The following is a 43,170-nucleotide window of genomic DNA, read 5'->3' as shown; positions in this document are numbered from 1 at the left end:
CGTCCGACGTGAACGCCCGCAGCAGCCGGAACGCCCGGTCCAGGATCGGCTCCCCGACAGGCGGCCGGCCGGAGGGACGCCCGGAATATTGCGTGCCACTCATCGAAATGCCCCCTGCATGCCGGCCCAACCATGTCGAAGAGTCCTATATACGCATTTCAGTTCCAGAGAGATCGAGGTGGACCTCATGGGTCTCCACAAACGGCTTGGACCGTCCCCGTACCTGCCGAACCGCGGCGCCTGCTGCCACGGGCACTGCCGAGCCTTCTGCGTCACACCCCGACTGCTTCAGCAGTCCTCTTTCGCGGCATCCCACCGAATCCGCCCACACGGACCGGCCACACGGCCCACCCGTCTCCACGGCCCTGCCGTCACGGTGGCACCGCTAGCACGCCGGCTGCGACGGCGGAGGGCTGCCGTCGCCGTGCGGATCACAGGCCTGGCCGGTCACCTGCGCCGGGCACACGGGGACGACGTCTACTGGCCACTGGACCACAACCCGCGCGCCCCGTCTCAGGCGAGGCGGCTGATCCGTGACCAGCTGACCCGATGGGGACTGGACGAGCAGGCCGACATCGCCGAGCTCTTGGCCACCGAGTTGGTCACCAACGCCCTCATGCACGCGCGGGGTCCGATACGTCTGAGCCTGTCCCGGTCCCTCCTGAAAGGGGCACTGCGCTGCGGTATCAGCGACGCGAGCCCCCTCCCGCCCCGGCCGCGCCACACCCAGTACGACGAGGAACACGGGCGGGGACTGCACCTTGTTGACGAGCTCGCCACCCGGTGGGGCTCACGGCACCTCGCGGACGGCAAGACCGTCTGGTTTGAACTGCGCACGACCAGTGCCGTACCCCGCCTCCCCGGACTCAGCCTGTGGCCGTCCAAACGCCGCAGGATCCCATCACCCGATGTCCCGTCCCCCCGCACCACATCGCCCGGCGCTACAGCGGGCGGGTTTGGCGACACCGAAGACCGGATGGTCACCCGGGCAACGGGGGCGACCGGGGCAACGCATGTGCTGGCGGCGGGTTGAAGTGACCCGCTTCAGGCGGGTTGAAAGTGACTCAGATGTCCTTCTACTGCGTGTGTTCAGTCGTTGCCGGCGCGCACACCATGGGCGACGCCCGTGTGGCCGCGCGGGGCCTGCGCGGCCTTCGTGGAGCGGGAACGCTCGTCATCACGAGGTGAGCACGCGCGAGTCTCGCTTTGAAAATGACCTCCTGAACGTACCTCACGGTCAGTTGACATGTGATCACTGGATCCGTGATGCTCATGAGCGCACCATGACGCATGACGGCCATGGCGGATGGAGCCCACGATCTGGGGCTCCGCGGTCCGCGTTCGGCCTTCGCGTCTGTCTTGACTTCGCTGCAACCCCGACACAGCACACTGTGTACCGGCTGACGGCGATCAACTCATCCTTCGCTGCATCCCGCGCAGCTGCAACGCCGCGCACTGCGCCGCGTCCCGCCCTCACTGCCCGGAGGTTCCGTGCCCCCGCATGTCCCCCCGATTTCCCCGATTCCCCCTGGTCGCCCAGCAGCATCCGACCCTGCGCACGATGTCGTGCAGCTGCGACACATCGGCAGCTTGCGCGAGGCCACCCAGCGCGCCCAGCGTGCCTTCCTCGTCGTCAACGCGGTTCCCTTCGTCGGCGGCATCGCGCTGTCCTCCTTCACCGACGTCCCCGCACTGCGCGTGCGCGGGGAGCTCACTCTGGGCATGATCTGGGGCATCCTGCAATGCGGACTCTTCGTCGTCACGGCCTGGTTGTACGAGAATCGAAGTGCGCGGTCGTGTGATCCTCTCGAACGGTCCCTGACGTCCGGTGAGTTCCATGCCGAGACGCCGGGGGCTGCTCGCGCCACCGGTCCGGGGTGGTGAAGCCGTGACCCTGTACGTCCTGAGCGCGGGGGTGCTCGACCCGGTGGGCTCAGCCGCGAGGACCCCCGTCATCGTCGCCTTTCTGATCTTCATCGGAGTGTCACTCCTGTGGCTCTTCACGCTCGCCGCAGGAGAGGAGGAGAGCCCGGAAGGGCTCTACCTTGCCGACCGGTCCCTCTCCCCGACCTTCAACGGTGTCGCCATGGCGGGAGAGCAGATCTCGGTTCTCACCCTGCTGCAAACCGCCGGGGGCGTGGCTCTGATCGGCTACGACGGATTCACTTTCGCCCTCGACGTCCTGATCGCCCTCGGTGTACTGCTGCTCCTTGCGCAGAGGATACGCAACAGCGGTCGTTACACACTCGGTGATCTCTTCTCCTTGCGGGCGTCAGGTCGAGGGCCCCGAATCGCCGCCGCTGTCGTGACGTTGGCCATCACGATTCCCGTCCTCATGGTGCAACTGGTTGCCGCCGGCATCAGCGCGGCCCTCCTGATCGGCATGCCGACCGATGAGGCCGTGGTGGCGTGCACCCTGCTCATGGGCTGCCTGGTCGCTTGCTTCGCCGCGTTGGCGGGTCTGAGAGGTACGAGCTTCATCCATGTCGCCAAGGTGCCGATCACCTTGGCGACGCTGACGCTGGTCACACTGCTGGCCCTCAGGAAATTCGAGTGGGATCCCGGTTCTCTGCTCTCGGCCGCGGTGGACAGGAGCGTGGCACCGGACCGCTATCTGAAGCCGGGGCTCTGGCTGGACACAGCGGGGCTCGGTCCGCTCAACGCGTTCGGCAACCACATCGTCGCCATCCTCGGTTTGGCCATGATGCCGCACCTGATCCTGCGGATCGCCGGGTCCCGGAGCGGTCGTACCGCGCGGCGGTCCACGCGTACGGCCGTGTGGCTCTCCGGCATCTTCGTCCTGCTGCTGATCACGACGGGCTTCTCGGCGGCCGCTGTGGTCGGCGCCGCGGACCTCGGCGCGGTCGATGCCTCGGGGCAGTCCGCCCCGATCCAGCTGGCGTCGGAGGTACTCGGTCACGGCTCGACGGGGCGCGTCGTGCTCATCACCGTCATGGCGTGTGTCGTCTTCCTCGCGGTGCTCACGACCGTGACCAGTGTGACGTTCGCTGCCGCCGTCTCCCTCGCTCACGACGTGTTCGCGCGAGACGGGCGCAGCCGCTCCGACACCCAGGAGGTGCGGGCCCTGCGCCTGGCCGCCGTCGTCGTGTGCGGCGTCGCCGTTTCGCTGGCCGCCGCCCTCTACAACTACCAGGCCCAGTTCCTGATCGCCTTCTCGATGGCCGTCGCGGCGTCGTGCATCTTCCCCGCGTTGATCTACTCGTTCTTCTGGCGCGGATTCAATCGCCGAGGGCTGTTGTGGTCGGTCTCCGGGGGACTGCTGCTCTGTGCCGTCTTCACGGTTTTCTCCCCCACCGTGTCGGGATCCCCCATCGCTCTGTGGCCGGAAGCACGTTTCGACTGGTATCCGTTCCAGTCGCCCGGCCTGGGCGCCGTTCCCGCGGCGTTCTTCCTTGGGTGGCTCGGCAGCGTCACCTCGCCGGGAGATTCCGAGACCGCTTTCCGGCGCATCGAATACAGACTTCTGACCGGTACGGAAGTCCGACGGCAGGCCTCTGATGCGCGTCGGTAGGTGCCGCTCCGCAACGGCGGTGACGGTCGGCGGCGAGCACACAAGCGTGACGCCCACGGCTTCGGGAGGTCGATCGCTCGTGGAGCGGATTCCCGTACTGCTTGTCCGTCAGCAGGCCGAGCCACTGCTCGGCCTGGTTGGGCCACGAGCTGCTGGTGGGCGTGAAGAGCGTGTGTGGAAGCGTGGGTGCGCGGCCGGCCATCGCTGGATGGCCGGCGGCCAGGGCGTGCTTCATGGCGGGCCGGGTTTCGGGCGGCCTGGGAAATTCATCACCGCTGTCGCGGCGCGAGTCGCGGTGCAGGGCGTCGTGCTGGGATGTCCGGGTCGACTGCGGCAGGCGGACAGGCCATCCGGGGAGGGCCCGTCTCCCGCGTGTGCGAGCGCGGTCAGGACGGCGGCGCACCGCGCACACGCATCGTTGTGTGCGGGTACGGGCCCAGGTGCGCAGTACGCCGCCGGCTTCGGGAACGGCAGTGGCGGCGGCGCCCGCCAGACTGGTCAGTGGATCACCTTGCCCAGACTGACCTTGTTGCGGGCCACCGGCTCCATCAGCCCGTAGCCGCCGGTTGCAACGCCGGGCATCGCCGCCCGCCAGAACCGTCGGCCAGGTTCCTGGACCGGGGAGAGACGTGTAGCGAGCTGGAGAACAGGCCGGACACCAAGTCGGAGTACGAGGTGTTGTCGGTGCCGACTCTCCGCCTTCAGCGCGGAATATTTCGAAAATGTATTGACATCGCGAAAGTGTATTTGGTGTGATGACATTCATCACAGTGTGGACCGCGTCGGACGCGTACTGGCGTGCGACTTGCCAGGGAGGACGTCATGACCCGAGCCAGCCACCTGGTCGCCTCGGACGTGGACCTGTTCAGCCACGCCCTTCTTGAGGATCCCCACCCGGTCCTGCGGGAGCTTCGCGACCTCGGCGGCGCCGTGTACATGCGGCGGCACGACTTTTATGTCTTGACGCGCTATGAGGACGTGCGAGCAGCCGTTCGGGACTGGCGAACCTTTACCTCGGCGCGCGGCACCGGGTTGGTTCCCGAGCTCAACGCGGGTCAGATCGGCGGGGTTCTCGCCTCGGATCCACCCGAGCACGATTCGCTCCGTGCGGTGCTGTCGGAACAGGTCTCACCCCGAGCCATCCACAAGCTTCGCGGTGACATCGGCCGGCAGGCAGCCGAGCTCGTAGACGCCGTCGTTCCGCTCGGCACGTTCGATGCGATCACCCAGCTGGCCCAGCGGCTCCCGGTCCAGGTGGTCGCCGACCTGATCGGACTTCCTGAGGAGGGTCGAGAGAACCTGATTCCCGGAGCCGATGCAGCCTTCGCCGCTTTCGGCCCGCTCACCCCGGAACTCCAGGAACGCTTGCCGTACCTGGTCGCGTTCCTGGAATGGATCGAGCAGGTGGGGACTCGCGACCAGCTCGCTCCGGGCAGCTGGGGAGCCGCTGTGCTGGACGCGGTCGATGAGGGGCGACTTCCGGCAGACAAGGCGTTCCCGCTCATGCGCGCGTTCCTGGTCGCCGGAATGGACACCACGGTGAACGGCATCGGATCGATGCTGAGGATCTTCGCCGAGCGTCCGGACGTCTGGGAGGAGGTCCGGAGCAACCCGAAACTCGCTGGAGCGGCCTTCGAGGAGACTCTTCGTCTCGAGTCACCGGTCCAAGGATTCTTTCGTGAGACAACGCGTGACGTCGAGATCGACGGAACGACGGTGCCTGCTGGCAGCCGGGTGTGCCTCCACTTCGGATCCGCCAACCGTGACGAGCGTCATTTCGTTGATCCCAACCGGTTTGACCTGCACCGAGGCGCACTCGACCACCTGGCCTTCGGCAATGGAGTGCACGGGTGTGCTGGCCAAGGGCTCGCGCGGCTGGAGGCGCGGGCGATCGTTTCGGCGCTCGCAGAGCGCGTCACGACCTTCGAGCTCGCGGGGTCCCCAGTCCGCCACTACAACCCCGTGATCCGCGGCCTGCAGGAACTACCCATTGCGGTCACGACGCGTGCGAGGACGAAAGGTGTCCGTTCATGAGGGTCAGCGCAGACATGGCGAGGTGTGAAGGGCACGGTCTCTGCGAGGAGGTCGCGCCCAGTGTGTACGAACTCGATGACGACGCGGTCGTCACGGTCGCCCACGAGAAGGTGCCGCCGGAGCTCGAACGGCTCGCCGAAGCCGGGGCACAGGTGTGTCCCGTTGCGGCGCTGAAGGTGATCCGGTGAAGCTCAACCGCATCGTCGTCGTTGGCGGCTCGATCGCAGCACTGACTGCGGCCGAGACCTTGCGCATCGAGGGGTTCGACGGATCGATCACGGTTCTCAGCGACGAGAAGGTCCCGCCCTACACGCGCGTGCCGTTGTCGAAAAGCGCGCTCGCGGGGCGCGAGTTGGAGGACGACTTGACACTTCCCGCGATGTCGGACGACGTGGATCTGCGTCTTCACACGCGGGCCGAAGGGCTCGACGTGCACCGGCGACTCGTCCACACCAAGGAAGGCTCTGTCCCTTTCGACGGCCTCGTCATCGCCACGGGCGCCCGTGCCCGCACCGTGGGTCATCGGCGCGGAGGCGAGAGGGTTCTGCGGGACATCGAGCATTCCAGGTCCCTCCGCGCAGATCTCGCCACTGCGTCGTCGGTACTCGTCGTCGGAGGCGGATTCCTCGGGATGGAGATTGCGTCGACGTGCCGTGAGCTCGGTAAGGACGTGACTGTCGTCGATCGGGAACCACCACTCGAACGCTTGCTTGGACCACTCGTGGGCGCAAGGATTCGCGATGCCGCCCGCATGGCAGGAGTGCGGATTCGTGTCGCCGCGGGCGACGTCGAGCTCGTCGGCGGGAAGACGCCAAGCGGTGCGAGAATCGCGAACGACGAGGTCCTCGAAGCGGACATGGTCGTTTCGGCCGTGGGCGACCTTCCGAATATCGAGTGGCTGCTCGGCAGCGGACTCCGTCTCAACGGGGGAGTTCACGTCGACGCGTGGTGCCGCGCCCGCCCAAATATCGTCGCGGCAGGCGACGTAGCCGTCCAGGCCGGCCCAGACGGGTCGAGCAGACGAACACCTAGTTGGACCAACGCCATTGAACAGGCCCGCGCGGCGGCACAAGCGCTGCTTCGAGCTGAGAACGCAGCGCCGTACCGGCCGTCGCACTACTACTGGACCGAACAGTTCGGTCTCGATGTGAAGATGGTTGGGCCTCCCGGCTCCGACGGCACGCCGACGATCAGCGAGGGTTCGCTCGATTGCCCGCCGGCACTTCTCGAATGGCATACGTCAGGCACTGCCTATCGCGTGGTTGCCCTGAACCACGGGATTCGCCCGGCCAAACTGAAGCGCCTGGTCCCTGCACATCACTCTCGTTCCGTACTCCGATGAGGAGCTCGGAGTAGTCATGACGCGCGCATGCATCGCTGAAGTCCTGCGCACGCCCGTGGGTAAACGCGGCGACAGTCTCTCCCAGCGCCGCCCCAACGACCCGGGCCCGGACCAGCGGACAGCGACCGGAAAGGTGCTGCCGACGCCACGAGTGCCCTTCCCAGCAACAGTCCCCAGCCACGTGCCGGACTCCCCGCGCCCTCGACGAGCCCGTCAACGCGGCCGAGTGCGGACCGCCCGCGGCGACCATCAAATGCGAACCCAGGTTCGCTGGCGTCGCGCACCCGACCCAGGAGAACACGTCCATGACTGACCACGAAGTCCTTCGTCCCACCACCGTCGACGAGCTCGTCGCCCTCGTCGGCCGCGAGCTCGGTCCCACGGCCTGGCACCCGCTCACCCAGCAGCAGATCGACACCTTCGCCGACGTCACGGGCGACCACCAGTGGATCCACGTCGACCTCGAGCGCGCCGCCGCAGGCCCCTTCGGCACGACCATCGGCCACGGACTGTTCACGCTCGCGCTCGGTCCCGCTTTCATGGAGGAGCTGATGGCGTTCGACGGCTTCGCGCACAGCCTGAACTACGGCTACAACAAGGTGCGCTTCCCCCACCCTCGCCCGGTGGGCAGCAAGGTCCGGATGCGGGCGACCATCACGGACGTGACCCCCATCGGAGACGGCTCCGCGCAGATCACGGCCGCCCAGTACTTCGAGGTGGAAGGCATCGAAAAGCCGGTCTGCGTCGCCGAGTCGATCGGACGGTTCACTGAGCACGAGGAGGACGCGGCATGAGCGTACACACGACGCAGGTTCGCCTGGCCCGACGGCCGCAGGGACTCCCCGACGAGCACACCTGGGAGGTCACCGAGACCGTGCTCCCTTCGCCGAAGCAGGGTCAGTTCGTCGTCGCGGTAGACCACATCTCGCTGGACCCCGCTATGCGCAGATGGCTCAACGACGTCCGCTCCTACGTGCCGCCGGTGGGCATCGGCGAGGTGATGCGCGCCCCCGCCACCGGGACGGTGACGGAGTCACGACACCCTGACTACGCGGTCGGTGACGCCGTCAGCGGCTGGTTCGGCGTCACGGAGCACGCCCTGAGCGACGGCGAGGGCGTCACCCACATCGACACCGGGCTGGCCGGGCCGCCGACGTGGCTCGGCGCGCTGGGACTGCCCGGGATGACCGCGTGGTTCGGCCTGTTCGACGTCGGCCGACTCCAGGACGGCGAGACCGTGGTGGTCTCCGGAGCCGCGGGAGCGGTCGGCAGCGTGCTGGGTCAGCTGGCCAAGGCCCACGGCTGCCGGGTAGTCGGCATCGCCGGCGGCCCGGAGAAGTGCGCATGGCTCAGGAAGATCGGCTTCGACGAGGCGATCGACTACAAGGCCGACAACCCGCTCGAGCGGCTGCGGGAGACGGTGCCCGAGGGCATCGACGTCTTCTTCGACAACATCGGCGGGGACATTCTCGACGCCGGCCTGGCCAACCTACGACGCGGCGCACGCGTCGTGATCTGCGGGGCTATCTCCGCCTACAACGCCGAGAAGCTGCCCGAAGGCCCGCGGCGCTACATGTCTCTGGTGGTGTCCCGCGCCTCAATGACGGGCTTCCTGGTCCTCGACTACGAGGACCGCTATCCGGAGGCGATCGAAGGGATCAACGAGATGATCCGCACCGGCCGGCTGTTCGCGCGCGAGACCATTGTCTCCGGCGGCGTGCGCGCCTTCCCCGAGGCGCTGCTCGGCCTCTTCCACGGGATCAACACCGGCAAGCTCGTGCTCGAGGTCTGACCGCGCTGGCGCCTCAGAAGAAGGCCGGCGCCACCGGCTTCCTAGCGGTTCCACCACGGTCACCACCGCGCCGCGACCACGTCGTGCAGGACGGCGCCGAGTCCGGCGAAGGACTCTGACGCGCCGTGCCGTTCGAGGGGAACTCGTCGTCTACCCGTACAGAAAGCGAGAATCATGAACACCTCCACCCTCTTCTCCCTCGATGGCCGCACGGCGTTGATCACCGGCGGCTCCCGCGGCATCGGCCGGATGATCGCCGAGGGCTACGTCCGTAGCGGCGTGCGGGTCTACATCTCCGCTCGCAAGGCCGATGCGTGCGATGCCACAGCCAAGGAGCTCTCTGAACTCGGTCACTGCGTCTCGCTGCCGGCGGACGTCTCGACCACCCTCGGCATCCAGGAGCTGGTGACTGCCTACCGCGAGCACGAGCCTGCGCTGGACATCCTCGTCAACAACGCCGGTGCGGCCTGGGGCGCGCGTTTCGACGAGTTCCCCGAGTCCGGCTGGGACAAGGCGATGGACCTCAACGTCAAGACGCCGTTCTTCCTCACGCAGGCGCTCCAGCCGGAGCTGGTGGCCGCCACCGGTGATCATCTGGCCAAGGTCATCAACATCGCCTCGATCGACGGGATCTCGATCGGTCCGATGGAGACCTACAGCTACCACGCCAGCAAGGCCGGACTGATCCAGCTGACCCGCAGGATGGCGCTGCGGCTGATCGAGTACGGGATCGTTGTCTCCGCGATTGCTCCGGGCGCCTTCGCCTCGAACATGAACAGGGACGCGCGCGACCACCCGGACGAGATCATGGACCAGATCCCGGCGGGGCGCATCGGCGCCGACGAGGACATGGCCGCAGCCGCGATCTACCTGGCGTCCCACGCGGGCGACTACGTGGTGGGCTCCACGCTGGTCGTGGACGGTGGTGCGACGCACGCCCGATGACCCCCGCACCGGGTCAGGGGTGTGTCAAATTAACGGCCATAGGCAGAGGAGATCGAAAGAGATCCAGTGGGGACCGCTACTGAGCGTAGCTGTTGTCGACGGGACAGCGGATGTGCTGATCCGCTGTCATTGAGTAATCCGATCTCCGGACGGCGATACCCCAAAGATCCTGCTGGCCAAATGTCGTGTCCTGGGGGGTCCCACGAGCCCATGAGCGCGGACCGCGAGCGCACCTATCCTGCGTGGATGCTCGACGTCCACCGGCTGATCCTGCTGCGCGAGCAACAGGAGACTCGATTCTCCACATGCCTCACGAGGGTCTGACAAGGAGATCGCGGCTGAGGCGCCGCGCGAGTAATCTCTGGACATGGGCGTGCACGAGTCCGCGAACGAGCGGCTCGCCCTCCTGACGACCACCGTGCCTGGGATCGCCGAGAGCGAGATATTCCGTCTGGGCCTGTACCACGCGGCGGCTGAGCTACAGACGGTGGCAGCCGCTGTCCACATGCGCGGCCCGACCCCCGCGTTGCGCCTTGTGTCGTCGCTCGGCCTGCCGTCGGCCCTGGCCGCCTCCTGGGAAATCGTCATGGAGAACGGGCCGACCGCTCCGGCAGAGGCCGTGCGCGAAGGCCACTGCGCCTGGGTGCCGGTGAAATCCGGCGACGCCGGGCCCCCGACAAGGCCCTGGCCCGGTACCGGCCTCGCCTCCGTGCCGTTCTTCAGCGGTGATCGCGCCGTCGGCGCGATCACGCTGCTCCGGGCCGCGACGCGGGGGGAGCCGAGCACGCAAGAGTGGGATTTCCTGCGAGCCGTGGCTGCCTGGATCGAGCAGCGGCTGCGGCAGGCACCGCCGCGCGCTCAGCCGACCCAGGAGGACCTGGCCGGCGGCCGGCTCCGGCAGGCGCTGAAAGGCGTCCCGATCGGCACCTGGACCTGGGACCTGCGCACCGGCCATCTGGATTGGGCCGACGCCGCGGTCGCACTCTTCGGCGCACTCCCGGCCGACTACGAGCCCCGCATGGAGAACTGGGTGAGGCTCGCCCACCCCGACGACATACCGTCCACGATGGCGGCTGCCGAAAGAGCGATCCGCGAGCGCACCGTGTACGAGGCTGAGTACCGGGTCCGGCGGCCGGATGGAAGCTACGGCTGGAATCAGGCCCGCGGCTCCGTGGCGTGCGACGAGAACGGCCAGCCCATCCGCATGGCGGGCGTGGTCTGGGACAGCAGCGAGTCCCGCAGCGCCCGGGACGCGCTCGCCCGCGCACTTCGCATGATGAGCGACGGCTTCATTCTGCTGGATGACGAAGGGCAGATCCTCTTCGCCAACCTGGAGGCCGAGCGCACGCTCGGTGCCACCGAGCAGGAACTCTTCGAGCGCGTTCTGTGGGAGCTTCCTGCCCTGCGCGGGGTTCCCGACCTGGAGAGCCGGTGCCGGGAGGCCTCCGCCAGGGCGGCGGCCGTGGGCTTCGACGTGTGGATGACGCCCGACCGCTGCCACCACTTGCGGCTCATCCCGGGGCCCTCCGGACTCACCGTCTACCTCACGGACGTCACCGACAGTCGGCGGCGAGAGGCAGAGCGCGACGCCGCCCGGCGCGCCGCCGCGCACCGCTCGACCCGGATCGCCGAGTTGACTGCGGCACTCGCGAAAGCGAGGACGTCGGGTGACGTCGTGGACGCGGTTGCCCGGCGGGTACTCCCGGCGCTCGGCGCAAGTGGGCTGGCCGTGGTCGCGGTGGAGGGCGATCGGGCGCACGTCGTCGGAGCCGTGGGCTACAAAAAGGCACTCCTCGACGCACTCGATGGCGTCCCGATCGCTTCGGACGACCCGATCGGGGAAGCGGTCCTCACCGGCGCGCCCCTGTTCATACCGTCAGCTCAGGAGTACGTCACGCGCTACCCGCGCAACGCCGACCGTCCACGCCTGGCCGGCAAACAGGCGTGGGCGTTCCTGCCGCTGACCGTCTCCGGGCGTACGTTCGCCGTCTGCACCGTCTCTTTCGATCAGCCGCGCCACCTCGCCGACGACGAGCGGAGCCTACTGACCGCGATCAGCGCCCTGGTTGCGCACGCCTTGGAGCGTGCCCGGCTCTACGACGCCGAGCACACCCGCGCCCAGGAACTGCAACGAGGCCTGCTCCCCAAGCGCCTGCCCGAGCTGTCGGAGTGCACAGCGGCCGCGCGTTTCCTGCCCGCCACGCAGGGCATGGACGTGGGCGGCGACTGGTACGACGTGATCCCGCTGTCCGCGGGCCGCGTGGCACTCGTGGTCGGGGACGTGATGGGACACGGCCTGCCCCAAGCGGCCACCATGGGCCGACTGCGTACCGCCGTCGACACCCTGGCTCACCTGGAGCTTCCGCCCGACGAGATCATGAGCCACCTCAACCAGGTCGTCGGCAGCCTCGGCGAGGACTCGTTCGCCACCTGCCTCTACGCGCTCCACGACCCCACCACCGGCATCTGCACCTTCACGCTGGCCGGCCACCCGCCGCCGGCCGTGGTCGAGCCCGACGGTCACGTGTACTTCCCCGACCTGTCTCCCGACCCACCGCTCGGCGCGGGGGAGCCGCCGTTCCAGACCAGCGAGTTGCAACTGCCCGGCGGCAGCCTGCTTGTTCTGTACACCGACGGCCTGCTGGAGTCCCGGGGGAGCGAGATCGACCAGGGCATGGCCGATCTCGCGGGCTTGCTCGGGACAGCCGATCGCAAGGACCTGGAACGGCTCTGCGACCTCGTCACCAGTACGGCACTTGAGTGCGGGCCTTCCAGAGCCATCGACGACGCGGCCCTCCTCATCGCCCGTCTCGACACGATGCCCGCCGACCGGATGGCCACCTGGCAGCTCCCCGGCCAGCCGCAGGCGGCGGGGGAAGCCCGGCAGCACGTCCGGGAGCAGCTGTCCCTGTGGGAGCTGGACGACCTGGTGCTCGCGACTGAACTCATCGTGAGTGAACTCGTCGGGAACGTGATCCGGCACGCGAGGGGGCCGGCGCAGCTGCGGCTGCTGCGCAGCGCCGACCTGATCTGCGAGGTCTCCGACGGAAGCCTGACGACACCCCGCATCCGCCGTGCCGCCGAGACGGACGAGGGCGGACGCGGCCTGCAGTTGGTCGCCGCGCTCTCCCAGCGGTGGGGCACGCGTTACACGACGATGGGGAAATGCATCTGGGCCGAGCTGACCCCGTCGAAAGGCGGCAACGACCCGCCGCGGGATCTGCTGGCCGATGCCGAACTCTGAGCTCCCCGCCGCCGGGGTTTGTTGAGACGAAGGCTGTGGTGGTGCTGCTTCCGGCCCAGTGGAGCTGGAGGCTCCTGGTTCTGGCCGCACACGGTCGGTGATCCATCCGAGGACCGTGCGAACGACTTCCTTGCGACGCCGGCCCCGCATGGGGTGATCCCGGGAAAAGCACACCCACAACAATTGAACTTGAGCTCAACTAGAACTAGCGTGCTCCTGACCTGACCGAGCGCAACCCCGAACGCCGGGTATTGCGAGGATCATCGGGAGATTCCATGAAGAGGAAGAGATCCGCGCTGGCCTTGACCGCAGCGCTGATGACGACGCTGGTCACGGCCTGTGGCGGTGGAGCGGAGACGGGCGCGAAGGCGTCCGCGGGCGACAGCTACTCCATCGGAGTGGTCCGGTTCGCCTCGAGCGACCCGGGTAGCGAGGGGATCGTCCAGAGCTACCTGGCCGCCGCCAAGGAACGGGGGTGGGAGACGAGCAGCGTGGATCCGCAGGGAGCCGCGGGCCAGGCGGTGGGTGCCATCAGCAACTTCGTGCAGAAGCAAGTGGATCTCATCGTCGTCGCGGTCTTCCCCAGCGACGCCCTGGCGGCCGGGATCAAGGCGGCCAAGTCGGCCGGCATCCCCGTGGTCTCCATCGGCGGCGGGACCACCGACGGAGTGCCGGTCAGCCTCGATTTCGGGAGGAGTAACGCCAAGCCGCTCACCGAGCAGATGGTGAAGGACACGGGCGGCAAGGGCGACCTGCTCGTCCTCGGATTCACCCCGGGCCTTCCGTGCGTGGGACGGGAGGAGGAACTCAAGGCCCAACTGAAAGAGACGGACATCAAGGTCACGCGCAAGGAGGTTCCGATCCCCGGCCAGGTGGAGGCCGGCACTGAGTTCGCGCAGGCCTGGCTCGCGTCGCATCCGAAGGGAAGCAGACCGCTGGCCATCTGGGGCTGCTTCGACGATCCGGCGATCGGTGCGGTCTCGGCTCTGCGGCAGACGGGACGCGACGACGTCCTCGTCTACGGGATCAACGGCACCCCGGCGGCCGTCAAGGCCGTGAAGGGGGGCGACATGCGAGCGACGGCATACGTCGACCCCGCCACCGAGGGAAAGCGGCTGGCCGACGTGACACCTGATGTCATTGCCGCCGGGACCGATGCCAAGGAGCGGACGCTGCTGCCCGATGTACACGCCGTCACCCCGGCCAACGTCGACGACTTCCTCAAGAAGTTCCCCGGCGTCCTGCGTTGACATCGACGTATCCGAGAGGAGGGACACCTCACATGACTGTCATAGTCGAAGACTCGATCAAGGAAGCTTCGGCATCCTCCAGCAGCACGGCCCGCGTCGTGTGGCGGCTGATCGGGCAGTACGGGACGATCGCGATGCTGGGGCTGCTGATCGTTACCATGACGGCACTCGAGCCGTCGGTGTTCGCGACGTCGGACAACCTCGTCAACGTCCTGAACCAGAGCGCGATCCCCGCCATGATCGCTCTTGGCTTGACCTTCCCACTCGTGACCGGGGATTTCGATCTCAGTATTGGCAACACGGCGAGCCTGAGCGGTGTGGTTGCGTGCACGCTCATGCGGGACGTCGACATGTCCATCTGGATGGCGATCTCCGCAGCCATCATGGTCGGCCTCGTGATCGGACTGGTCAACGGCGTCGTCGTCACGGTCCTCAACGTCAACTCTCTCGTGGCGACGCTGGGCGTGGGAACCATGGCCATCGGGGTGAACTACAAGATCGCGGGTGGCCAGCCCGTCGGACTGAGTGACTCCGAGTCGTTCCTGGAGATCAGCCTCGGAACGCTGCTCGGCATCCCGTACCCGGTCTACATCATGATCGGGTTCACCGCGGTCCTCTGGCTTCTGCTCAACCGGACCGTGCTGGGGCAGTCGATGCAAGCGGTCGGCGGCAACCCCGTCGCGGCCCGCCTGTCCGGCGTCCGGGTGGAGCGGGTCCGGCTCGTCAGCTTCGTCATCTGCGGTGCCTTCGCGGCCCTGACCGGTGTCCTCCTGGCGAGCAGGACGGGGAGCGCGGCCGTGTCCGGCGGCGACGGTTACCTCCTCAGCGCCTTCGCGGCGGCGTTCTTCGGGTCCGCGGTCCTGCGTGACGGCCAGTTCCACATCATCGGCACCCTTGTCGGTGTCATCACCGTGGCTATCGGCTTCAACGCGATCGCGCTCACCGGCATGGCCACCTACTGGCAGTACCTGTTCCAGGGGCTGTTGCTGGTACTCGGTGTCGGCGTCGGCTCCCTGGCACGACGGCGTACGGCAGCAACATGACGCCCGCAAGAGAAGGAAGTCCCCTCATGAGCGGCACGTGTTCGAGTGAGGGCGCTGTCACGGCGTCCCGGCTGGAAATGACCGACATCTCGAAGCGGTTCGGGGGCTTGCGGGCCGTCGACCGCGTCACCATCTCGTTGCGAGGCGGCGAGGTACTGGCGCTGTGCGGAGCCAACGGCGCCGGCAAGTCGACATTGGTGCGCATCCTCGCCGGTGTGGAGCACGCGGACAGCGGTCAGATCGCCCTCGACGGGGTGCCGGTCGTCATCGACAGACCCGAGACCGCCGCACACCACGGGCTCTCCTTCGTCCATCAGGAACTGAACCTCGTCCCGAAGTTCACCGGCCTGCAGAACATGGCGATGGGCGCGGACCGGCAGTCGCGCCTGGGCCTCGTCGCCACCAAGCGCCTGCGCCGCCTCGCCAGCGAGGTACAGGAACGATTGGGCTACCGCATCCCCCTCGATGTGCCCGTCGACCGTCTGTCGGTCTCCGACCGCTGGATGGTCTCACTGGGGCGATGCCTGATGCGATCGGCGAAGTTCGTCGTGCTGGACGAGCCGACGGCGTCGTTCACGGACGACGAGGCCGAGAAGCTCTACAAGGTGATCAAGGAGCTCACCGACTCCGGCGTGGGGGTGCTCTACATCTCGCACAGACTGGAGGAGGTGCTGGAGATCTCCGACCGTGTGACGGTCCTGCGCAACGGCTCGGTCGCGGGCTCGTACGAAACGGCGGAACTCACGGTCTCATCACTGACGAAGGCGATCGTCGGCCACGAGGTCGAGGCTCTCGCACACCGCCGGGGCGATGCCTCGACCGGCGCGCCGATCCGTCTGTCCGTACGCGACCTGCGCCGCCCGCCGAACGTCGTAGGTGCATCCTTCGATCTGCGGCGGGGGGAGATCGTCGGGGTCGCCGGGCTCGTCGGCTCGGGGCGAACGGAACTGGCTCGCCTGCTCATCGGGGCAGACCAGGCAGCGGGCGGAGAGATCATCCTGGACGGCAAGCCATACGCGCCTCGCGGACCCCACGACGCGATCCGCGCGGGGGTGGTCCTCGTTCCCGAAGAACGCCGCAGCCAGGCCCTGCTGCTGAGCGAGTCCATCGAGCGGAACCTTGCCGTCGCCTCCCATGGATCGGCCCGTCACCTCATGTGCCGTTTCCGTCCACGGCGCTCCCACCGGGCGGCCGTCGACATCGTCGACGAGCTCGGCATCAAGACGGACGGCGTCACCCGACCCGTCCTCAGTCTCAGCGGCGGCAACCAGCAGAAGGTCGTGGTGGGCAACTACCTGCGGACACGACCGTCGGTCCTCGTTCTCGACGAACCGACGGTCGGTGTCGATGTCGGATCACGAGAGGAGATCTACGGCATCATCACCGGTCTCGCCGGTGCGGGGGCCTCCATCCTGGTCATTTCGAGTGACTTCGACGAGCTTGCGGTGTGTGATCGCGTGCTCGTCATGCGCCACGGGGCGATCGTGGCCGAGGTGCCGTCGCACCGCGCCACCAAGGGGCACCTGACCAGGCTGTGCTTCGAGGCAGAGCAGCCGGCGGCCTGACCTGGCTGGTCACCGCCGCCGGGCGGGGTACGGAAGGCGTCCGAACGGACACCCACAGCTCGTCATGCCACCCACAAGGCCGAAGTCACCGCCTGTCGCCGAGTTGGCCGGCCATCGCGACGAGTACAGGACCGTCGGGCGGGCGGCCGCCGGCCTCGCCATGGTCTTCAGGCTCGTCAGTCGGACTCGCCGGAGTTCATGAGGTCGCAGCCGCAGGAATGCCCAGCGCGTTGGCCCAGAGACGAGTGAGCGTGAAGACCAGGTTCTCGAAGTCGTAGTCCTCTCCGAGGACATAGGCGGCGTACGCGGTACGGGAGACCATGTGCGAGAGGGCGGCCGTGGCGAGAACGGGGTCGAGGTCGGCATCGACCAGGCCCCGTTCTTGCAGGTCCCGGACGCTCTGGAAATTGCGCCGAGCGAACGCCCGTGTGCGTTGCTGCCTCACTTCACGGAAGTTCTCGTCGATGGCCGCGACCTGCTCCAGCAGACCCATCAGAGCAGCGTTTTGCTGGTAGGCACGCAGATAGGCCCGATTGCTCGCCTCGATGACGGCGATCGGATCGTCCTCGTCGATCATCTCCCGCACGTGAGGGTGCAGCATTTCCTCCTGCACCTCTTCGAGTACCGCGGCGAAGATCTCCTCCTTGCTGGAGAAGTACGTGTAGAAGGAGCCCTCGGACATGCCCGCCTCCTCGGTGATGTCACGCAGGCGCGCATCGAGGTAGCCGTCGCGTTCGAACACCGTACGCGCCGCTTTGACGAGCAGTGCCCGACTCCGCGCGCCGCGCGCGGTACGCGGCGGCTCGCGGCCCTCCCTGTCGGCGGGTTGCGCAGGGGAGGGGGCGCTTCGCGCGGATGAACGGGAAGGTGTGCGAGCCATGACGCACAGTCTAACTTGAACTTGAGGCCATAGTTATCAATGTGGAATTCCGCGGGGTTGTGGCCCGACCCTGCCCTGCGGCGACAGGGCCTCCGGGTACACCTGCCGGAGCAGACCGACAGCCAGCGCTCGCCAGCATGTCGGCGGTCTCTGAACCACGGTTCACGGAACGGCGACACAGCACAAGGGCTCGCATGGCGGGCGGACGTTGCCCTCCGCGACCAGCGCACCAACGTCTCACGCTCGTCATCCGTCAGAACCACTTCGACCGTCGGCCGGCCCATGCGCGCCATGAGCCCAGCATCGGCTTTTCTAAGACTCAGGACACGGGCCATCCGATCTGCCGGACAGGGGTGGCTCAATGGGTTCGCAGAAGAAGAGGCCGGTGGTGTTGACCGCGGCTGATCGTGAAGAGTTGGTTCGGGTGACCACGACAGGGGTTCATCCAGCCTCGGTGATCAGGCGCGCCCGGGTGCTGCTGGCGCTGGATACCTCTGCGGTGAGATCGGCTCGCAGGACGTCGTCGCTGCCCGGCTCGGGGTCTCGGGTGAGACGTTGCGGCTGGTCGCCAAGCGTTTCGCCGAGACCGGTGGCGATGTGCAGGCAACGATTGCGCGCAAGAGGCGCGATCTGCCGCCGGTGCCCTCGCCGGTGACCGGTTGCGCACCGCTCTCACCGAGCACCGGATCCGGCTGTGGCAGGACGCCGCCCGTATCGAGGAGACGGACCCGCTGCGCGGCGCGGGCCCGGACCGCTTCGGCGAGCTGAGCCCCGCCGTGGCCCAGCGGCAGGGCCCCGAGGCCACGCCGCATTCGGCGCCGCTGCAGCAGGCGGCCGGTCAGGGGCTGCCGGGGGTGGCCCTGCTGGGCGCGGCCTTCTGCTGGATGCTCCACGCTCTGTGGCGCTCCCCGCGCCCGACTCCCGTGGTCCTTCACGGCGGCCGCGACCCTCACCGCCCTGGCCGTCAAGTCCTGTCTGGGCAACGCCCTCAGCTTCTCCCAGGTCACCGCGGGGGCGGGCCTCCTCGCCGGGTTGGCGACCGCCCGCCGCCTGGACGCCGGCCCGGGAGGGCCGCCATGAGATCCGGACCGGTCCGGCTTCAGGCGGCCGTACGCCATTTCCGATAGTCGCGTCGGCGCCGGGCGCGGACGAGCATTTCAACGAGTAGGGCGACAGCAGGAGAGTAGGGGGTCTTCGACGACTTGCCTGCGGCGAGGCGGGCAAGTCGCCGTGTCGTGACGGCTTGGACAGCTCCGGCTGCCAGCGTCTTGCTGCGCAGACGGCTGCGACCCGGGTGGGTCTGCGCATCACTCCCGGCAAGCCACTGCTCCGGCAGGGTGGGATCGATGGCCAGCGCAGTGGCTACACCGGCCATGGCGAATCCGGAGTCGATCACATGTTGGGCGACGGCACGTCGGCGGATTCCTCCGGTCAGCATCAGTGGCAGCGGCGAGGTGGCGACAAGCTCCTTGGCGAGTTCGAGGAAGTACGCCTCGCGTGCAAGGGTGCGACCGTCCGCCGTGAAGCCCGGGCCTGCGGTGGCCACGCTTTCGATACTGCCACCGGACAGCTCCACCAGGTCAGCTCCCTCGTCGGCGAGCATCTTGATCACATCTCGCGCGTCACCACTGTCGAATCCACCGCGCTGGAAGTCCGCCGAGTTCAGTTTCACGCCCACGGCGAAGTCCGTGCCGACCCGTTCCCGTACCGCCCTCACGACGTCGAGCAGCAGGCGGGCACGGTTGCGCAGGCTGCCGCCCCAGCGGTCATCGCGCTGGTTCACCAGGGGGGAGAGGAACTGGGAGAGAAGGTAGCCGTGAGCGGCGTGGATCTCGACTCCGTCGAAGCCGGCCTCCTGGGCTCGCCGCGCGGTCACGGCGAAGCGTTCCACCGTCTCGGCGATCTCCTGAGCGCTCATCGGCTGGGGCCTCGGATACAAGCTGGAGACGCGACCGACGTCGATGGACACCGCGGACGGAGCCCAGGTGGTGTCGGCCAAGTCTTTGGGGACGACGCGCCCGGGGTGGTTGATCTGCATCCAGATCCGTCCACCCGCCGACTTGCCGGCCGCCGCCCAGCGCTGGAAGGGCTCCAGTGGAGTGTCCTGTTCCAGGACTACGTCAGCGGGCTGGGCGACCGCTCTGCCGTCGATCATCACATGCCCGGTGATCAGGAGCCCCGCCCCTCCGGCGGCCCAACGCCGATAGAGTGTGTGGAGTTTGTCACCGGGCAGCTGCCCCGGCGCGGCGAGCAACTCTTCCATCGCGGCCTTCGTGATCCTGTTATGCAATGGAGCGCCATGGCTCAGGTGCAGCGGCTCATCCAGCGCGGTCATTCTTCTCCCTTTTCGTCGGCCTTGGCAGGTGCAGGCCACCTCGACCTCGCCGCGCTGTCGCATACCCCAGTGCATCGAGTCGATAGTTCGAGCCTCGAATGAAAGTAACAACTTCAAGTCTCGAAGTAAAAACGGTTAGGATGACGTCATGACGGAGAGCATCCTTGAGGCGGCAGTGGTGGCGAACCACGAGCTCTTCCTGCGGACGAACGACCGGCTCACAGCCACCCTGGCCGAACAGGGCCTGACGCAAGCCACCGCTCATGCACTCTGGGTGATCGATCCGGCCGAGGCGCCGCCCACCATGAAGGAGCTGGCCGACCGACTGCACTGCAACGCGCCCAACCTCAGCTTCGTCATGAACCAGCTCACCAGCCGCGGTCTCGTCGAACGCTCCGCCGACCCCGCCGACCGCCGTTCCCGCCTCGTGGCGCTTACGGATGACGGCCGACGAGTGCGGTCTGTGGTGATCGAGGCGGCCCTGGCCCTGAGCCCCTTCGCCCGACTGGATACGGACGACCTGCTTCACCTGGTGAGTCTTTTGGGGAAGGCCCTTGAACTGGCGGCTGCCCCAGCGTGAGTCAGGTGGCTCGAAGAACGCCGCGGCCCTCGTCGGCGACTTCGGCCGGCCCCCGTGGTGCGCCCCCGTCGGGGAAGTAGCCGAGCTCGGGTGACATGCGGGGGGTGGGAGTGAAGGCGCGGCCGGGAAGGACCCGGAGGACAATCCGGCCCGCTTACATCACGGCGGCCCGGTCGGCGATGCGTTCGGCCGCGGCGAGGTCGTGGGCGATCGTCAGCAGGCCCTGCCCGGTTCCGCCGTCGCGATCGCGGCTGTCGACGTGACGGCGCGGTTCGTCGGCCGTGCGGTCCGCGAGGCCGCGGTCGAGTCCGGTGGTCGGTTCGTCGGCGGGCCGACGGAGCCGGTCAGGTCCTGTCCGGCGGATCATGGCCGACGGACGCTGCAAGCGCGTCGTTTCAGGGGTGAGGGCGCCGTGAAGGGTGCAGGCCCGTTCTCGGTTCTGCCGGTTGTGTGCCTGGTTCAGCTCTGCGGACTCAGTCCCGCCACGGCCAGCCGGAACAGCCGGTCCGCCTGGGCGGCGGGGTCGGGGTAGTGCTCCGTGGCCAGGACGATGCCGACGATCAGCGTGATCAGGTCGGCGACAGTGACGCCTGTCGCCAGCGCGCCGTCCTGCACGGCGCGGCGCAGCAGAGGACCTGCCGCCTCTTCCAGTGCCGCCGAGCAGCCGTTCTCGTGCACCGGGCCGTCGTAGGCGAGTGCGGCCGCCAGTCCCCGGGCGGAGACGGAGTACGCGACGACGTCATCAAGCCACTCCAGGAGCGCGTTCCGGCTGTCGCCCTTGCCGGTCAGGCCATGGGCGCGGACACACAGGGCCTCGATCCGTTCCCGGGAGACTGCCTCCAACAGTGCACGGCGCGTGGGGAAGTGTCGGCGCACGGTTGCTGAGCCGACCCCCGCGGTGCGGGCGATCTGTTCCAGGGAGGCGTCGGCACCATGGGCAGCGACCTCCTTCTCGGCCACGGCGAGGATGCGCGTGTAGTTGCGTCGGGCGTCCGCACGCTGGCGCTCGGGCATGGCGTCACCTCCAGGATTGATAAGTGGCGGGCCCCGCCGTATCGTACCGGAGTATAAACGGCGGGCCTCGCCGTTTAATCGGCGAGTAACCCGAGGAAGCGTCATGTCCACGAATTCCGCACCCGCCTGGTCACCGGCGCGACCGGCAGGCAGGGTGGGGCCACCGCCCGCGCATTGCTTGCGGCGGGCGTTCCCGTCCGCACCCTGGTGCGCGATCCGGCCACCGACCGGGCCAAGGCCATCGAGGCATTCGGCGCCGAACTGGTCACCGGCGACCTACATGACCGCGAGTCCTTGATCCGGGCCGCCGAGGGCGCCCGTGCCGTCTTCTCCGTGCAGATGCCCGGCATCACTGCAGAAGGCTTCGATTTCGAAGGGGAGGTGGCCCAGGGCGTCAACCTCATCGAGGGCGCGAAAGCCGCCGGAGTGCCGCAGTTCGTGCACACATCCGTCACCGGCGCCGGCCAGCACACCGAAACTCCCGGCTGGGCCGAAGGCCGCTGGGCTTCGATGGAACCCACACTGGGCGCCAAGAGCGCGATCCAGGACCGGGTCCGCGCGGCCGGCTTCCCCCACTGGACGCTCCTCAAGCCGGGCTTCTTCATGGAGAACTTCCTCCCGTCCATGGCGTTCCTGTTCCCGCGCGGCATCGAGGGCGGCCTGGTGAGCGTTCTCAACCCCGAGACCCGGCTGTCCCTGGTCGCGGTGGACGACATCGGCAGGGCGGCCGCCGCAGCCATCACCGCACCGGAGCGATTCGACGGGGTCGAACTGGAGCTGGCGAGCGACTACCTGTCGATGACGGAGATCGCCGAGGTCCTTTCTCGTGCTCTGGGCACGCGACTGTCCGCGCCGGACATGACCGAGGAGGAGGCCCTCTCGGCCGGAATGCCGGCGATGGGCGCTGGCCAGGAGTGGCTGAACGTGGTTGGCCAGCCGGGCCGCCCGCAATACGCGAGGGACCTCGGCATCCCACTCACCAGCTTCGAGGAATGGACGCAGGAGCACATGCGACCCACCGCCTGACGCGGCCCCGGGGTCTCGCCAGGAGGGCCAGGTCCTCTCCGGCCACGACGCCACCCACTCACTACGAATACAGCCCTGATTCCCACGCAAGCCGTCCACAGAGGTGACAATTCCTCGGCGTCCCTCGCGTCCTGGGACCCGTCACCGCTGCTGAGCCTGATCGACACGACCGTACCGAGGCCGGCGGCCCTCATGGTCCGCGCCGGCTTGCTGGTCGGAGCCAGACTGCTGGATGCCGCGGATGCCCTCACCAAGGCGTGGGGCCTGGACGGCGCCGAGGTGTGGGGGATGAGCCCTTTCGGGGGCAGTACCAGCACTCCGGTGTGGGACAGGATCGACCCACGCGTCTTCCTCCGGGATGGCAGCCAACTCTCCCGCGTACAGGCAGCGTTCAGAGCCGTCTATCACCTCCCGCGGGTCAGCTCCGTCGCCGTGGGCACCGATGAGCCCGCCCATCTCGGCGAACTCGTCGGAGCCCTGGTCGGCAAAGTTGAAGAGCGGATCGTCCAGGAGTACCGGAGTCTCCTTCGAGACCGCTCGCGCGATCAGCCCGCCTGAAGCTCCTTGATGATCTGCTCGGCCATGCGCCGGGCGGGCTCCAGCCGAGGGTCCTCCGGGTGCGCGTACGGCCCGAGGATCTTTCGAGCAGGCGAACAACGTCATCAATTTGCCGTCCCGGCTCTCGAAGTCGGATTGGCGCTCGAGCCGTACGCGATCGGCCAGGGCCAGGACAGCAAGCGAACTTGCCCAAAGGGAGGACGAATTCCAGCCCCAGCGGTGCGCTACCCCAGTCCTCCCAGTCGAAAAGGCTGAATGTCGGCGCGGTCATGTTCGCCCAGTTCAGGTCCGCGTGGGCCGACACCCACCGCTCCACAGTCGTACCGAAGTCGCCGCTGAAGACAACGCGGATGGACTCGGTGACGAGGGTCAGGGTGACGGTGTCCGGTGTGGCGACCCGCCCAGTGTCCTGTGCCGCCAGACTGTCCAACGAGGCGTTCAACGCCTCCCACCAGTCATCCGGCAGCTCCGGGGACTCATTCAAGATGGCGCTTCCGACGGGAGCCCCCGGCAGGAGCTCGGTTTCGTCGGCCCGCCACATCGTCGGCTCGTAGGTATCCCGCCAGACCACACATCCGTGCCATTCGGGCTGGGCAATGCCTTCCAGACGCGCGGCACTTTCAGTGCCGTCCCATCCCTGATCGGGGATCTTGTCGAGCAGGCGCCGTTCGATCCGCACCCAGGTGTCGCGGACTGTTCTGGCCCCAACGGATCGGCGTTTGCGCATCACCGTGTCCGGGAGCAAGCGCACTTGCAGAGACCGTTCGACGCGATCCAGAACCTCGTCAACCGGCTGTACCCGTAGATCAACAGCCTGATCCGTGGAGACCGAGAGCGTCATGGACGCGACCGCAGCAGTGGCGCGGCGGGAGGTGCCCGTCGCCGAGGCACGGGTGGCAGCCGTAGTGGTGGAGACGGCCCGCGCCTACAGTCAGCAGGGCCGCCTCGCCGACGGCTGCAAGGCCCTCCATATCGCCGAGACCTGCGCCGCCCAGGATGTCCGCCGGCCTGCCCTCCGCGACCTGGTCGCCGACATGGCTGCCCGCGACCGCCGTCGTACGCTGCCGGAACTGCACCACTTCAGCCGCCAACTGGGAGTCCCTGCGTGACCGAGCCGAATGCCCTGGAGAAGAAGCCCTTCCTGTACGTCGTCGTCTGCGCGTGCGGCATCGCCGGTGACGTCGGCAAGTTGATCACCGCCGCGCAGGAACGGAACTGGGACGTTGGCGTGATCGCCACTCCGCAGGGCTTGGGCTTCCTCAACACCGAGGAGATCGAAGCGCAGACCGGCTATCCGATCCGCTCCGCCTGGCGCACGCCGGGGGAGGCCCGCCCGCTGCCACCCGCGGACGCCATCGCCGTCGCGCCGGCCACCTTCAGCACGGTCAACAGTGGGCCGCCGGTACCTCCGACACCCTCGCCCTCGGCATCCTCTGCGAGGCCTACGGGATGGGGATCCCTACCGCCGTCCTGCCGTACCGCAACGCTGCCCAGGCCGCTCACCCCGCTTACCGGCAAAGCCTCGAGCGGCTGCGGGAAGTGGATGTCCTGATCGGCTCGTATGAGCCCCACCGCCCGAAGGCTGGCGGTGGCGCGGACCGCTTCCTGTGGGACGGGGCGCTGGATCTGTTGGAGCCCAGCCTGAAGCACCGCCGACGTCCTAGACCCGCCGGTCACAACGTGCCTATGGAGAGTCCTCATCCGCCGCCTGCTGCAGGGCGCTGGTGGTGATCTCGTGGGTCGGACGCGCTGCGCCGGGTGCTCAGTTTCCACGTCGTCCACCATCGCGACGCCGGGGACCACCAGGCCCGTATGCAGATGGTGTTCCGCGTTCTGGACTACGACGGGACGCCCACGATCTGCGAACCCGACCGGTGCGCGGATTTGCGGTGGTGGCCCTACGGTGCGCTGCCTGCCGCTGGTGGACTAGACGGCCGTCGCGCTGACCGGGATCGCGGCCGGGCAAACCTACACGGAGATGGGGTGGCCGGCATGACGCGCAGCAAACCGCTGCCGGAGCCGCTCCGGTGCCTGAACCTGCCACGAGTCAGGGGGCCACAAGGTAGCAGGTGGAGCGTGTCCTGAGACTGCCACGCAAGAGCGGCCAGGGCGCGCTGCAGACTGGCTTCGCATACGGGAACAGGTGTGCCGTCGACCACGTCCGATCCGTGGACCTGGGCCGACGCGGATCGTCACGAATGAGGAGCTGACCGTTGTGCGTGCCGCGGTCGCGCCGGACTAGTCGCGGGGACATCGGCAGCCTTCGCCGCCTTCGCGATGAACTGCGGGTCGGTGGAGAGCTTGAAGGCGTCCTGCAGATGGGGCTTGATGCCGAACCTCTTCCAGATCCGCCCGATGGTGGATTTCGACAGCCCGGTGCGGTTCGCAAAGGGGCCGGTTGCCGTGCTTCGTGGTGATGCCGGGCACTCGCCCAGGTCGGCCCACCCGTCCTTCTGCTCGGCGAATGCCTGTCCCCATCGGTTCAACGGCTCGTCCGGCACCACCAGATCATGACCGAGCTTCTGTCCCTGGTATGTCTCGAATGCGCCGTCGCCGGTCGTCTGGTGAATCAGCAGCCGTGCGGGGGCTGGGTTGGCGCTGGCGCTGTGCTGGTTGCCCGCCACCGCGCGCAGACCGTCGATGTAGTAACCCTGGCTCATCCGGATCGAACCCCGGCTCTTGCCCTTGAGGTCACGGCCCAGCGGCCCCCAACGCACTTCGTGCTGGCTCATCGAGTCGACTGGGTCGTCGCCCTCGTCGCGTGCGGTATACGTGACGGCCATGTCCACGCGGCCGTCGTTGTCGAAATCTCCGAACGCCGCCCGGAATCCCTCCTCGGGGGACGCACGGGCCTTCGTGCGCCCTGCCGCCGTGGTGACGATCGACGACACCGAGTGCCGGACCTGCTTGTTGCCGGGTCCCTCGAACGTGACGACCGTGCGCCCGTCACGGTCCTTGCTGTCGTGCACCTCGTCCACCACGCCGTCGCCGTCCACGTCCGCATACAGCGTCCGCCCGTCCGACGAGGCACAGATCGGCTGCTTCTTGCCCGGGTTACGCACGTGGGAGTCGGCGCTCGACTCAGGGCCCGTCGGCCACGCGTACCAGCCCACCCCCACGGCCCCGATCACGGCGATTGAACAGCCCACCAGCCGTCTGCGACGCCGGGCTGCCTCGGCGCCGGGCGCGTCTGCGATGGCGCTCCTGCGCTCGGTTGTGTCGTCACCACGCATTCGAGAACCCCAGGTGTCAGCCGAGTGCTCGCAACGCCTTGGCGTCGCGGTAGTACCCGGGTACGTGTGGGACGGATGAAGTCCCCTGAGACTGCTACTCCGACAGGTGAAGCACCACGTGGCCGTGTCGGTATTCCACGGTCAGCCGGGCTCACCAGCACCCCGTCGGCGCCCGAGACGGAGGACGGTTGCAGGCCAGGCGCCCGGCCGGTCGCGCGGCGGGCTGACCGCCTCGGATGCCCTCGACGACCTTCACTCCCAGGACGGAGGGAGGCGAGGGCCGGCGTGCAGCGTAGGCCTGCACGAAGGTGTGTGCTCCGTCGATCATGATGTGACAGATCCGGCCTGGGTCAGCGTCGGCGCTGACCGGTTCTCGACGTACGCCCTGTCGTTCCTGCCTCCCGACCCGGACCCGGAACCGGACCCGCACGGAACCCGACTCGGAACCGGATTCGGACCTCGCCGTGGTGCGGGACCAGCCCCCGAGGCGACCACTGCGCGTCCGCCGCCGGTCCGGCAGGGCAAACGGCATCAGAAGTGCCCCGCGGCACCGTTGCCGGCAAGCCGCAACAGCAGCACTTCGAACTCCACGTTGTGCGTGAACTCCGGCTCCCCGCCGTCCTGCCGGACGAGCCGGGTGAGCGTACCCCCGTGCCACCAGTAGACGTCCGGGCTGACCTGGCCGACCGCGTCCTCGAAGTGGTCGGCGGTGAAGGCGGTCATGCAGCGGAGTGTCGGAAGCAGGTCGGTGCCGTGGACGGTGTCGACGGGACAGAGGGCCAGTTGGTGGCGGTTCGGCATAGCCACCAGGGCGCCGTCCGGACCGAGGCCCCGCCCGGTGAGGTCGTGGGCGAGTTCGTCCGCCGTCAGGACACGGCTGGAGGTGAAGAAGGAGTCGCCCGTCATCACGTGGAAGCGCAGGCCCTCCGGGCCGTGCAGGGCTGTGTGGCTGTCCACCGGAAGCGCGCGGAGGTTGTCCAGCGCATGCGTCCGAAGATCGACGACGCCGCCCAGGGGTGCCAGCGCGTCATCGGTCAGCGTCAGCACACTGTCGTCCAGATCCAGGGCGAGGACCTCGCACAGGCCGGGTGCGACGACACGGGCGTGGGTGTACCAGCGGGTGTCGGGCTCAATGCTGTCCCTTGTGACCACCCAGGGACGCAGCCGGGCGAGGAGCTGCTCGGCGGAGAGGAACTCCGCTGGGGGCGGTCCGTCCACCGCCTGCGGCACATTACCGACGTGGTCGTGGATCGCACGGGACCACGTTCTGCGTCCGCGCGCCTCGCTGTTGCGGATCCCCGCCGCACGGTCCAGGCCGGTGTGGTGTTCCGTGCGGACGCTCACCCCGCCCGCGTGGATCGTGCCGGTGTCGAGGGGGGTGTCGTGCCGGGCATGCCCCGGCGGACGGTGGAAGATCCACATACGGCAGCCTTTCCGGTCGGATCCGGTCGGATCGACGGTTGTGATCGGTCCCTGCTGCCAGGACGCAACGTGCGGAGCGGCGAGAGGGTTCAGTTTCCGTCACGCGGCACCAGGAGCCCCCGACGCCCCGCATACGACTGAACCGTCCCCGGGCGCGTGCCGTCGTGACCCCCTGAGCCGCAGTCGCCGGTCAGGGAGGCCCGAATTGCTCTTCTCGTCCCGCACACCCACCCGTTCCCCAGCCGCAGCGCCGCACCTGAGCCGTGTCCAGGAGATCGACGTCCTGCGAGGATTCGCGCTGCTGGGCATCCTGCTGGTCAATGTGCAGATGATGGCCGGGCCGCGGGTGGGGACGAGCGGAGAGCTGGTCGTGTCGCGGGTCGACCAGGTGGCCGCGTGGCTGGTCACGGCTCTGGTCTCGGCCAAGTTCTACATGCTGTTCTCGTTCGTGTTCGGATACAGCTTCACCCTGCAACGGGCCGCGGCCGAGCACGCCGGCGTCCCCTTCGCGCCCCGACATCTGCGTCGGCTGGGCTGCCTGTTCTTGTTGGGCCTCGCCCACGGCGTGCTGCTGTTCTCCGGCGACGTCCTGATGGTGTACGCGGTGCTGAGCCTCGTACTGTTCGCCGTCCGGGACGCCGCGTCGCCCACCCTGCTCCGGACCGCGGCCTGGCTCGTCGCCGGTACCGCGGCCTGCCTGCTGGCCTGGGGCTGGCTGACGGTCGCCTTCGCTCAGCCGCTGCGTCAGCAGGACGTCACGGCCGTGGTGCACGAGTGGGTGACGGCCTACCGGGGCGAGCCCGGTGCGGTCGTCGAGGCCCGTCTGCGGTCGCTGCGCGACTCGTTGGGCTGGAACATCCTCTACGGCGCCGACATGCTGGCCGCGTTCCTCGCCGGACTGGCCGCGGGCTGCCGCAGGGTGCTCGCCGAGACGGACCGGTACCGTGCGTGGATGACGCAGATCCTCGTCTGCGGCCTGCCGGTCGGGCTGGCCGGCAGCGTCTTCATGGCGGTGTGCCGTAACGGCCCGCTCGACGTGCTCTGGTACGACGTCGGATCGGCCGTCGGCGTCCTCACCGCCCCGGCCCTGACCGCCGCGTACGTCTGTGGCCTGCTGCTCCTGTTGCGCACCGGCCCCGGCCGGCGGCTGGGGCACGTCCTGGCTCCGGCCGGGCGGATGGCCCTGACCAACTACCTCACCCAGTCACTGGTGGCGGCGTTCGTCTTCACCGGCTACGGCCTGGCCTGGTACGGCCGCCACGGCACGGCGGCGGTCCTGACCGGGGCCGTCGTCCTGTACGCGGCGCAACTCATGGTCAGCAGCCGCCTGCTGCGCCGCGTACGATACGGCCCGGCCGAGTGGCTGCTGCGTACGGCGACGCTGGCGAGGCGGCCCTGAAGCCGCGCGGCGCCTCTACCCGCCGTACGGCTTCCGCAGGGTGACCGCTTCCCGCTGCCATCTGCTCGCCGAGCTCTCGGCCGCCTGGGGCGGGCCGCCGGACCAGGAGCGGGCGGCCCGTTCGGTGATGGCGGCCGTCTCCGCCTTGGCCGCCGCCGAGATCGTGCCGGCGTCCGGCTCCTTGTACCAGGGCCGCAGCCGTATCAGAGCGGGGCGCACACCGGTGGCCAGCAGCAGGGCCGTTCCCTTGGGCAGGGCGCGGATGCGGTCCGCGGGCAGGACCGGGTCCAGGCGGTAGGAGTACGACCGCGACGTCCCCTCCTTGCTCTTGGAGATCGACGGGGTGCGCACGTCGTGGTTGCCGACGAGCTTGGAGATCTTCTCCACGAAGTCGGCGTCGTCCAGGCCAGCGCCGAGCAGTTTGACCGTGGCCGCGCTCCACATCGCGTCCATGCCCGCCTCGCCCCACACGCGGCTGCCCTGGCGGTAACTCTGCAGCAGCGTGACGACGTTGATGCCGCGTGAGCCGAAGTGACTGTACAGATCGGGCAGGTCGGAGATGCGGCAGACGTTGGCTGCCTCGTCGAGGACGGCGGTCATCGGCGGGTCGAGCCGGCCGCCCATACGCTCGGCCGCGACCACCCCCGCGCGCATCGTCGCGTCCGCGAGGCCCGCGATCACGCCCGCCGCCGAACCGCCGCCGTCCTTGGACAGCAGGTAGAGGGTGTCCCGGCCGAGCACGTGATCGTGCGGCTTGAACTGCGCAAGATGCGGGTCGGGCGTCACCCAGGCCACGATCTCCGGGTCGAGCAGGCAGGCCACGCACTGCCGGGCGGTCTCGTAGATGCCGTCGCGGGTCTCCACCGCGCCGCGCACCGTGCCCTGCAACTGCTCAGCCATGGCGATCATGTTGACGTCCCGCAGCAGGTCGACCGGCGTGCGGTCGGCGGGGTCGGCGAGCCAGGCCAGCAGGTCGAGCACGGATGCCTTGCCCCGGGCGGCGGCGAGGAACAGCGCGGTGAGGGTGTTCTGGGCCGCGGAAATCCAGAAGTCCTTCTTCGACTGGTCGTCGTTGACGGAGGCCACGAAGTGCCCGGCCAGGCGGCGGGCGCCCTCGATGGTGTGGCAGTCGGCGAGGATGTCCCACCACATCTCACGCGGGGCGTGGGCGATACCCTGGGGGTCGAACGTCCACACCCGGCCGGCCTTCTCGCGTTCGGCGCGGGTCACGGCGTACACGTCGGACTTGTTGGAGGTCAGCAGCACCGCGCCCTGTGCGCGCAGCACGCGGGGGACGGCGATGCCGGTGGACTTGCCGGCCCGCGGGGCCATCAGGTCGAGCTCCACATCCTCGAAGGAGGAGCGCAGTTCGGGGCCGTTGGGTGAGAGGTCGCCGAGGAGGTTGCCCGTCTCGTCGGGGTGGAGCTCCTTCCGGCCCTTGAGCGAGGGGCGCAGGTCGCGGGCGCGGGCCGCGATGCCGGCCGGGGCGAGGGCGGCCAGCTCACGGAGTCCGGCCAGTCCCTTGGGCCGCGAGATGTAGCTCATCACCTTGCGCACGGCCACGACGCAGAGTGCGATGACGGCGCCGAAGAGCAGGACGATCCCGGCCACCACACCGACCGGTGACGCGCCCGGCCACAGCCTGCCCGGGCCCTCGGTCAGCAGGGTGCCGAACGACGCCAGGCTGAACTCCGGCGGGTGCCAGCCGGAGCCGGTCACCGCGGCGCCCAGTGTCCCGCCCAGCCATACGCCCCCGAAGAGCACGAGGAACCCGCCGAATACCAGCACGACGGCCCACGGCATGAGTTCGCTGCCGTACATGCGGCCCCTGGCCGCGTTGTCGCTCATGGGGTGCGCTTCCTGGCGTCGGCCGCGCTCGCGTTCATGTGGTTCACCTTCTGTCGTCCGCTACCGGTCACTTGGAGAAGCCGACTTGGCGGGAGCCTTCGGCGGGCTTGTTGGCCGCCCACCGCTTGTTCGTGTCGTGCAGATGCCGTTCGGTGTCGGTGATGGCGACCTGGATCGGGATGCCGGGCCGGCCACCGACCTTGATCAGGAAGCGGCCGCGGCCGGGCGGTTCCTCGCGGTCCCCCTGCGCGGCCCAGCCCGGCGGCGAGGACCAGGAGGAGACCAGTTCGATCTCCCGGCGGGACAGGCCCACGATGTGCCCCAGCTCCTCCATCTCCTGGCGGGGCAGCCCCGCGACCACCACCATGCCGGCGCGCTCGACGAAACCGCGCGCCTTGACCCGGTCGGCGTCGGTGCCCAGCGCCTCGGCGTCCTTCAAGGTGTGTGTGATCTTGGCGTCGCCGAGGCCGAGGGTGCGGTTGAGACGGGTCAGTGCGTCGATGCGGTCCACGATGCCGGAGGCCGCGCGCAGCGGCCGCCACAGCTCGTCGAGCACGGTGAAGAACCAGCGCCGGGGCGTGAGTCCGGCGTCCGCCAGCGCGTGCGAGGCGGCCACCGTGCCCAGGCCGTCGGACCAGGCCGCCAGCATTGCCGCCGCGGTCAGCTGGGTGTCCGCCTCCCCGATCCGGGAGATGTCCATGCACACTGCGGGCGAGCCGAGGTCGATGCGGGTGGAGGTCTCGGAGGCGAACGTGTCGCCCAACGGCCCGTCCAGGATGCCGAGCAGCGAGCGGTGCAGCGGATCCACCGCGTCGCGGTAGCGGGTCTCCTCCCCGCGGTCCAGGGTCACCGCCCGCACCCGGTCGGGTCCTTCGGCGATGACCCGCACCAGGTCGGGCAGCAGCGGCGCGCGGCCCGGCGGTGTGCGTTCGCGCAGATGGTGCAGGGCCGCGGACAGCACGGACTGCTCGTGGTCGTCCATGGCGCGGTCGCGCACGATGGTGACGAGTGCGGCGACCATGTTGAGGACGCGGCCGTGGGTCTCTGCGGACAGCACCCGTCCCGCCTCGCCGCCGATCTTCCGGGCGGCCGCTCCCATGGCGCCGGGATCCAGGACGTTGACACCGCCCACGCCGCGTCCGATGGAGATGACCTGGCCGCCCAGGGCGCGCACGGTGTCGGCGTAGTCGGGCTTCAGGTCGCCCAGCACCAGCGGCACCACGCCGGTGGCGGCCAGACCGATGAGCATGCGGTTGACCAGGGTGGACTTGCCCAGGCCCGGCATGCCGAGCATGAACAGCGACGGGTTGGAGATGTAGTGGGCGCGGGTGAACCACGACATCGGGTCGCCGCACACGGTGGCTCCGGTGTACAGGTGCTGTCCCAGCGGGACGCCGGTCATGGGCGCGCCGGAGCCCGCCGCGAACGGCCACAGCCCGCATGCCTGCACGGTGGTGGCCCGCCACATCGACGGCGGGTCCAGATTGGCGACCTGTCCGCCGCCGGGGCCGGACCAGCCGCGGGCGGGAGCGAGCGGCTCCCTGGACGGTCGGTCGGGACCGCTCTTGCTCTTCTTCTTGTCCTTCGGGGGCCTGTAGTCCGGGTCCTCGTCCTTGTACCTGATCGGGGCGAGGTCATCCCGGTACTCGCCCTGGCCCTTACCGCGTTTGCCCTTGGTCCTCACAGTGCTTCCTTCAACTCGCGCGGCATCAGCGTGTGCTCCCACGGCAGGATCCCGACCGGCAGCGTGCAGCTGAACGCCGCCGCCTGCATCCGGTCGGCCGGGCGCATCAACAGCCGTGCCCCGGCCAGCAGATTGCGCACCGTCACGTTCGCGTCCTCCAGTTCGGCGTCGGAGTCCACCGTCACCGTGACCATCAGCGAGAACTCCACGAGGCCGGCCCCGGTGGCCTCCTCCACCGCCGTCTGCTCGGCGGCGCGCACCTCGTTGGCGGCTCGCGCCTGCACCATGCCGCGCCTGGAGGTGGCCATGAACTGCGCCGCCCGCCGGTCGGCCTCGACGATGCGCGCCGAGGTCGCCGGGTCGATGGGCCGGTACAGCAGCGCCACCCGCTTGCGGCGGGTGCCGGGCGCGTCCTCCAGCAGGCCGCGCAGCACCTGGGCGCGCACCGTGCCGCGCGGTGCCAGGGTGAGCATCCAGGTCCGCGAAACCCCCGAGTCGTGCTGGTACGCGTTGACCTTCTCGACGGCCGCCGCGGGACCGGCGTCGTCCCAGTCCAGGCCGGTGCCGCCGTGGACGGCACGCGCTTCGAGGACATCCCCTGCCACGGCCGGGTCGTACGCCACCCGGACGACTTCGGCGATGTTCTCGGCCGACAAGGGGGCGGCCGGCCCGCCGCCCGCCCTCACCACTCCGTCCAGCAGGCCGGGAATGCGGATGGCCAGGTCGGCGATGATGTCCTCGCTCTTGCGCTTCTGCCCGGGCGGCATCCCGTAGGTCAGCGTGAGGTAGGTGTGCATCTCCGACGACGCGGTCGGGTACCGCTGCACCACCTCCTCCATCACGGCCCGTGCCGCCGCCGGAGCGCCCGGGTCGATGCGCGGCAGCACCTCGTTGGCAAGCCGGGTTCCGGTGTCCGGGGCGGTCTCCACGATCACGGAGGCCCCGCGCAGGTTCGGCTCGCTGGACAGCCGGGCCAGCCAATGGCCCCACGCCGCCACCCAGTTGTCTATCTGGTCGGGGTCCACCAGGGACCCGCCGTCGGGTTCGCAGCCGAGCACGATGGTGTACAGGTTCCGGCTGGGGTGGTGCAGCACGCCGAACGGCTGGTCGTAGGCGTCCCTGCCCTCCGTTACCTTGACCCGGCTGAGCAGTCCCGGCGGGCGGAACTTGCCGCCCGGCCGCTGCGACAGCGGGCCGGAGACATAGGTGGTCACCCCCTTGGCCTTGCGCCGGAACCAGCCGATGCGCAGGGCGGTGAGCTGGTAGACGTTGCGCCCGTCCTGTGTGCGCACGGCCAGCGGCAGCAGGAACACGCACTGGATGACGATCACGACCAGCGTGAACTGCAGTGAGATCAGCGACACCAACAGGTCGAGGACGAGCCCGCCGAACAGCCCGATGGTGCCGACGAGCCCGAACGGCCCGAGGCCAGGCCGCCTCGGCCTGCGCCAGTTCCCGTACGTCGGGTCTGCGGCGGCGGTTTCGGTGGACATGGCTGTACGTGTTTCCCTTCCGTTGGATGGAACGCGGGGACGGCCGGGGAGGGCCGGGCCGCGCCCCTCGATGAGTCCAGGGGTGCGGCCTCAGCCGCGGACCGGTGGCCGGGCCGGGAGCGGAGGGAAGGTCCGCCGTACCCGATCCGGTGACGGTCAGCGGCCGCCGCCGCCGCTGCCGCCGCTGCCCTGTTCCCCGTCGGCGCCCTCGACCCCGCTCTGGGCGACGTTCGCGGCACCCTTGGCGATCTTCCCCACCACGGCCATCGCGGCGAGGGCGGAGCCCGCTGCGGCGCCCGCCCCTCCGGCCTTGCCCGCCGGCCCGGCTCCGCCGCTTGCGCCCCGGCCGCCCGAGCCGCCGGCCGCGCCGCCACCGCCGCTCGCCCCCGAGGGGCCGCGGGATCCGGAGGCACCGTCGGCGCCAGCGCCGCCCTTGCGGCCGCCCGAGTCCGCCAGAGCCACCGCTCCGGAGGCGAGGGCGCCGGCGAGGCCCATGGTCGCGGACCCGACCGAGTCGCCGCCGAGAGCGGCCGTCGCCGGGACGACAAGTCGCATGAGCGCCGGCAGGGCGACGGCCGACAACAGCAGGGTGGCCATTCCCGCGAGCTGCGTGTCGGCGTTGCTGTAGCCCTCCGACTCGTCGACCATGACGGCCCCCGAGTACATGATGAGAGCGACCGTCGGCTTGTACAGCAGCCAGGCGATCATCCAGCCGATGTGCTTGCGCCACCACGTACCGCCCCAGTCCGTTATGGAGGCGGCGGCTGCCATGGGCAGCGTGCCCATCAGCATGATCATCACGCCGAGCCGGACCCACATCAGGATCGCGTGGACGATGCCGGCAAGGATCAGCAGGCACCCGATGACCAGCAGCAGCATGTCCGGAATGACTTCACCGCCGGGGCAATTGACCCCATCCATCAGGGCGGCGAGGGTGTTGTCGAACAGGTGGTCGTGGTACCTCTCCGTGAGGCCGACGAACGAGTCGATCAAAGCGGTCGCGGCCGCGGAGACCACGACGACGCGCAGGATGCCCTTCAGCGCGGTCGTACCCGCTTCGCCGCGCCGCTCCAGAGCCATCTTGACGGCGGCGACGAGGAGCGAGCCGCACGCGAGGTATACGACGATCCACTGTGTCTCGCCGCCGATCTTGTTTGATGCGCCCTTGTTGATGGAATCGATGTCTCCCACGGCCTTGAAGATCCCGATGGCGCCGTTGATTACGATCTTGGCGACCATTTCGATCATCTCGCCGATGGGATCGTCGAACATCCCGAGGAGATCGAGTCCGCCGTCGCACCCTTCGCCTTGTTCAGCCAAGAACATGTCACCCTCCCCACATGACGAAGCCGTCGGGATCCGCTGTCCGTTTCACGGACGAGTAGAGGGACCCGTCGTGCCGGAGCGCCACCTTCCAGTCGCCCTCCCGCCAGCGCACGGACACCGACGTCGACAGGTAGCCGCCCGTGGGATTGGTGACGAGCAGCCGTACGGTCGCGGAGTCGCCCGAGTACGACGCCAGGGAGAAGCCCACGAACCTCCCGATGGCGCTCTCCTCCGGGTTCGTCTCGTCGGCCCTGGCCTTGATGGTGACGAACGCGTCGCGCGGCTCGCCGGGCACGACCTGCTGCTCCGCGACCATGCGCCAGGCGGCGCCGCTCAACTCGACGGGAATGATGTGTGCCGCCAGCACCGCCCCCGTGGGCGTGTGGGCGAAGCACCACCACATCGTGGCCTCGGTGCGCAGCGGGCCGGCTGACGGCGAGGTGGGCACCATGATGGCGACGAGCTTCTGCCACCGCACTTCCGTCGGCGCGGCGGTGGGTCGCGCGGTGTCCCGGTCGTCGGTACGGCAGTTCTCCGGGCGGCCGCCCGGACCCTGCCGGACCTGCTGCGGGTCGCCGGGAGACAGCGGACCGCCGAGCCCGGCGAGCGTCTCCCGGCTGTCGGCCGCGCTGTCCGTACCCTTGGCGCTGTCGGAACCCATGGTGTCGTTCACGAAGGCCATCAGCGACATGACCACGATGAATCCCAGGAACAGGGCCGCATTGATCCAGCCTTGCTCTTTGTAGAAAGGCCCGTCCACCGGGTCCCTTTTTCGTTTTGTGCCGAACACGTCAATGGACCTCTCCTGCGGTCGGGTCCTAAGCGAAGAGGAATTGGACGGTGGGCCCCGCGGTGGCCACGAGAACGCAGCCGCCCGCCACCATGCCGAGGCGGCTGAGGTGCTCGGATCCCTCTCCGCGCTTCATGGACACGGCCATCATGATTCCCGTGATGAGGACGCCCGCCACACCTGCGGCGGTGCCGGCCCAGGCTGCAATACCCAGAACGAGGTTGACCTTGTCGGCGAGATCACCAGGGGCCTTCTTGGTCGGCTGGGGGACTTCACCGTTGGCCAGATAATTCCCGCCGGCCAGGTAGAGGGAGTGCAGGGTGTCCTTCATGAGATTCTCCAGGTGTTGCAACGAGTAAGGGTTTGTGCGGCTGGTCGAGAACCGGCTACAGCAGGAAATTGACGATCGGTGCGGCGGTGGTGCCGATGACGCAGGCGCCGATGACGAAGAAGCCGCCCCTGAAATAGGTCGACCCTTCGCCCATTTCGCCGCGGCGCAGCTGTAGGGCCATCTGGGTGCCCACGACGAGCAGGCCCCCCACGGAGGCGGCCGATACGATCCAGGAGAGGTAGCCGAGCAGTTCGCCGGCCTGGGGCTGCGGGTTGAAGTCTCCCTTGGGGCCGAAGTCGTCGGGGTTGATGCCCGCCTTGGTGATCCAGTCGGCGGACAGCTTCACCTCGGCCTCCCCGCGTGCCCGGCCGGGGCCGCGATGCTTCGGGCCAGCGCGCGCACCGCCCTTGGCAGTTGGTCGACCTCCTGGTCGAGGCGCCAGGCCGGGACCCACGGAATGCGGTGAACCTCGGCCGCCGAACGCAGCACGCGCACGCGTCGGCCCAGCGGGCGCGGCAGCCGTCCCGGCGCGTCGGCGACGAGCACGACGGCCAGGAGCTGCACTCCCGCGGGGTGCTCCCCCTTGCGCAGTGCGTTCAGTGCCTGGGACGCCGCTCTCATGCCCGCGTTGTGGGTGCGTGCCACCAGCAGCACCCGGCCGGGTTCACCCCTGGCCGGGTCGGGCCACCGACGGCCGATGTCCGCGCCGCCCAGGACCCGGGCGAGCGTGCTTGCCCCGGAGCCTCCGTGCGCGGTGACCCAGGCGACCTGGTGGCCCCGGGACGCCGACGGCGCTCGTCCGGCCGACGCGGGGGGCCTGGGCAGCGCAGTCCGGGCCGCGGGGCGCGATGGTCCGGTCGGTGCCGTACGCGCCGGCGCGGCCTGTGCCGGCGCGGCCTGTTGTGCGGTCGGTCCGCGGACCCACATCTGCGAGCCGGCGGACGTCGCCGAAGGGACGCTCATGCGCGTCCACCCCTTCCCTCGTTTCCCCTCGTTCGCGTAGTGCGACGGATCCCGGATTGAACTGATGGACCGCCGTGTCCGTTGCGGCATGCGGTGCTCGCGGGTGATCCGTCGGGCAGCCACTACGGGAAATCGGGTGACCTGGTTCAAGGCCGCCAGGGACCCAGGTCGTGCAGGCGAACGCAAGGGGTGTGACGGGTCGTGAGCGCAGCTGCCGGTGAGGATGAGCAGGCCCAGAAGGACAAGACCAGGAACACCGTGCTCTTCGCCGGCCTCGCCAGCGCGCCGATCCTGGGGTGCCTCGCCTTCGTCCTCCTCATCGTCCTCGCCATCGGGACGTTGGTCACGCTCGCCCTTGGGTTTGTGTTCTGGCCGCTCATGCTTCTCTGCAAGATCAACCTGTTGCCCTGCGGCGACGACAGCGACGGAGGGGGGCTGGACAACGACCAGGTCATTGCCGCATACAACAGCGACGGGAAGGGCCAGCTGAACTCCGCCACCATCGCATCCCAGTACGTCACGCTCGTCGAGGAAGCCGGGAACGAGTGCACGCAGATCGGCGCCATCGTCATCGCCGCGCAGATCCAGCTGGAGTCGGGGTGGAACGAGAAGCTGGTCGGCCCCGACGGGGCAGAGGGCATCTCCCAGGTGCCCCCGGACAAGTTCAAGGAGTTCGGCGAGGACGCGGACGACAATGACAAGACCTCTGGCCTGGACGCCGCGGACTCGATCAAGGCGCAGTCCAAGTACATGTGCTCACTGGCCAAGGAGATCGACACACTTATCGCCAACAACGAGGTCAAGGGGGATCCCCTGAACTTGACCCTGGCGGCGTACGACAGCGGCCTGGACGCGGTCAAGCAGGCGAAGGGCGTACCGGACAACGACCGGGCGCAGAGCTACATCATCGGAGTCAGGTCGGGCTTCGCCCTGTACTCCAACTCCGTCGACATGCCGTACGAGTCGCCGTACCCCTCCCTCAGCCCGCGGCCCACGCCCTCGTCGTGACCAGCACAGCAAGGAGACAGTACATGGTGGGCAATCGCACCCGACAGGACCAGGACGCACACGTCGGCACGGCAGCGCAGCCACCGTCCTCCTCGGCGGCGGTGGAGGTGCTGATACGCCCTGACGGCAGTGTGCTGGTCCAAGACGCACCCTTCCCCGTACCGGACGGCGAACCGGTCCACGTCGCCGTGCTCGATGCGATGCACCGTCAGGCCCAGGCGCTGGGCGAGCCCGTGGAGGCGGCGATCCTCGACCGACAGGAGGGCTACGCCACCCGAGTCGAGGTCGACCCCGACGGTTCGAGCCGGATCCTCCGCCACGAGCAGCACGACGAGATGCCCGAGGCGGAGCCCCGTCCCGCCGCCGGACCGCCACCGGCAGGGCCACCGCCTGCCGCCCGGCCGACGTCCGCGGCCGGGCCGTCACACGCCGGCGAGCCGCTGTCCGTGGCCGGAGCGCCGTCCGCCACCGGAGCCGAACGTTCTTCGCCCATCGGTCCCGCTCCGGCCGAGCCCCCGCACCCCGACGGGACACGACCCGTCGCCGTGGACACGCATGTTCCGGAGGCGGTCCCCGCCGATCTCGCCGAACTCGTCGGACTGGTGCGCCAGTCCCTGGACGCCGGCGCGCTGGAACGGGCGGCGGCACTCGCCTTCCGGCTGCGGGAGCACACCGCGCGCGCCTTCGGCCCCGAACACCCCCACACGCTCGAGGCCCACGCCCTGGAGGCATTCGTCGCCCACCGGAGCGACAACCACCGCCTCGCCACGGCCACCTGCCTCGGACTCGCCCGGATCCGCCACCGGCAGGGAGACCCCCGAGCCCGTGAGGAGCTGATGCGCGCGGTCGCGGCGTGGCTGCTGATCGACGACGTGCCGTCCGCCGTCGACCACGGCCGGGCACTGCTCGCCGCACTGCTCGCCGTGTGGCCCGTGCGCGCGGAAAAGGGCGGGCCGACAGTGACGGACGCCGCAGTCCCGCACCTCGTCAATCGCCGTATGCACGCCCTGACCGCCGCGTCGGCCACCCACGTCACCGGAGCTGCCTGAGAGAGACAGCGCAGCTCAACCGGGCAGTGGCGGCGCGTCGCCACGACTTGTGCGGCCCCGCCGCCACCCTGTGCGGCCGGGCTTCCGGTGTCATCCGCCGCTCGCGCCGTCAATCGCTCGTCAACACGACGTGGAACTCCCCTCGCAAGACTCCCCGCGAATCGAGGCCGCTGACCAAGGCCTCGAAACCTGACCTCCGTCACGAGGTCACAGGACGAGGGAGTGCGACCTTGAGCTGGACCGTGATGGGTTCCACGGGAGCGGTCACCGCTCGGGAACGAGCGATGCGCACGTTGTACGACGAGCAAGCCGGGGATCTGTACAAGTACGTGCTGCGGCTACTGGGGGGGGACCAGCACAGAGCGGAGGACGTGGTGCAGGAGACGCTGCTGCGCTGCTGGCGCACTCAGGACCTGGAAAGCGGCGAGCCCCAGCGGCCGTGGCTGTTCCGGGTGGCCCGCAATCTCGTCGTCGACGACTACCGGCTGCGCATGGCCCGTCCCCAGGAGGTCGACGGCACCGCCTGGCTGGACGAACTGCTGGCGAAGCGCGACGACGTCGACCGGCTGCTTTCCTCGATGATCCTCGGGGACGCGTTCAAGGCGCTGTCGCCCAAGCACCGCGAGGTGCTGTACGAGACCTACTACACGGGCAGGTCGACGCGCGAGGCGGCCCTTGTGCTCGGCATCCCGCCGGGCACCGTCAAGTCGCGCCTGTACCACGCCGTACGGGCCCTGCGCATGGCCCTGGGCGTCGTCGCGACTCCCGACGAGGAGGTCGGCGCGAAGCCCGCGTGGTGGTACACCGCGGCGTGAGGCGTTGCGGACTCATCTCGCCGCCCTGATGTCCTGCGCGGGGCGCTCCCAGGACGGCATCGGGCGCCGTCCCCGCGCCTTGGCGGACTCGTTCGCCGTGGGAAGAGCTCGGGGCAGTGGTTTCGCGGGGTGCGCGCGCGGCAGCGGCTCGCCGCCTGCCACGCTGGCCGCCGCCAGCCATGCCTGGTGTTCCAGTACGGCGGTGAGCGCGCTGCCGTCCTCCCCCGGGAGCTGGTTGCGCATACGGACCACGGCGATCCCTGTGGACAGTGCCGTGTCCAGGTCCGTGATCTGCAGCCAGACCGTCTCGGCGCGGGCCGCCGCGGCCTCGGCCCGCTCGCTGTCCCCCCGGTAGTGCCAGCGCTCCGCGACGTCGCGGAACAGCCGTACGCCGCCGCCGGTGTCCCCGGCCAGGACGGCGACGCGGGCCCGGACCTCGCGGATGCCCAGGGCGTCGGGGTGGGAGACACCGAGAGTGTCGGCGGCCTGCTCGTCGAGCCGTGCGGCGAGATCCGCGGCCCGGTCGATGCGGCCCGCCTGAAGGTGTTCCGTGACCAGGGCCAGCGACTCGGCGTACGTGTCGGGCCCCGTGCACGGGTCCGGTTCGGCCTCATGTGCTCTCGCCGGGTCGGTGGCCTCCCTCGCCGGGTGAGCCGGAGGCCTGCCGTCGCCTCTCTTCGGCGCCCTCGCACGCTGTCCGCCGGCCGGGAGCTCACCCACCGCGCCGTCGGGCGATATGGCCAGGTGCCATACGGTGCCGTCCGGTTCGGTGGCCCTGGCCCGCACCGGACGGCCGAGCCTGGTGGCCGCCGCGGCCACCGTGCCGATGGCAGCGGCACGGCTGGGGTGCCTGGTGACGGGGACGAGCGGGCCGGAGGCGACGACCCGGCCGTCGTCGTGCACGGCGAGGGCGTAGACCGGCCAGGCGGGCACTTCGGTGGACTTGTGCGTCGTAGGCATGAACTTCTCCGGGCTGTCGGGCGGTGCGGTCCTGGTTGTTGGGCGGTGCGGTCCGGCCGCCGGGCCGCCGGGCCGTGGGGTCCGGCTGTCGGGCCGTCGGGTCCGTTGTCGGGCAGTGAGGTCGAGGTGTCGGGCGGTGCAGTCCTGGGCCGTCGGACGGGAAGACCGGGCTATCGGACGGTGACGTCGGCGACCCGCCACGCCTGATCGGCTGCCGCGCGCGTGAGTTGCACATACGCGACGACGGTGGTGGACTCGCCCGTCCACCGGTCGCGGCCGTGCGGGGAGGCGTTGACCGCCCACTGCCGCCAGGCCTCCGTGCCGGTGTCGGGCGGTATCGCGGCGTCCTCGGCCTTCTCCAGCGTGACGATGGTGGAGGCGTGGTGTCCGGCCCATTCCCGCCACTGGGCGCCGGGGACGGAGCGGGGCCGGTGTGTACGCAGCCGCTTCGCGTACGCCGGGGTCAGCCAGCCCGCGTCCGCTGCGCGCACACCGGCGTCGTGGGGGCCGCTGTCGATGGCGGTGTCGAACGTCCACATCACCGTGAGCGCGCCCCGGCCGACCGCGTCGGCGTTCTCCTGGTCGACGTCGCCGGGCCGGGTGGTGCCTCCCCGGGGGGTGCCCTTGGAGCCCGTCGGCAGAGGCGGGGGCTCGCCGGGGCCGGACGGGGTCGGATACGGGCCGTTGCCGGTCGCGGCGGGAGCCGACGGCGTAGGAGCAGCGCGCTGTCCGCCGCCGCTGCCGGAACCGCAGCCGCCCACGGCGAGGACGAGCGCGAGCATCGCCGTGGCCACCGCGGTGGTGTCCCGTGTGCCTCGGGTACGGGAGAGAGTCATCCGAAGCGCCTCACCTTCTGGGGCCTGCCGGCGTAATAGGGCTCGCCGAGGTTGCTGATCTTGACCACGTCGCCGGTCTTCGGGGCGTGGATGAACTGCCCGTGGCCGATGTAGATGCCGATGTGGTCGTAACTGCCGTGCAGGTTGAACCCGATCACGTCACCGGGCCGCATCTCGTCGCGGGACACCGCCTTGCCCGCGGTGACCTGGAGCTGGGAGACCCGCGGCGGGAGGATCTCGCCGCCGCTGGCCTGGTAGACCGCGTACTGGACGAGGCTGGAGCAGTCGAACCCGACCGTGTTCGCACCCTGCGCGAACCCGCGCCCGGGGCCCTCCGGCCCGCCGCCGCCCCACGAGTACGGGGTGCCGAGCCATTTCCTGGCGGCCGCCACCACCCGTTCACCGAACGCGCCGCCGGTCTCGGCCGGTTCGCCGTCGGTGTAGTTCGCCATCGACGCGATGATCGCGGCGACGTAGGCCTGGGTCTCCGGGTACGGAGGAACGCCGCCGAACCGCTCGACCGCGCCGGGCCCCGCGTTGTAGGCGGCGAGCATCAGCCGCGTGGGATCGCCGCCGACGTTCATCCTCTTGACCTTGTCCGCGAGCCAGCAGTCGTAGCGGGCCTGGGTCATGATGGCGTCGCCCGGGGTGAACGGGTCGGCCACGCCGTCCGGTCGGGCACTGCCGTCCTTGCCGGCCGCGTCCACGCCCCACGTCGCCCAGGTGCCGGGGACGAACTGGCTCAGGCCCCGAGCGTCGGCCGGGCTCACCGCGGAGGGGTTCCAGCCCGACTCCGCCTCGATCTGGGCGGCCAGCAGCGGGGCGCTGACCTCGGCGCACTGCCGGGCGGCGCGCCCGATCCATGGCACGAAC

36 protein-coding genes and 6 pseudogenes (1 of these 42 cut by a window edge) are annotated in these 43,170 nt (G+C 69.3%); 23 read left to right on the top strand and 19 right to left on the bottom strand.

All coding sequences use genetic code 11. The features are described from left to right. The first annotated feature begins 424 nt into the window (after positions 1 to 424). The 3 genes from F7R91_RS31770 (at position 425) to F7R91_RS31760 (ending at position 3,532) form a co-directional block, all read left to right on the top strand. Entirely contained in the window at positions 425 to 1,033 is a 609-nt protein-coding gene (locus F7R91_RS31770) for an ATP-binding protein (RefSeq protein ID WP_150954771.1), read from the top strand. 533 nt (positions 1,034 to 1,566) lie between these two features. Beyond that, positions 1,567 to 1,884 carry a DUF485 domain-containing protein gene (locus tag F7R91_RS31765; RefSeq protein ID WP_191971709.1) on the top strand — a complete coding sequence of 106 codons (318 nt, stop codon included), beginning with the start codon at positions 1,567 to 1,569 and terminating at the stop codon, positions 1,882 to 1,884. 4 nt (positions 1,885 to 1,888) lie between these two features. Next, positions 1,889 to 3,532: a sodium:solute symporter family transporter gene (locus tag F7R91_RS31760; protein ID WP_225320884.1), complete on the top strand. Its 1,644-nt coding sequence runs from the start codon at positions 1,889 to 1,891 to the stop codon at positions 3,530 to 3,532. Between the two features lie 504 nt (positions 3,533 to 4,036). Here the strand turns inward: F7R91_RS31760 and F7R91_RS44395 are convergent. Continuing rightward, positions 4,037 to 4,224, bottom strand: a pseudogene (locus F7R91_RS44395) (hypothetical protein); the annotation flags it as partial. Positions 4,225 to 4,354: 130 nt separating this feature from the next. Between F7R91_RS44395 and F7R91_RS31755 the strand changes: the two are divergent. The 10 genes from F7R91_RS31755 to F7R91_RS31710 all read left to right on the top strand — a co-directional run bounded on the left by F7R91_RS31755 (position 4,355) and on the right by F7R91_RS31710 (position 16,747). Further along, positions 4,355 to 5,566 (top strand): cytochrome P450, encoded by a 1,212-nt coding sequence (locus F7R91_RS31755; protein WP_150954761.1) that lies wholly within the window; start codon positions 4,355 to 4,357, stop codon positions 5,564 to 5,566. Next, entirely contained in the window at positions 5,563 to 5,754 is a 192-nt protein-coding gene (locus F7R91_RS31750) for a ferredoxin (RefSeq protein WP_150954758.1), read from the top strand. Before F7R91_RS31755 ends, F7R91_RS31750 begins: the two co-directional genes overlap by 4 nt. Next, complete coding sequence (locus F7R91_RS31745; RefSeq protein WP_150954755.1) at positions 5,751 to 6,908, top strand: NAD(P)/FAD-dependent oxidoreductase; 1,158 nt, start codon at positions 5,751 to 5,753, stop codon at positions 6,906 to 6,908. The genes F7R91_RS31750 and F7R91_RS31745 overlap by 4 nt, the downstream gene beginning before the upstream one ends. A 305-nt stretch (positions 6,909 to 7,213) precedes the next feature. After that, on the top strand, positions 7,214 to 7,702 hold the full coding sequence (locus F7R91_RS31740; RefSeq protein ID WP_150954753.1) for a MaoC family dehydratase: 489 nt from the start codon (positions 7,214 to 7,216) through the stop codon (positions 7,700 to 7,702). Beyond that, positions 7,699 to 8,700, top strand: coding sequence for an NADP-dependent oxidoreductase (locus F7R91_RS31735; RefSeq protein WP_150954750.1), 1,002 nt, complete (start codon positions 7,699 to 7,701; stop codon positions 8,698 to 8,700). Before F7R91_RS31740 ends, F7R91_RS31735 begins: the two co-directional genes overlap by 4 nt. Positions 8,701 to 8,874: 174 nt before the next feature. Further along, positions 8,875 to 9,645, top strand: a complete 771-nt coding sequence (locus F7R91_RS31730; protein ID WP_150954747.1) for an SDR family oxidoreductase — start codon at positions 8,875 to 8,877, stop codon at positions 9,643 to 9,645. Positions 9,646 to 10,012: 367 nt separating this feature from the next. Next, on the top strand, positions 10,013 to 12,889 hold the full coding sequence (locus tag F7R91_RS31725; RefSeq protein WP_150954744.1) for a SpoIIE family protein phosphatase: 2,877 nt from the start codon (positions 10,013 to 10,015) through the stop codon (positions 12,887 to 12,889). 275 nt (positions 12,890 to 13,164) lie between these two features. Further along, positions 13,165 to 14,139: a sugar ABC transporter substrate-binding protein gene (locus F7R91_RS31720; protein ID WP_150954740.1), complete on the top strand. Its 975-nt coding sequence runs from the start codon at positions 13,165 to 13,167 to the stop codon at positions 14,137 to 14,139. Positions 14,140 to 14,171: 32 nt separating this feature from the next. Further along, the gene (locus F7R91_RS31715) at positions 14,172 to 15,182 is read left to right on the top strand and encodes an ABC transporter permease (RefSeq protein ID WP_150954737.1); all 1,011 of its coding nucleotides are present in this window, start codon (positions 14,172 to 14,174) and stop codon (positions 15,180 to 15,182) included. 26 nt (positions 15,183 to 15,208) lie between these two features. Next, entirely contained in the window at positions 15,209 to 16,747 is a 1,539-nt protein-coding gene (locus tag F7R91_RS31710; RefSeq protein ID WP_191971708.1) for a sugar ABC transporter ATP-binding protein, read from the top strand. Between the two features lie 196 nt (positions 16,748 to 16,943). On the opposite strand, the gene F7R91_RS31705 is transcribed toward F7R91_RS31710, so the two are convergent. Then, entirely contained in the window at positions 16,944 to 17,627 is a 684-nt protein-coding gene (locus F7R91_RS31705) for a TetR/AcrR family transcriptional regulator (protein ID WP_150954731.1), read from the bottom strand. Between the two features lie 659 nt (positions 17,628 to 18,286). On the opposite strand from F7R91_RS31705, the pseudogene F7R91_RS43120 reads away from it, so the two are divergent. Further along, a pseudogene (locus F7R91_RS43120) lies at positions 18,287 to 18,707 on the top strand (O-antigen ligase family protein); the annotation flags it as partial. A 19-nt stretch (positions 18,708 to 18,726) separates the two neighbouring features. Here F7R91_RS43120 and F7R91_RS31690 read toward each other — a convergent pair. After that, on the bottom strand, positions 18,727 to 19,962 hold the full coding sequence (locus F7R91_RS31690) for an NADH:flavin oxidoreductase/NADH oxidase family protein (protein WP_150954726.1): 1,236 nt from the start codon (positions 19,960 to 19,962) through the stop codon (positions 18,727 to 18,729). 148 nt (positions 19,963 to 20,110) lie between these two features. Between F7R91_RS31690 and F7R91_RS31685 the strand changes: the two genes are divergently transcribed. After that, the gene (locus tag F7R91_RS31685; protein WP_150954723.1) at positions 20,111 to 20,542 is read left to right on the top strand and encodes a MarR family winged helix-turn-helix transcriptional regulator; all 432 of its coding nucleotides are present in this window, start codon (positions 20,111 to 20,113) and stop codon (positions 20,540 to 20,542) included. Between the two features lies 1 nt (position 20,543). Here F7R91_RS31685 and F7R91_RS31680 read toward each other — a convergent pair. Next, positions 20,544 to 20,870, bottom strand: a pseudogene (locus F7R91_RS31680) (ABC transporter ATP-binding protein); the annotation flags it as partial. Positions 20,871 to 21,001: 131 nt separating this feature from the next. Then, positions 21,002 to 21,556, bottom strand: coding sequence for a TetR/AcrR family transcriptional regulator (locus F7R91_RS31675; RefSeq protein ID WP_150954719.1), 555 nt, complete (start codon positions 21,554 to 21,556; stop codon positions 21,002 to 21,004). 174 nt (positions 21,557 to 21,730) lie between these two features. On the opposite strand from F7R91_RS31675, the gene F7R91_RS31670 reads away from it, so the two are divergent. After that, entirely contained in the window at positions 21,731 to 22,582 is an 852-nt protein-coding gene (locus F7R91_RS31670; RefSeq protein WP_230989820.1) for an NmrA family NAD(P)-binding protein, read from the top strand. Between the two features lie 192 nt (positions 22,583 to 22,774). Next, positions 22,775 to 23,140, top strand: coding sequence for an aldo-keto reductase family protein (locus F7R91_RS31665; protein ID WP_331000659.1), 366 nt, complete (start codon positions 22,775 to 22,777; stop codon positions 23,138 to 23,140). Here the strand turns inward: F7R91_RS31665 and F7R91_RS43115 are convergent. After that, positions 23,128 to 23,981, bottom strand: a pseudogene (locus F7R91_RS43115) (hypothetical protein). The gene F7R91_RS31665 and the pseudogene F7R91_RS43115 sit on opposite strands and share 13 nt — an antisense overlap. Before the next feature lie 22 nt (positions 23,982 to 24,003). Here F7R91_RS43115 and F7R91_RS31655 point away from each other — a divergent pair. Together F7R91_RS31655 and F7R91_RS31650 are read left to right on the top strand one after the other, a co-directional pair. Beyond that, a pseudogene (locus F7R91_RS31655) lies at positions 24,004 to 24,249 on the top strand (heavy metal transporter CzcB); the annotation flags it as partial. Beyond that, positions 24,246 to 24,871, top strand: a pseudogene (locus tag F7R91_RS31650) (flavoprotein). The pseudogenes F7R91_RS31655 and F7R91_RS31650, both read left to right, overlap by 4 nt. A 461-nt stretch (positions 24,872 to 25,332) precedes the next feature. Here the strand turns inward: F7R91_RS31650 and F7R91_RS44390 are convergent. Both F7R91_RS44390 and F7R91_RS31640 read right to left on the bottom strand, forming a co-directional pair. Beyond that, the gene (locus tag F7R91_RS44390) at positions 25,333 to 26,136 is read right to left on the bottom strand and encodes a hypothetical protein (RefSeq protein WP_408056077.1); all 804 of its coding nucleotides are present in this window, start codon (positions 26,134 to 26,136) and stop codon (positions 25,333 to 25,335) included. 768 nt (positions 26,137 to 26,904) lie between these two features. Further along, complete coding sequence (locus F7R91_RS31640; protein ID WP_150954714.1) at positions 26,905 to 27,795, bottom strand: hypothetical protein; 891 nt, start codon at positions 27,793 to 27,795, stop codon at positions 26,905 to 26,907. Positions 27,796 to 28,000: 205 nt separating this feature from the next. On the opposite strand from F7R91_RS31640, the gene F7R91_RS31635 reads away from it, so the two are divergent. Then, entirely contained in the window at positions 28,001 to 29,194 is a 1,194-nt protein-coding gene (locus tag F7R91_RS31635; RefSeq protein WP_225320883.1) for a DUF418 domain-containing protein, read from the top strand. 15 nt (positions 29,195 to 29,209) lie between these two features. On the opposite strand, the gene F7R91_RS31630 is transcribed toward F7R91_RS31635, so the two are convergent. The 8 genes from F7R91_RS31630 to F7R91_RS31595 form a co-directional block, all read right to left on the bottom strand. After that, positions 29,210 to 31,042, bottom strand: coding sequence for a type IV secretory system conjugative DNA transfer family protein (locus F7R91_RS31630; RefSeq protein ID WP_150954711.1), 1,833 nt, complete (start codon positions 31,040 to 31,042; stop codon positions 29,210 to 29,212). Between the two features lie 67 nt (positions 31,043 to 31,109). Continuing rightward, positions 31,110 to 32,666 (bottom strand): ATP/GTP-binding protein, encoded by a 1,557-nt coding sequence (locus tag F7R91_RS31625; RefSeq protein ID WP_225320887.1) that lies wholly within the window; start codon positions 32,664 to 32,666, stop codon positions 31,110 to 31,112. Between the two features lie 56 nt (positions 32,667 to 32,722). After that, the gene (locus F7R91_RS31620) at positions 32,723 to 34,219 is read right to left on the bottom strand and encodes an SCO6880 family protein (protein WP_150954707.1); all 1,497 of its coding nucleotides are present in this window, start codon (positions 34,217 to 34,219) and stop codon (positions 32,723 to 32,725) included. Positions 34,220 to 34,375: 156 nt separating this feature from the next. Then, positions 34,376 to 35,545: a hypothetical protein gene (locus F7R91_RS31615; RefSeq protein WP_150954704.1), complete on the bottom strand. Its 1,170-nt coding sequence runs from the start codon at positions 35,543 to 35,545 to the stop codon at positions 34,376 to 34,378. Between the two features lies 1 nt (position 35,546). Beyond that, complete coding sequence (locus F7R91_RS31610; RefSeq protein ID WP_150954701.1) at positions 35,547 to 36,305, bottom strand: hypothetical protein; 759 nt, start codon at positions 36,303 to 36,305, stop codon at positions 35,547 to 35,549. Positions 36,306 to 36,363: 58 nt separating this feature from the next. Next, positions 36,364 to 36,666, bottom strand: a complete 303-nt coding sequence (locus F7R91_RS31605) for a hypothetical protein (protein ID WP_150954697.1) — start codon at positions 36,664 to 36,666, stop codon at positions 36,364 to 36,366. A gap of 55 nt (positions 36,667 to 36,721) precedes the next feature. Beyond that, complete coding sequence (locus tag F7R91_RS31600) at positions 36,722 to 37,012, bottom strand: hypothetical protein (RefSeq protein ID WP_225320882.1); 291 nt, start codon at positions 37,010 to 37,012, stop codon at positions 36,722 to 36,724. Continuing rightward, positions 37,009 to 37,629, bottom strand: a complete 621-nt coding sequence (locus F7R91_RS31595) for a DUF6668 family protein (RefSeq protein WP_150954694.1) — start codon at positions 37,627 to 37,629, stop codon at positions 37,009 to 37,011. The genes F7R91_RS31600 and F7R91_RS31595 overlap by 4 nt, the downstream gene beginning before the upstream one ends. A 201-nt stretch (positions 37,630 to 37,830) precedes the next feature. Between F7R91_RS31595 and F7R91_RS31590 the strand changes: the two genes are divergently transcribed. The 3 genes from F7R91_RS31590 (at position 37,831) to F7R91_RS31580 (ending at position 40,501) form a co-directional block, all read left to right on the top strand. Further along, positions 37,831 to 38,637 (top strand): transglycosylase SLT domain-containing protein, encoded by an 807-nt coding sequence (locus tag F7R91_RS31590; protein ID WP_150954692.1) that lies wholly within the window; start codon positions 37,831 to 37,833, stop codon positions 38,635 to 38,637. Positions 38,638 to 38,660: 23 nt separating this feature from the next. Then, positions 38,661 to 39,686 carry a hypothetical protein gene (locus F7R91_RS31585; RefSeq protein ID WP_150954688.1) on the top strand — a complete coding sequence of 342 codons (1,026 nt, stop codon included), beginning with the start codon at positions 38,661 to 38,663 and terminating at the stop codon, positions 39,684 to 39,686. Between the two features lie 230 nt (positions 39,687 to 39,916). Beyond that, positions 39,917 to 40,501, top strand: coding sequence for a sigma-70 family RNA polymerase sigma factor (locus F7R91_RS31580; protein WP_225320881.1), 585 nt, complete (start codon positions 39,917 to 39,919; stop codon positions 40,499 to 40,501). Positions 40,502 to 40,513: 12 nt separating this feature from the next. Here the strand turns inward: F7R91_RS31580 and F7R91_RS31575 are convergent, their stop codons facing one another. From F7R91_RS31575 to F7R91_RS31565, 3 genes are all read right to left on the bottom strand, one after another. Continuing rightward, positions 40,514 to 41,461, bottom strand: coding sequence for a hypothetical protein (locus F7R91_RS31575; protein ID WP_150954685.1), 948 nt, complete (start codon positions 41,459 to 41,461; stop codon positions 40,514 to 40,516). Positions 41,462 to 41,631: 170 nt separating this feature from the next. Beyond that, positions 41,632 to 42,297 carry a hypothetical protein gene (locus F7R91_RS31570; protein ID WP_150954682.1) on the bottom strand — a complete coding sequence of 222 codons (666 nt, stop codon included), beginning with the start codon at positions 42,295 to 42,297 and terminating at the stop codon, positions 41,632 to 41,634. Beyond that, positions 42,294 to 43,170, bottom strand: partial view of an NlpC/P60 family protein gene (locus tag F7R91_RS31565; RefSeq protein ID WP_191971707.1) — the 3' portion only. 173 nt of this gene lie beyond the right edge of the window; 877 of the gene's 1,050 nt are visible here — the last part of the coding sequence; its start codon lies beyond the right edge, outside the window; it ends in the stop codon at positions 42,294 to 42,296. The genes F7R91_RS31570 and F7R91_RS31565 overlap by 4 nt, the downstream gene beginning before the upstream one ends.

Origin of the sequence: Streptomyces luteolifulvus (genome assembly GCF_008806595.1) — a bacterium.
Lineage (GTDB): Bacteria > Actinomycetota > Actinomycetes > Streptomycetales > Streptomycetaceae > Streptomyces > Streptomyces luteolifulvus.
Note: the sequence above shows the minus strand (reverse complement) of the source record. Positions and strands in the feature narration are given on the sequence as shown.

Coding starts and splice junctions, on each gene's coding strand:
- F7R91_RS31755 (WP_150954761.1), top strand. CDS start 4,355: ATGACCCGAGCCAGCCACCTGGTCGCCTCGGACGTGGACCTGTTCAGC.
- F7R91_RS31750 (WP_150954758.1), top strand. CDS start 5,563: ATGAGGGTCAGCGCAGACATGGCGAGGTGTGAAGGGCACGGTCTCTGC.
- F7R91_RS31740 (WP_150954753.1), top strand. CDS start 7,214: ATGACTGACCACGAAGTCCTTCGTCCCACCACCGTCGACGAGCTCGTC.
- F7R91_RS31735 (WP_150954750.1), top strand. CDS start 7,699: ATGAGCGTACACACGACGCAGGTTCGCCTGGCCCGACGGCCGCAGGGA.
- F7R91_RS31730 (WP_150954747.1), top strand. CDS start 8,875: ATGAACACCTCCACCCTCTTCTCCCTCGATGGCCGCACGGCGTTGATC.
- F7R91_RS31725 (WP_150954744.1), top strand. CDS start 10,013: ATGGGCGTGCACGAGTCCGCGAACGAGCGGCTCGCCCTCCTGACGACC.
- F7R91_RS31720 (WP_150954740.1), top strand. CDS start 13,165: ATGAAGAGGAAGAGATCCGCGCTGGCCTTGACCGCAGCGCTGATGACG.
- F7R91_RS31715 (WP_150954737.1), top strand. CDS start 14,172: ATGACTGTCATAGTCGAAGACTCGATCAAGGAAGCTTCGGCATCCTCC.
- F7R91_RS31710 (WP_191971708.1), top strand. CDS start 15,209: ATGAGCGGCACGTGTTCGAGTGAGGGCGCTGTCACGGCGTCCCGGCTG.
- F7R91_RS31705 (WP_150954731.1), bottom strand. CDS start 17,627: ATGGCTCGCACACCTTCCCGTTCATCCGCGCGAAGCGCCCCCTCCCCT.
- F7R91_RS31690 (WP_150954726.1), bottom strand. CDS start 19,962: ATGACCGCGCTGGATGAGCCGCTGCACCTGAGCCATGGCGCTCCATTG.
- F7R91_RS31685 (WP_150954723.1), top strand. CDS start 20,111: ATGACGGAGAGCATCCTTGAGGCGGCAGTGGTGGCGAACCACGAGCTC.
- F7R91_RS31675 (WP_150954719.1), bottom strand. CDS start 21,556: ATGCCCGAGCGCCAGCGTGCGGACGCCCGACGCAACTACACGCGCATC.
- F7R91_RS31665 (WP_331000659.1), top strand. CDS start 22,775: ATGGTCCGCGCCGGCTTGCTGGTCGGAGCCAGACTGCTGGATGCCGCG.
- F7R91_RS31640 (WP_150954714.1), bottom strand. CDS start 27,795: ATGTGGATCTTCCACCGTCCGCCGGGGCATGCCCGGCACGACACCCCC.
- F7R91_RS31630 (WP_150954711.1), bottom strand. CDS start 31,042: ATGAGCGACAACGCGGCCAGGGGCCGCATGTACGGCAGCGAACTCATG.
- F7R91_RS31620 (WP_150954707.1), bottom strand. CDS start 34,219: ATGTCCACCGAAACCGCCGCCGCAGACCCGACGTACGGGAACTGGCGC.
- F7R91_RS31615 (WP_150954704.1), bottom strand. CDS start 35,545: ATGTTCTTGGCTGAACAAGGCGAAGGGTGCGACGGCGGACTCGATCTC.
- F7R91_RS31605 (WP_150954697.1), bottom strand. CDS start 36,666: ATGAAGGACACCCTGCACTCCCTCTACCTGGCCGGCGGGAATTATCTG.
- F7R91_RS31595 (WP_150954694.1), bottom strand. CDS start 37,629: ATGAGCGTCCCTTCGGCGACGTCCGCCGGCTCGCAGATGTGGGTCCGC.
- F7R91_RS31585 (WP_150954688.1), top strand. CDS start 38,661: ATGGTGGGCAATCGCACCCGACAGGACCAGGACGCACACGTCGGCACG.
- F7R91_RS31575 (WP_150954685.1), bottom strand. CDS start 41,461: ATGCCTACGACGCACAAGTCCACCGAAGTGCCCGCCTGGCCGGTCTAC.
- F7R91_RS31570 (WP_150954682.1), bottom strand. CDS start 42,297: ATGACTCTCTCCCGTACCCGAGGCACACGGGACACCACCGCGGTGGCC.